The 54086-nt window shown below is 73.2% G+C and carries 57 protein-coding genes (1 of these 57 running past the window's edge); 29 read left to right on the forward strand and 28 right to left on the reverse strand.

Annotated features, from left to right (window positions below; genetic code table 11):
* The 7 genes from IE321_RS18125 to IE321_RS18155 all read right to left on the reverse strand — a co-directional run.
* Positions 1-849, reverse strand: an 849-nt coding sequence (locus IE321_RS18125) for a CHAD domain-containing protein (protein WP_190223693.1), incomplete at its 3' end; no start/stop codon positions are given.
* Positions 836-3085: an RNA degradosome polyphosphate kinase gene (locus IE321_RS18130; RefSeq protein ID WP_043229745.1), complete on the reverse strand. Its 2250-nt coding sequence runs from the start codon at positions 3083-3085 to the stop codon at positions 836-838. The genes IE321_RS18130 and IE321_RS18125, both read right to left, overlap by 14 nt.
* Positions 3086-3347: 262 nt before the next feature.
* Positions 3348-4334, reverse strand: coding sequence for an ABC transporter permease (locus IE321_RS18135; protein WP_190223694.1), 987 nt, complete (start codon positions 4332-4334; stop codon positions 3348-3350).
* Positions 4331-5182, reverse strand: coding sequence for an ABC transporter ATP-binding protein (locus tag IE321_RS18140; RefSeq protein WP_190223695.1), 852 nt, complete (start codon positions 5180-5182; stop codon positions 4331-4333). The genes IE321_RS18135 and IE321_RS18140 overlap by 4 nt, the downstream gene beginning before the upstream one ends.
* Complete coding sequence (locus tag IE321_RS18145) at positions 5179-5568, reverse strand: GntR family transcriptional regulator (protein WP_043229739.1); 390 nt, start codon at positions 5566-5568, stop codon at positions 5179-5181. The genes IE321_RS18140 and IE321_RS18145 overlap by 4 nt, the downstream gene beginning before the upstream one ends.
* A 106-nt stretch (positions 5569-5674) precedes the next feature.
* Positions 5675-6604 (reverse strand): mycothiol synthase, encoded by a 930-nt coding sequence (mshD, locus tag IE321_RS18150; RefSeq protein WP_190223696.1) that lies wholly within the window; start codon positions 6602-6604, stop codon positions 5675-5677.
* Between the two features lie 9 nt (positions 6605-6613).
* Positions 6614-8320 (reverse strand): hypothetical protein, encoded by a 1707-nt coding sequence (locus tag IE321_RS18155; protein ID WP_190223697.1) that lies wholly within the window; start codon positions 8318-8320, stop codon positions 6614-6616.
* Positions 8321-8640: 320 nt separating this feature from the next.
* Between IE321_RS18155 and IE321_RS18160 the strand changes: the two genes are divergently transcribed.
* The 3 genes from IE321_RS18160 (at position 8641) to IE321_RS18170 (ending at position 12064) form a co-directional block, all read left to right on the forward strand.
* A complete protein-coding gene (locus IE321_RS18160; protein ID WP_190223698.1) occupies positions 8641-10455 on the forward strand; it encodes a bifunctional metallophosphatase/5'-nucleotidase in 1815 nt (604 codons plus the stop codon).
* A gap of 117 nt (positions 10456-10572) precedes the next feature.
* Positions 10573-11442: a phosphatidylinositol-specific phospholipase C gene (locus IE321_RS18165; protein WP_190223699.1), complete on the forward strand. Its 870-nt coding sequence runs from the start codon at positions 10573-10575 to the stop codon at positions 11440-11442.
* Positions 11443-11494: 52 nt separating this feature from the next.
* Positions 11495-12064 carry a mycothiol transferase gene (locus IE321_RS18170; RefSeq protein WP_226652048.1) on the forward strand — a complete coding sequence of 190 codons (570 nt, stop codon included), beginning with the start codon at positions 11495-11497 and terminating at the stop codon, positions 12062-12064.
* Between the two features lie 59 nt (positions 12065-12123).
* On the opposite strand, the gene IE321_RS18175 is transcribed toward IE321_RS18170, so the two are convergent.
* From IE321_RS18175 to IE321_RS18195, 5 genes are all read right to left on the reverse strand, one after another.
* Positions 12124-13506, reverse strand: coding sequence for a sensor histidine kinase (locus IE321_RS18175; RefSeq protein ID WP_226652067.1), 1383 nt, complete (start codon positions 13504-13506; stop codon positions 12124-12126).
* Positions 13507-13559: 53 nt separating this feature from the next.
* Entirely contained in the window at positions 13560-14294 is a 735-nt protein-coding gene (locus IE321_RS18180) for a response regulator transcription factor (protein WP_043229731.1), read from the reverse strand.
* A gap of 20 nt (positions 14295-14314) precedes the next feature.
* Complete coding sequence (locus tag IE321_RS18185) at positions 14315-15406, reverse strand: S1C family serine protease (RefSeq protein ID WP_190223701.1); 1092 nt, start codon at positions 15404-15406, stop codon at positions 14315-14317.
* 157 nt (positions 15407-15563) lie between these two features.
* Positions 15564-16586, reverse strand: a complete 1023-nt coding sequence (locus IE321_RS18190) for a LacI family DNA-binding transcriptional regulator (RefSeq protein ID WP_043229727.1) — start codon at positions 16584-16586, stop codon at positions 15564-15566.
* Between the two features lie 72 nt (positions 16587-16658).
* Entirely contained in the window at positions 16659-17486 is an 828-nt protein-coding gene (locus IE321_RS18195; RefSeq protein WP_190223702.1) for a response regulator transcription factor, read from the reverse strand.
* 244 nt (positions 17487-17730) lie between these two features.
* On the opposite strand from IE321_RS18195, the gene IE321_RS18200 reads away from it, so the two are divergent.
* The 8 genes from IE321_RS18200 (at position 17731) to IE321_RS18235 (ending at position 24839) form a co-directional block, all read left to right on the forward strand.
* Entirely contained in the window at positions 17731-18549 is an 819-nt protein-coding gene (locus IE321_RS18200; protein WP_079022399.1) for an alpha/beta hydrolase family protein, read from the forward strand.
* 45 nt (positions 18550-18594) lie between these two features.
* Positions 18595-18849, forward strand: coding sequence for a MoaD/ThiS family protein (locus tag IE321_RS18205; RefSeq protein ID WP_043229722.1), 255 nt, complete (start codon positions 18595-18597; stop codon positions 18847-18849).
* Positions 18850-18859: 10 nt separating this feature from the next.
* Positions 18860-20068 carry a hypothetical protein gene (locus IE321_RS18210; protein ID WP_190223703.1) on the forward strand — a complete coding sequence of 403 codons (1209 nt, stop codon included), beginning with the start codon at positions 18860-18862 and terminating at the stop codon, positions 20066-20068.
* A gap of 124 nt (positions 20069-20192) precedes the next feature.
* Complete coding sequence (locus tag IE321_RS18215; protein ID WP_190223704.1) at positions 20193-20879, forward strand: LmeA family phospholipid-binding protein; 687 nt, start codon at positions 20193-20195, stop codon at positions 20877-20879.
* A gap of 507 nt (positions 20880-21386) precedes the next feature.
* The gene (locus IE321_RS18220; RefSeq protein WP_043226223.1) at positions 21387-22232 is read left to right on the forward strand and encodes a sulfurtransferase; all 846 of its coding nucleotides are present in this window, start codon (positions 21387-21389) and stop codon (positions 22230-22232) included.
* 33 nt (positions 22233-22265) lie between these two features.
* Positions 22266-22556, forward strand: a complete 291-nt coding sequence (locus tag IE321_RS18225) for a DUF1416 domain-containing protein (RefSeq protein ID WP_043226222.1) — start codon at positions 22266-22268, stop codon at positions 22554-22556.
* Positions 22557-22810: 254 nt separating this feature from the next.
* Positions 22811-24547 carry a transposase gene (locus IE321_RS18230; RefSeq protein WP_190223705.1) on the forward strand — a complete coding sequence of 579 codons (1737 nt, stop codon included), beginning with the start codon at positions 22811-22813 and terminating at the stop codon, positions 24545-24547.
* 25 nt (positions 24548-24572) lie between these two features.
* A complete protein-coding gene (locus IE321_RS18235) occupies positions 24573-24839 on the forward strand; it encodes a DUF3099 domain-containing protein (protein WP_043226221.1) in 267 nt (88 codons plus the stop codon).
* Positions 24840-24849: 10 nt separating this feature from the next.
* Here the strand turns inward: IE321_RS18235 and IE321_RS18240 are convergent, their stop codons facing one another.
* Entirely contained in the window at positions 24850-25212 is a 363-nt protein-coding gene (locus IE321_RS18240; RefSeq protein WP_043226220.1) for a DsrE family protein, read from the reverse strand.
* A gap of 180 nt (positions 25213-25392) precedes the next feature.
* Here IE321_RS18240 and IE321_RS18245 point away from each other — a divergent pair, with 180 nt between their 5' ends.
* The 6 genes from IE321_RS18245 (at position 25393) to ygfZ (ending at position 30275) form a co-directional block, all read left to right on the forward strand.
* Positions 25393-26139, forward strand: coding sequence for a hypothetical protein (locus IE321_RS18245; RefSeq protein WP_190223706.1), 747 nt, complete (start codon positions 25393-25395; stop codon positions 26137-26139).
* Between the two features lie 17 nt (positions 26140-26156).
* Complete coding sequence (locus IE321_RS18250) at positions 26157-26966, forward strand: hypothetical protein (RefSeq protein ID WP_226652046.1); 810 nt, start codon at positions 26157-26159, stop codon at positions 26964-26966.
* The gene (locus tag IE321_RS18255; protein WP_226652045.1) at positions 26963-27958 is read left to right on the forward strand and encodes a hypothetical protein; all 996 of its coding nucleotides are present in this window, start codon (positions 26963-26965) and stop codon (positions 27956-27958) included. Before IE321_RS18250 ends, IE321_RS18255 begins: the two co-directional genes overlap by 4 nt.
* Before the next feature lie 276 nt (positions 27959-28234).
* Positions 28235-28807, forward strand: coding sequence for a heme-binding beta-barrel domain-containing protein (locus IE321_RS18260; RefSeq protein WP_043226217.1), 573 nt, complete (start codon positions 28235-28237; stop codon positions 28805-28807).
* Positions 28808-28847: 40 nt separating this feature from the next.
* Positions 28848-29285, forward strand: coding sequence for a Fur family transcriptional regulator (locus IE321_RS18265; protein ID WP_043226216.1), 438 nt, complete (start codon positions 28848-28850; stop codon positions 29283-29285).
* A 9-nt stretch (positions 29286-29294) separates the two neighbouring features.
* Positions 29295-30275, forward strand: a complete 981-nt coding sequence (gene ygfZ / locus IE321_RS18270) for a CAF17-like 4Fe-4S cluster assembly/insertion protein YgfZ (protein ID WP_043226215.1) — start codon at positions 29295-29297, stop codon at positions 30273-30275.
* A gap of 19 nt (positions 30276-30294) precedes the next feature.
* Here ygfZ and dtd read toward each other — a convergent pair whose 3' ends face one another.
* Complete coding sequence (gene dtd, locus IE321_RS18275) at positions 30295-30720, reverse strand: D-aminoacyl-tRNA deacylase (protein ID WP_043226214.1); 426 nt, start codon at positions 30718-30720, stop codon at positions 30295-30297.
* 128 nt (positions 30721-30848) lie between these two features.
* Between dtd and IE321_RS18280 the strand changes: the two genes are divergently transcribed.
* Both IE321_RS18280 and IE321_RS18285 read left to right on the forward strand, forming a co-directional pair.
* Complete coding sequence (locus tag IE321_RS18280) at positions 30849-31460, forward strand: RsiG family protein (RefSeq protein WP_190223707.1); 612 nt, start codon at positions 30849-30851, stop codon at positions 31458-31460.
* 60 nt (positions 31461-31520) lie between these two features.
* On the forward strand, positions 31521-32765 hold the full coding sequence (locus tag IE321_RS18285; RefSeq protein ID WP_190223708.1) for a GNAT family N-acetyltransferase: 1245 nt from the start codon (positions 31521-31523) through the stop codon (positions 32763-32765).
* A 12-nt stretch (positions 32766-32777) separates the two neighbouring features.
* Here IE321_RS18285 and IE321_RS18290 read toward each other — a convergent pair whose 3' ends face one another.
* A complete protein-coding gene (locus tag IE321_RS18290; RefSeq protein ID WP_190223709.1) occupies positions 32778-33548 on the reverse strand; it encodes an ABC transporter permease in 771 nt (256 codons plus the stop codon).
* On the reverse strand, positions 33541-34482 hold the full coding sequence (locus IE321_RS18295) for an ATP-binding cassette domain-containing protein (RefSeq protein ID WP_190223710.1): 942 nt from the start codon (positions 34480-34482) through the stop codon (positions 33541-33543). The genes IE321_RS18290 and IE321_RS18295 overlap by 8 nt, the downstream gene beginning before the upstream one ends.
* A 116-nt stretch (positions 34483-34598) precedes the next feature.
* Between IE321_RS18295 and IE321_RS18300 the strand changes: the two genes are divergently transcribed.
* On the forward strand, positions 34599-35378 hold the full coding sequence (locus tag IE321_RS18300; RefSeq protein WP_226652044.1) for a TetR/AcrR family transcriptional regulator: 780 nt from the start codon (positions 34599-34601) through the stop codon (positions 35376-35378).
* A gap of 12 nt (positions 35379-35390) precedes the next feature.
* Here IE321_RS18300 and IE321_RS18305 read toward each other — a convergent pair whose 3' ends face one another.
* The 4 genes from IE321_RS18305 to IE321_RS18320 form a co-directional block, all read right to left on the reverse strand.
* Entirely contained in the window at positions 35391-36890 is a 1500-nt protein-coding gene (locus IE321_RS18305; protein ID WP_190223711.1) for an MFS transporter, read from the reverse strand.
* Positions 36891-37002: 112 nt separating this feature from the next.
* Complete coding sequence (locus tag IE321_RS18310) at positions 37003-37488, reverse strand: MarR family winged helix-turn-helix transcriptional regulator (RefSeq protein ID WP_190223712.1); 486 nt, start codon at positions 37486-37488, stop codon at positions 37003-37005.
* 53 nt (positions 37489-37541) lie between these two features.
* Positions 37542-37949 carry a VOC family protein gene (locus IE321_RS18315; RefSeq protein WP_190223713.1) on the reverse strand — a complete coding sequence of 136 codons (408 nt, stop codon included), beginning with the start codon at positions 37947-37949 and terminating at the stop codon, positions 37542-37544.
* Between the two features lie 10 nt (positions 37950-37959).
* Complete coding sequence (locus IE321_RS18320) at positions 37960-38379, reverse strand: helix-turn-helix transcriptional regulator (RefSeq protein ID WP_043226239.1); 420 nt, start codon at positions 38377-38379, stop codon at positions 37960-37962.
* Positions 38380-38637: 258 nt separating this feature from the next.
* Between IE321_RS18320 and IE321_RS18325 the strand changes: the two genes are divergently transcribed.
* From IE321_RS18325 to IE321_RS18350, 6 genes are all read left to right on the forward strand, one after another.
* Positions 38638-39933, forward strand: coding sequence for a sensor histidine kinase (locus IE321_RS18325; RefSeq protein ID WP_190223714.1), 1296 nt, complete (start codon positions 38638-38640; stop codon positions 39931-39933).
* The gene (locus IE321_RS18330) at positions 39930-40604 is read left to right on the forward strand and encodes a response regulator (protein WP_190223715.1); all 675 of its coding nucleotides are present in this window, start codon (positions 39930-39932) and stop codon (positions 40602-40604) included. Before IE321_RS18325 ends, IE321_RS18330 begins: the two co-directional genes overlap by 4 nt.
* A 224-nt stretch (positions 40605-40828) precedes the next feature.
* Entirely contained in the window at positions 40829-42118 is a 1290-nt protein-coding gene (locus tag IE321_RS18335; protein WP_190223716.1) for an alpha/beta hydrolase, read from the forward strand.
* A 23-nt stretch (positions 42119-42141) separates the two neighbouring features.
* Positions 42142-42552, forward strand: a complete 411-nt coding sequence (locus IE321_RS18340; protein WP_190223717.1) for a helix-turn-helix domain-containing protein — start codon at positions 42142-42144, stop codon at positions 42550-42552.
* Positions 42553-42638: 86 nt separating this feature from the next.
* Complete coding sequence (locus IE321_RS18345; RefSeq protein WP_190223718.1) at positions 42639-43214, forward strand: hypothetical protein; 576 nt, start codon at positions 42639-42641, stop codon at positions 43212-43214.
* Between the two features lie 95 nt (positions 43215-43309).
* A complete protein-coding gene (locus IE321_RS18350) occupies positions 43310-43660 on the forward strand; it encodes a DUF2516 family protein (protein ID WP_043226238.1) in 351 nt (116 codons plus the stop codon).
* Between the two features lie 33 nt (positions 43661-43693).
* Here IE321_RS18350 and IE321_RS18355 read toward each other — a convergent pair whose 3' ends face one another.
* From IE321_RS18355 to IE321_RS18365, 3 genes are all read right to left on the reverse strand, one after another.
* Entirely contained in the window at positions 43694-44977 is a 1284-nt protein-coding gene (locus IE321_RS18355; RefSeq protein ID WP_190223719.1) for a PP2C family protein-serine/threonine phosphatase, read from the reverse strand.
* A gap of 537 nt (positions 44978-45514) precedes the next feature.
* The gene (locus IE321_RS18360; RefSeq protein WP_043226205.1) at positions 45515-46573 is read right to left on the reverse strand and encodes a C40 family peptidase; all 1059 of its coding nucleotides are present in this window, start codon (positions 46571-46573) and stop codon (positions 45515-45517) included.
* 378 nt (positions 46574-46951) lie between these two features.
* Positions 46952-47752, reverse strand: coding sequence for a class I SAM-dependent methyltransferase (locus IE321_RS18365; RefSeq protein ID WP_043226203.1), 801 nt, complete (start codon positions 47750-47752; stop codon positions 46952-46954).
* A gap of 344 nt (positions 47753-48096) precedes the next feature.
* On the opposite strand from IE321_RS18365, the gene mshA reads away from it, so the two are divergent.
* Together mshA and IE321_RS18375 are read left to right on the forward strand one after the other, a co-directional pair.
* On the forward strand, positions 48097-49467 hold the full coding sequence (mshA, locus tag IE321_RS18370; protein ID WP_043226202.1) for a D-inositol-3-phosphate glycosyltransferase: 1371 nt from the start codon (positions 48097-48099) through the stop codon (positions 49465-49467).
* Entirely contained in the window at positions 49460-49972 is a 513-nt protein-coding gene (locus tag IE321_RS18375; RefSeq protein ID WP_043226199.1) for a type III secretion system chaperone family protein, read from the forward strand. The genes mshA and IE321_RS18375 overlap by 8 nt, the downstream gene beginning before the upstream one ends.
* On the opposite strand, the gene IE321_RS18380 is transcribed toward IE321_RS18375, so the two are convergent.
* On the reverse strand, positions 49929-51227 hold the full coding sequence (locus IE321_RS18380) for an MDR family MFS transporter (RefSeq protein ID WP_190223720.1): 1299 nt from the start codon (positions 51225-51227) through the stop codon (positions 49929-49931). The genes IE321_RS18375 and IE321_RS18380 overlap by 44 nt on opposite strands.
* A gap of 126 nt (positions 51228-51353) precedes the next feature.
* Here IE321_RS18380 and IE321_RS18385 point away from each other — a divergent pair, with 126 nt between their 5' ends.
* Complete coding sequence (locus IE321_RS18385; protein WP_043226197.1) at positions 51354-52112, forward strand: phosphoglyceromutase; 759 nt, start codon at positions 51354-51356, stop codon at positions 52110-52112.
* An 83-nt stretch (positions 52113-52195) separates the two neighbouring features.
* Here the strand turns inward: IE321_RS18385 and IE321_RS18390 are convergent, their stop codons facing one another.
* The 4 genes in view from IE321_RS18390 to repSA are tightly spaced (at most 2 nt apart) and all read right to left on the reverse strand, a layout consistent with a single transcriptional unit that may run on beyond the window.
* Positions 52196-52492: a ribosomal protein L7/L12 gene (locus IE321_RS18390; RefSeq protein ID WP_190223741.1), complete on the reverse strand. Its 297-nt coding sequence runs from the start codon at positions 52490-52492 to the stop codon at positions 52196-52198.
* Positions 52485-53753, reverse strand: coding sequence for a tyrosine-type recombinase/integrase (locus tag IE321_RS18395; protein WP_190223721.1), 1269 nt, complete (start codon positions 53751-53753; stop codon positions 52485-52487). The genes IE321_RS18390 and IE321_RS18395 overlap by 8 nt, the downstream gene beginning before the upstream one ends.
* A complete protein-coding gene (locus IE321_RS18400) occupies positions 53753-53953 on the reverse strand; it encodes a helix-turn-helix domain-containing protein (RefSeq protein ID WP_043226195.1) in 201 nt (66 codons plus the stop codon). The genes IE321_RS18395 and IE321_RS18400 overlap by 1 nt, the downstream gene beginning before the upstream one ends.
* A gap of 2 nt (positions 53954-53955) precedes the next feature.
* Positions 53956-54086: the 3' portion of a replication initiator protein RepSA gene (gene repSA, locus IE321_RS18405; RefSeq protein WP_190223722.1), read on the reverse strand. The gene runs 1276 nt beyond the window's last position; 131 of the gene's 1407 nt are visible here — the last part of the coding sequence; its start codon lies off the right edge, out of view — the gene reads right to left on this strand; the stop codon is at positions 53956-53958.

Raw genomic sequence — 54086 nt, forward strand, 5'->3', positions numbered from 1 at the left:
GGCCGCGCCGGCCTCCGCGGCGTCGCGGTGCCGGTCGAGGGCCCGGGCCGCCTCGTACAGCGGCGCGTCCGGGTCGGCGCCGAGGGCGGTCACCTCGGTGGCGTACCGGTGGAGCCGCAGCAGCAGCCGGGTGTGGTGCCAGGGGGCGTCCTGGTTCTCGCCCGCGGCCAGGGCCAGCGCCTCCGCGTTGTACGGATGGGCGGCGCGGGTCAGCGGAAGCGCCTCGACCGCGTCGAGGAGGCGGCGGCGGGCGACCGAGGCGGAGGCGTCGAGGACCTCGGGGGCGGGGGCCGCCCCGGCCGGGCCGAGCGGCACCTCGGAGGCGAGCAGGGCGACGGCGTCGGCCAGCGCGTGGAAGCGCGAGGAGCCGAGGGCCTGGAGGGCGGCCGAGTGGGCGCGGGTCCGGGCGAGGGTGAGCTGCCGTTCGAGGAGGGCGCCGGCCCGGGCGGCGCCGACGGCGAGCCCGGCGCTCTCCGAGCCGCGGGCGGCCGGTACCGGGCCGCTGCCGCCGGCCAGCCGGTTCAGCGCGTCCATGAGACGGACGAGCCGGGAGGTGCACGCCTGCTCCAGGGCCAGGGTCCCGGAGAGCCAGGCCAGCTCGGTCCTGAGCTGGTCGGCCCAGGCCGCGTCGAGCAGCGGCCGGTAGGTGTGCAGGCTCCCGCTGATGCGGCGGGCGGCCGCCCGGAGCGTGCCGGCCGCCTCGTCCGCTCCGGACGTGTCCGCGCCGCTCTCGCCGTGCTGCCGCAGGCCGCGGAGGAAGTCCGCGGCCCGGGCGTGCAGGTAGGGGGCGAGGACCTCGCCCGCGGTCACGTCCTCCCGCGTGGACTGCGTGGGGTCAAGGTTGTGCACGCCGGCGCCTCCGCGCGTCGATGAGCATCTCCTGCACGTGCCGCAGCGGCTTGCCCTCGGGATCGGTCGCGTGGCGCGTCCAGTTCCCGTCCGGGCCGAGGTGCCAGGAGGAGGTGGTGTCGGACATCCCGGTCTCCAGGAGCCGGGTGAGGGCCGCCCGGTGGGCGGGGTCGGAGACCCGGACCAGGGCCTCGATGCGCCGGTCCAGGTTGCGGTGCATCATGTCGGCGCTGCCGAACCAGACCTCGGGCTCGCCGCCGTTGCCGAAGGCGAAGACCCGGGAGTGCTCCAGGAAGCGGCCGAGGACCGAGCGGACCCGGATGTTCTCCGAGAGGCCGGGCACGCCGGGCCGCACGGCGCAGATGCCGCGGACCCAGACGTCGACCGGGACGCCCGCCTGGGAGGCCCGGTAGCAGGCGTCGATGACGGCCTCGTCGACCATCGAGTTGACCTTGATCTTCACGTACGCGGGCCGCCCCGCCTTGTGGTGGGCGATCTCCTTGGTGATCCGCGAGACCAGCCCGTCGCGCAGCGACTTCGGGGCCGTGAGCAGCCGCCGGTACGTCTCGCGGCGGGAGTAGCCGGAGAGCCGGTTGAAGAGGTCGGACAGGTCCGCGCCGACCTGCGGGTCGGCGGTGAGCAGGCCCAGGTCCTCGTACAGCCGGGCCGTCTTCGGGTGGTAGTTGCCGGTGCCGACGTGCGAGTAGCGGCGCAGCAGCTCGCCCTCCTGGCGCACCACCAGCGACAGCTTGCAGTGCGTCTTGAGGCCGACCAGGCCGTAGACGACGTGGCAGCCGGCCTCCTCCAGCTTCCGCGCCCACTTGATGTTGGCCTGCTCGTCGAAGCGGGCCTTGATCTCGACGAGGACGAGGACCTGCTTGCCGGACTCGGCCGCGTCGATCAGGGCGTCGACGATCGGGGAGTCGCCGGAGGTCCGGTACAGCGTCTGCTTGATCGCCAGGACGTCCGGGTCGGCCGCCGCCTGCTCCAGGAACGCCTGGACGGAGGTCGAGAAGGAGTCGTACGGGTGGTGCAGCAGCACGTCCCGCTCCCGCATCGCGGCGAAGACGTCCGGCGCGGACGCGGACTCCACCTCGGCGAGGTCCCGGTGGGTGCCGGCGACGAACTTGGGGTACTTGAGCTCGGGCCGGTCCTGCGAGGCGATCCCGAACAGCCCGGTGAGGTCGAGCGGGCCGGGCAGCGGATAGACCTCGGCGTCGGAGACCTTCAGCTCGCGGACCAGCAGGTCGAGCACGTACGGGTCGATGGACTCCTCGACCTCCAGGCGGACCGGCGGCCCGAAGCGGCGCCGCATGAGCTCCTTCTCCAGGGCCTGGAGGAGGTTCTCGGCGTCGTCCTCCTCGACCTCCAGGTCCTCGTTCCGCGTCACCCGGAACATGTGGTGCGCCAGCACCTCCATGCCCGGGAACAGCTCCTCCAGGTGCGCCGCGATCACGTCCTCCAGCGGTACGTACCGCTGCGGCGACGCCTCCAGGAAGCGGGAGAGCAGCGGCGGCACCTTGACGCGCGCGAAGTGGCGGTGGCCGCTGACCGGATTGCGCACGACGACGGCCAGGTTGAGGCTCAGGCCGGAGATGTACGGGAAGGGGTGCGCCGGGTCCACGGCGAGCGGCGTCAGCACCGGGAAGATCTGCTGCCGGAAGAGCGTGAAGAGCCGCGCCTGCTCCTTCTCGGTCAGCTCCGGCCAGCGGATCAGGTGGATGCCCTCGTCGGCCAGGGCCGGGGCGACGTCCTGCTGGTAGCAGGCGGCGTGCCGGGCCATCAGCTCGCGCGAACGGGTCCAGATCAGGTCGAGGACCTCGCGCGGCTGGAGGCCGGAGGCGGAGCGGGTGGCGACGCCGGTGGCGATGCGTCGCTTGAGGCCGGCGACCCGGACCATGAAGAACTCGTCCAGGTTCGACGCGAAGATCGCGAGGAAGTTCGCTCGTTCGAGGAGGGGGGTCGTCGGGTCCTCGGCGAGTTCCAGCACCCGTTCGTTGAAGGCGAGCCAGCTGCGCTCGCGGTCCAGGAAGCGGCCCTGCGGCAGCTCCCGCGAGCCGTCGTCGCCGTCGTCCCCGTCGTACGCGTCGATCTCGGCGTCGAGACCGGCGTCGAAGCCGCCGTTCTCCGTGTCGGGGGCGGCGTGCGGGCGGTGCGCCGCTATGGAACCCAGGGACGGCTGCGGGGACGCGGTGGCGGAGGTCTGGACCGGGACCTCGGCGGGCTGCTGGCTCATGGACCCATTCTTCCGCGCGAAGGGGTCCTCGGGCGCGTCGGAGCGGGCCGTGGGGGAGGGCAGTCTCCCCTTGGGAAGTCTTCCCGCGGGGATCCCCCCGCCGGACGTGATCACGGATCGCTTCATTGCGTGAGCGTCGCAAGCGCGTCTGAATGGCCGGTAACGACGACATGTCGTACGGGAATCGGGGGCGGGGCCTGTGACGGGCTCCGCCCCCTATTTTCCCCCATCCGGGTGAGGTGGCACTACGGGTGCGGCGGCACTACGGGTGCCGGGCCCGCAGGACGCGGAAGGCGGCGAAGGCGGCGAGGGCGGCGAGGGCGAGGACGATGCCGGTCTCGATGAGCTGGGTGGGCCAGAAATGGGAGGCGGGGTGGTAGTCGAGGTACTGGGTGGTGACGCCGTGCTCGGCGTAGCACTGCTCCTGCGCCTTCTCCCAGCGCTCCGGGTCGCCGTCGATGCCGGGTATCGCGTTGATCTGGTTCCAGCAGATCGCCTGGTCGAAGGGGGTCCCGGAGGAGGTGAGGACGCCGGAGTCCATGTAGAGGTGGTCGCCGGAGGGGGTGAAGGGGCCGTCGGCGCCGAGCGATCCGGTGGCCCGCTCCAGCGGCAGGATGGACCAGCGGTAGGCGTTGAACGCGAGCGTCACCACGCCCATGACCAGTCCCGCGGCGGCCATGGCGGGCAGGGTGCGGCGGACGAGCTGGCCGACGAGGGCGCCGACGGCGACGGCGGCGAGGACCTGGGCGAGGGCGGTGACGCCGGTCGCCGTGTAGGTGCCGGCCTGGCCCCAGTGGTAGTCCCAGCCCTCCCGCACCCCGAGCCGGCCGAACCAGAAGAGGCCCATCACGGCGAGCATGGCGAGGAGGGCGAAACCGGTGGCGACCGTCACCTTGGAGCGGAGCCAGTCGGCCGGGCTCACGGACTGGGTGAGGGAGAGCTGGTACGTCCCCGACTCGTACTCGCGGGCCACCATCGGTCCCGCGACGAAGGCGGCGACGACGCCCGGCAGGACCATGGTGACGACGGAGACGTACTCCATGATCGCGCGGAGCTTCGGGTAGCCGTGGTTGTCGGCGCCCGGGATCCAGGTTCCGTCCCGCATGGGCAGCGGCTCCTGCGCCGTATAGATCCGCAACCCCGCGACGACGGCCAGCGCGAACAGCGCCAGTGCGAGCGCCAGCCACAGCGTCCGCCGGTACTGGCGGACCGTCACCCAGGCGGGGCCCTTGAGGGAAAGGGCGCTCATGCGGCGGCTCCTTCGGGGTTGCGGAGGTGGGCGAGGAGGAGCTCCTCCAGGGACGGCTCGGTGGTCTCCCACGCGCCTTCGACGGGGCCCTCCCTCCGTACCAGCGCGGTGAGCTGACGGCCCGTCGTGCGGGAGTCGATCACCGTGTGCGGGGCGAGGTCGGCGACGGGGCCGCGCAGCAGGGTGTGCGCGGCGAGCAGGTCGTCGACGGCACCGTCGAGGCGGACGCGGCCGCCGGCGAGCAGCATCAGGTGGTCGCAGGCGCCTTCCAGCTCGGTGAGGATGTGCGACGACATCACGACCGTGGTGCCGCGCTCGGCCGCGTCCGACATCAGCAGGCCCATCAGCTGGTGGCGGGCGAGCGGGTCGAGGTCGGCCATCGGCTCGTCCAGGAGCAGGAGTTCCGCGCGCTTGCCGAGGGCGAGCGCGAGGGCGACGCGGGTGCGCTGGCCGCCGGAGAGGTGGTGGACGAGGGTGTCGGAGGAGAAGCCGCCGCCCTCGACGACCCGGAGCGCCCCGGCCTCGTCCCAGCGGCCGGGGTTGAGCTCGCGGCCCATGCGGAGGGTGTCGGCGACGGTGAGCCGGGGGTGGAGCGGCTTGCTCTGGGCCACGTAGGCGAGGTCGTCGCGGCCGGGGCCGGTGAGGGTGCCCTCGGTGGGGCGCATCAGGCCCGCGGCGAGGGCGAGGAGGGTGGACTTGCCGGCGCCGTTGGGGCCCACGAGGGCGCAGATCCGGCCGGCGGGGAGGGCGAAGGCGCACTCTCTGAGGGCCCACCCGCCCCTGCGCCCGCCGTACTTCATGCCCAGGTGGTCCGCCCGCAGGGCGATCCCCTCGGTGGTCGTGCTCATGCTTCGTCGTCCCCCTCGAAGTGCTGCGTCAGTACGGCGGTGAAGAGCGCCGCCACGTCCTCGCGGTCCAGTCCTTCGGCGCGTGCGCGGCGGGCCCAGGCGTCGAGCTCGCCCCGGAGGGGGGAGTCGGCGGGGGCGGTGCCGAGCGTGGCGCGGACGAAGGTGCCGAGGCCGCGGCGGGCCTCGACGAGGCCTTCGCGTTCGAGCTCGCGGTAGGCCTTGAGGACCGTGTTCGGGTTGATGGCCGTCGCCTCGACGACCTCGCGTGCGGTGGGCAGTCGGTCACCCGGCTCCAGGAGGCCCATCCGGAGGGCCTGCTTCGTCTGTTGGACGATCTGGAGGTAGGTGGCGACGCCGCCGCGCCGGTCGATGCGGTACTCGACCACGTCCCTTCCACCACCCTTTCACTAATCAAGTAGTGAAAGGGTGGTGGAAGGAAGGGGGCGGTGTCAACCGCCCCCTGGGAAACAGCCGTTACGGGCGTCCCGGGTGTTACGACTCCGAGCGGTACATCAGGTCCACCTCGTGGGTCCGGAAGCCCAGCCCCTCGTAGACCCGCACGGCCGCCGTGTTGTCGGCGTCCACGTACAGCATCGCCGTCGGCAGCCCCTCCGCCGCCAGGTGCCGCAGGCCCGTCGCGGTGAGGGCCTTGCCGAGGCCGCCGCCCTGCGCCTCCGGCAGGATGCCGACCACGTACACCTCGCCGAGGCGCTCCTCGGCGTGCGTCTTCGTCCAGTGGAAGCCGACCAGCCGGCCGTCGGCGTCCTCGGCGAGGAAGAAGCCCTTGGGGTCGAACCACGGCTCGGCGAGCCGGTCGTCCAGGTCCCGCTGGGTCAGCGAGCCCTGCTCCGGGTGGTGGGCGAAGGCGGCCGCGTTGACCGCGAGCCACGCCGTGTCGTCCTGGCCGGGGACGAAGGTGCGGATCGTGACGCCCTCGGGGAGGACCGGCTCGGGGATGTCCAGGGGCGTCAGCGGGCGCCGCAGCTGCCGGAGTTCGCGGAACAGGGTCAGGCCGAGGACCTGCGCGAGGTGCCGGGCGGAGGGCTTGCCGCCGTGCGCCCACACCCGCAGCCGCTTGCCGGAGGCGCCGAGCAGCGCGGTGCCGAGGGCCCGGCCGTGGCCGCGGCCGCGCTGGTCGGGGTGGATGAGCAGCTCGGCGGCCGGGGCCTCGACGGGGTCGGTCTCCTCCAGCTGCGCGTAGCCGTACAGGTGCGAGCCGACGGTGAGGAGGAAGTGCCGCACTCCTTCGCGCCGGCCGTGCCGGAGGTAGAGCCGCCCCTGTTCGGACACGGCGTGCACGCCGTCGGCGCGGTCCGCCGCCGCGAGCAGGTCCATGACCTCCTGGACCTGCCCGGTGCTGAGCTCGTCGTACGTCTGGATCTGCCGTCCCGGTTCGAGGGCCGGCGCCGCGTCGGAAGTCATGCCCCGAGCCTACGGCGAACCTTCCGTCAGCCGGAGGCAACTGTCTTGTAACCGCTCCTGGCGTGGTCGGCCGTTCTCGGCCGGACTCTCGCGACCTGGCCTGGTGGTGGCCGGGTGACCTCGCGAACGGTCTTCGAGGTCGGGAAACAGCGTGAGCCGGTCACCTCGGCGCGGTCGAGTCCTGCCGCCCGTGGTGGGCGTGCTCGCCGTCCTGGGTGGGCTCGCGGTCCCACGAGCCCACGGGGTGAGTACGGCCTGGCCGGTAGCTCTCCACGCCACGATCCTCCGGTCGTGGGCGGTCACACCTGGCCGACGCCGTACCCGGTGCCCGAGGGCGCGTCGTGCGATGGCCACCGAAGCGCCGTGATGGCGGGTGACCGTGGTCTGCGGGTTGTGCTGCTGGAGCGGGATCTTCCAGTACCGCCCGCCCCAGACGCTGGTGTACGCCGGATCGACCGCGATCACCACGAGGCCGGCGTGGAACGCCATGCCGCGCAGCCGCTCCCGGAACCTGGCCGTGGGGATACCGGACACAGTCCGACGGAACTTCTTCCCGCGCCCGCCGCGTCCCATGGTCTCGCGGCCGGTGGCACGGGCCTCGTCGAAGCCGAGGTCCTCGATCGCGATCCCCGCGCAGTGATGCCGCTCGGCGACGGCGATCAGCCGGGTGATCGCGGCGCGCAGGTGGCCGTCCCGCTGGGAGGCGGGGCCGGTGAGGCCGAGGGGGATGGTGAGGGGTTCGCCGGTTGGGTTGCCGTGCGAGTCGAGGACATGGGCAGCGAGGTGGTCGGCGTTGAGGTCGACGCCGAGGAGGCGTCCGCCGCGGGCCCGGAGCTCCCCAGGGGTGGGCAGGACGGCGGTGTCGGCGGACCAGGAGGCGTCCAGGTACCAGCGGCCGCGCTGCGGGTCGTGGATGACGTCGTAGCGTACGGCCCGGTTCGCGTCGGCCCGGTCCAGCCACTCCTCCCGCCGGTGCGAGAAGCCGACCGTGCGGGTGAGGCGGTACCGGCCCCGGGGCGCGTTCGCGAGATGCCGCAGCGGCCGGGGCAGCACCAGCGACACCTCACCCGTGTCCGGGGCGACGGTGATCGTGTAGTTGCCGTGCGGCGCGCCGGACTCGCCGTCGGCGGTCAGGAACAGACGCTCCGCGTCCCACTGCTGCCGCCATCGCCCCTCCGTGAGCCGCGCGGCGGCGAGGTTGTGCCGCGACTTCGCCAGCCGCCTTCCGCCGGCCACGATGCCCGGCCTGCCGGACTCGATCCGGGCCTCGACGCGCGTGAGACGGGTCTTGAGCATGGTGAGGCGGCGCTGTTTCGCCCACCGTTCGCTCTGGTCCGCATAGCCCCGGACCTTGCCCTCGCGCCGCCCACACGGCACCGCGAGGCGTGCCTCGACGGCCCGGACCGCCCGGCGGAGGGAGGCCCGCTCGTCGTACAGGCAGCGGAGGGAGAGCTGGTACTGGTCCTCCGACACGCGGGTCATCGCCCCGGCCCACCGCGACGATGACCCGACGGTGAGCGTCCTCTTCCGCTCCGCCCGCCGGTTCTGCCCGGCCTTCACCCGCCCGATGCCCACCCGCACTGCGAGGTCCGTCCGCTGAAGGCGGCCCAAGTGCTCGCCGACCAGCCGCAACACCGCCGCCTCGCCCTCGGTCACCCGCAGCCGGTCCCGGATGCGGACTCCGCCGGGCGCGGCGACCGTGAACGGGGGCGTCATGGGGCGCAGCTTCGGCTTCCCGCGACGTGCGCGGCGCACTCGCCACCCCCTCTCGGCCGTGCCGCCTCCCGGGGTGCCCCGGCGAAGACGTCTTCCGTACGGGTGAACGAGCCGGAGAGGTCGACGTCACGCGTTCGTCGGCCGAACGCAACGTCGTCGTCATGCCGCCTGGAGATCCCGCCCCGGGAGGTCGCAAAAGGGAATCGATCGGCCTCACCCCCCTGTTGCGCTACGCGCGTTGACTCTAGGCTGCGAGCGCACACGCGGGGAACGATCAAAGCCGCGAATCGGGGCAAGGGGCAAAGGGGATCACGGGAGAGATGGCAGTGAAGCGCAGCAAGAGCAAGGCGGGGCGGCGGATTCTGGCCGTCGGCGCGGGGCTGGCGACGGTGGGGGCGCTCGTCGCCGCGATGCCGGCGGGGGCCTCGCAGGACGCGGCCGAGGCCGCGGCGGGCGGGACGAACGGCAAGGGCTGGGGCCGGATGGTCGACGTCCAGCTGCTGTCCTTCAACGACCTGCACGGCAACCTGGAGCCGCCGACCGGTTCCTCGGCCCGCCTCACGCGGGTCAAGGAGGACGGCTCGACCGAGACGATCAACAACGTCGGCGGCGCCGAGTACCTGGCCACGCACCTGGAGCAGGCGCGCGCGGGTCACCGGTACTCCATCACGGCCGCGGCCGGCGACATGATCGGCGCCTCGCCGCTGCTCTCCGGGCTCTTCCACGACGAGCCGACCATCGAGGCGCTCAACGAGATGAAGCTCGACGTGAGCTCGGTGGGCAACCACGAGTTCGACGAGGGCGCCCGCGAGCTGAGCCGCATCCAGAACGGCGGCTGCCACCCGGTCGAGGGCTGTTTCGAGGAGGGCAAGACCTTCGAGGGGGCGAACTTCCCCTACCTCGCCGCCAACGTGACGAACGAGAAGAGCGGCAAGCCGCTGCTCGACCCGTACTTCATCTGGGAGAAGGACGGCGTCCGGATCGGCTTCATCGGCGTCACGCTCGAAGGCACGGCGAACATCGTCTCCGCCGAGGGCATCAAGGGCCTGAAGTTCGGCGACGAGGTCGAGACGATCAACAAGTACGCCAAGGTGCTGGAGCGCAAGGGCGTCAAGTCGATCGTCGCGCTGCTCCACGAGGGCGGCATGCCCGCCTCGGGCGCGTACAACTACGACTGCGACACCCCGGGCGCCGGCGCGGGCATCTCCGGTCCGATCGTCGACATCGCGAAGAACGTCACCCCGCAGGTCGACGCGCTGATCACCGGTCACACCCACCAGGCGTACGCGTGCTCCATCCCGGACCCGTCGGGCAAGCCGCGCACGGTCACCTCGGCGGCCTCCTTCGGCCGGCTGTACACCGACACGACGCTCACCTACGACCGTCGCACGAAGGACATCGTCCGCACCGCCGTCGCCTCCGCCAACCACGTCGTCACGCGGGACGAGGCGCACGGGAGGATCCACGACCTGATCGAGCGCTGGAACGTCCTCGCCGCGCCGATCGCGAACCGTCCCGTCGGCCACATCGGCGAGAACATCGAGAACCCCCTCGACGCGGGCGTGTACGAGAAGCCGCTGGGCAACCTGATCGCCGACGCGCAGCTCGCGGGCATGGCCCCGGCGGACAAGGGCGGCGCCCAGCTCGCGCTGATGAACCCGGGCGGTGTCCGCGCGCCGCTGACCAAGCGGGACGACGGCGTGGTGACCTACCGTGACGCGTACACGGTCCAGCCGTTCACCAACATGATGACGACGGTCGACCTGACCGGCGCCCAGCTCGTCACGGCGCTCCAGCAGCAGGTCAGCGGTGCCAACCTGGCCGCCCCGAAGATCCTCCAGGTGTCGAGGAACTTCAGCTACACGCTGGACATGACGAAGGCGGGCGCCGACCGGATCGTCGTCGGCTCGGTGCGGCTGAACGGTGAGCCGATCGACCCGTCGAAGAGCTACCGGGTCGCGATGAACGAGTTCCTCACGGGCGGCGGCGACGGCTTCCCGGTCCTCGCCGCCGGCGCGAACAAGCTGGTCGGCGCGTCGGACCTCGACGTCTTCATCGCCTACCTGACGGCCAACTCCTCGGCCTCCGAGCCGCTCCGGGCCCCGGCGACGAACCGCATCACCGTCATCAAGTAGGACCGGTGGTCCCCTGAGGGGGCCGTCCCTCCGCCCGTCCGGCGGAGGGACGGCCCCCTCTTCCGCGCCGGCGGCACCCTGGCGCATATTGACGCGGACCTGTCATTATCCGGTCCCATGGAGCGACGACGCTTTCTCACCGGGGCCCTCGGGGCCGGAGCCGTACTGCTCGCCGGGGCGCCCGCGGCGCGGGCCGCCGGCGCCGCGGCCGTGGACACGCGCGCCTGGATGGCCGCCCACGGGGACGGGACCGCGCTGACGCGGCTCACGATCCCCGGGACGCACGACTCCGGGGCGCGGTTCGGCGGCCCCTGGAGCGAGTGCCAGAACACCACCGTCGCCCAGCAGCTCGACAGCGGCGTCCGCTTCCTGGACGTGCGGTGCCGGGTCACCGGCGGCTCGTTCGCGATCCACCACGGGGCCTCGTACCAGAACATGATGTTCGGGGACGTGCTCGTCGCCTGCCGCGACTTCCTCGCCGCGCACCCCTCCGAGACCGTGCTGATGCGGGTCAAGCAGGAGTACTCCGAGGAGTCCGACGCCACCTTCCGGGCCGTCTTCGACGACTACCTCGACCGGCGCGGCTGGCGCTCCCTCTTCCGGATCGGCGACGGGCTCCCGCTCCTCGGCGAGGCGCGCGGCCGGGTCGTGCTGCTCGCCGACAACGCAGGGCTGCCCGGGCTGCGCTGGGCCGACTCCCGGTACTTCGCCGTCCAGGACGACTGGAACGCGCTGCCCGACGCCAAGTACCCGAAGATCCAGGCCCACTTCCGCGCGGCCGTCGCCTCGCCCGGCCCGCTGTACGTGAACTTCGTCAGCACCTCCGCCTACCTGCCGCCCCGCTGGAACTCCGACCGGCTCAACCCCTGGGTGCACGGCTTCCTCGACGGCGCCGAGCTGGCCGGCCGCACCGGACTCGGCATCGTGCCCCTCGACTTCCCCGCCACCCGCGCCGGGCTCGTGGAGGCGCTGCTGCGGCACAACTGAGCCCGGGGCCAATTCGCTGGCGCCGGGCCCGGGGCCGTACGAGCATGCCCGCATGCAGACCAGCGACACGGACGTACAGCGGTGGACGACCTCCACCGTCCACACCGACATGTGGGCCGACCCCGACGACGACCCCCGCGAGGGCGGCGGCGCGCCGGTGACCGACGAACGCGGCGCGCTCCTCGACGCCCTGCGCCACTTCCGGCTCACCCTGCGGATGAAGTGCGAGGGGCTGGACGCCGGGCAGCTGGCCCGGCGCTCCGTCCCGCCCTCCACCATGTCCCTGCTCGGCCTGATCCGGCACATGGCCGAGGACGAGCGGCACTTCCGGCGCCTCGCCGGCGAGGACGCGCCCCGGGTCTACCGGACCCCGGACGACCGCGAGGCCGAGTGGACCGGCGCCGTCGCCGATCCGGCCGTCGTCGAGGAGGCGTGGGCGCGGTGGCGGGAGGAGGCCGGACTCACCGACCGGTTCCTCGCCGCCGCCCCCGACCTCGGCGCCCCGCTGCCCGACGGCGGGCAGCTGCGCGAGCTGCTGACCATGCAGATCACCGAGTACGCCCGCCACTGCGGTCACGCCGACCTGCTCCGCGAACGCGTCGACGGCCGCGTGGGCCAGTAGCGGCGGCCCGTCAGCCGTCAGCCGTCAGCCGTCAGCCGTCAGCCGTCAGCCGTCAGCCGTCAGACCGTCAGCTCCGGTGGCGGGGTCGGGGCGCCCGGGAAGCGGAGGGTCGCGCGGGTGCCGCCGCCGTCCGCGGGGGAGAGGGCGATCGTGCCGCCGGCCTGCTTGACCGTGCGGGCGACGATCGACAGGCCCAGGCCGGAGCCGGGCAGACTGCGGGCCGAGGGCGAGCGCCAGAAGCGGTCGAAGACGTGGGGGAGCTCGTCGGGCGCGATGCCCGGACCGTGGTCCCGCACCGTCAGCTCGCCGCGCATCAGCGTGACCTCGACCGTGCCGCGGGGCGGCGAGAACTTCACCGCGTTGTCCAGCACGTTGACGAGCGCCCGCTCCAGCGCCGCCGGCTCCGCCCGGACGTACCAGGGCGCCAGCTCGGTGGTGAAGGACAGTTCGGGGCCGCGCAGCCGGGCGCGGTCCAGAGCGGTGCGCAGGACGGTGTGGAGGGGGACGACCTCCAGCGGGCCGGGCCGCACCGCGTCGGGCCGGGCCAGTTCCTGGAGGTCGCCGATGAGCGCGGCCAGCTCCGTCATCTGGGCCTTCACCGAGGCCATCAGGGCCCGGCGGTCCTCCGGCGGGATCGCCCGGCCGGTCTCCTCGCTGCGGGCGAGGAGCTCGACGTTGGTGCGCAGGGAGGTGAGGGGGGTGCGCAGCTCGTGGCCGGCGTCGGCGATGAGCTGGGCCTGCCGGTCCCGGGAGGTCTCCAGCGCCGCCGTCATCTGGTTGAAGGCGCGCGAGAGGCGGGCGATCTCGTCCTCGCCCTCGTCCGGGATCCGTACGGTCAGGTCCTCCGTGGCCGCCATGTGCTCCACCGCCCCGGTCAGCCGGTTCACCGGCTCCAGGCCGGTCCTGGCCACCCACAGCCCGGCCGCGCCGGCGCCGATGACGCCGATGCCGGAGACCAGGAGCAGCACCCAGCCGAGGGCGGAGAGCGAGTTGTCGATCTCGGCGAGCGGGCGGGCCACGGAGACGGCGAGGCCGGGCGGGTTCGGCTGCGGGTAGGTGTAGACGCGCATCTCGCGCCCGTCGGCGTCCTTCACCGTGTGCAGGACGTACGCGAGCGTGCCGCGGGCCACTGCCAGGTCGCCCTCGCCGACCGGGAGCGCCGCCTCGCCGGAGGCGCAGACGCCGCCGGCCGAGTCGATGATCTGGACGGTGTACCCGCCGACCGGCGGCGGCTCCTGGCCCTGCCGGCACAGCGTGAGCAGGTTGCGGACCGCCCCCTGGTCGAGCCGGGTGTTCCGCAGCGCGGAGTCCATCTCGCCCTCCAGCTGGGCCCGGGTGACGAACCAGCAGGCGGCGGAGACGGCGGCGACGGCGACGGCCACCGCGAAGGCGGTGAGCAGCGCGAGCCGTGAGCGCAGCGGCCGGGAGCGGAACCAGGCCAGGGGGGTGCGGGGCCGGCGCCGGGGAGCCGGGGCGGGGCCGGGAGCGGGGAGGGTCACTCGGTGCCGCCTCCGCCGCGGAGCACGTACCCGACGCCGCGCACGGTGTGGACGAGGCGGGGCTCGCCGCCCGCCTCGGTCTTGCGCCGCAGGTACATCACGTACACGTCCAGGGAGTTCGAGCTCGGTTCGAAGTCGAAGCCCCAGACGGCCTTGAGGATCTGCTCGCGGGTGAGGACCTGCCGGGGGTGGGCGAGGAACATCTCCAGGAGGGTGTACTCGGTGCGGGTCAGTTCGACGGGCCGGCCGCCGCGGGTGACCTCGCGGGTCGCCAGGTCCATCCGCAGGTCCTCGAAGGAGAGGACGTCCTCCGGGGCGCCGGGGGCGGCGGCCGGGGCGGCGTAGGAGCTGCGGCGCAGCAGGGCGCGGATGCGGGCGAAGAGCTCGTCGAGCTCGAAGGGCTTCACGAGGTAGTCGTCGGCGCCCGCGTCGAGGCCGGTGACGCGGTCGCCGACGGTGTCGCGGGCGGTGAGCATCAGGATGGGCACGGTCGAGCCGGCGGCCCGGATCCGGCGGGCCGCCGTCAGTCCGTCCATGCGGGGCATCTGCACGTCGAGGACGACGAGGTCGGGGGCGTACGACTCCATGGCGGCGAGCGCGTCGACGCCGTCGACGGCCTCCCGCGTGGCGTAGCCCTCGAAGGCGAGGGAGCGGCGCAGGGCCTCCCGTACGGCGGGTTCGTCGTCGACGATGAGGATGCGTTCGGATGCGTTCGGCTGCCCGCTGCTCATGGGATCAGCGTCCCACGCGTTCAGCTTCCACCGCCCGAGCGGAGGGCGTCCAGGTCGGCCTTGAGGGTGTTCACCGGGATGGCGAATCCGAGGCCGACGCTGCCGGCGGTGGAACCGCTCGAAGAACTGGGCGAATACATGGCCGAATTGATCCCGATGATCTCGCCGTTCATATTGATCAGCGCGCCGCCGGAATTCCCCGGGTTGAGAGAGGCGTCCGTCTGGAGCGCCTTGTAGGTGGTCTTGGAGCTGCCGGTGTCGCCGTTGAACTGCTGTCCGCCGAACTCGAACGGCCAGCCCTGGCGCGGGTCCCACTGCTGCTGGCCCTGACCCTGGCCCTGGCCGGAGTCGGAGCCCTCGGTGTCCTTCGCCACGGTGACGTCGCGGTCGAGGGCGGAGACGATGCCGCTGGTGACGGTGCCGGTGAGGCCCTCGGGGGAGCCGATGGCCACGACCTCGTCGCCAACCCGCACCTTGGACGAGTCGCCGAGGGTGGCGGCCTTGAGGCCCGAGGCGTTCTGGAGCTTGATGAGGGCGAGGTCCTTGTCGGGGTCCTTGCCGACGACGTCCGCCCGGTAGGTCTTGCCGTCGCTGGTCCGCACGGTGATCTCGGAGGCGCCGGAGATCACGTGGTTGTTGGTGACGATCTCGCCGTCGCCGGTGATGATCACGCCGGAGCCGGTCGACTCGCCGGAGGTGGAGCTCGCGGAGATCTCCACGATGGAGGGGGAGACGGCCGCGGCGACCCCGGCGACGGTGCCGGTGCTGCTCGCGGAGACGTTGGTGCCGCTCACCACGGAGGAGGCGGTGGTGGCGGGGGCGTCCGAGGTCAGCTGCTGGACCAGGGTCGCGGTGCCGCCGCCGATCGCGGCGGCGGCGATGGCCACGGCCGCCATCAGGCCGACACCGCGCTTGGCGCGCCGCCGGGAGACGGGCCCGGCGGGCACCGGGCCTGCCGCCGCGTACGCCGGCTCGGCCGGGGGCGGGGTGAAGCCGCCGCCGGACCCGGACGGCCACACGGTGGTGCCCGGCTCGGTGGTGATCGGCCGCGTCGGCTCGTACGGCGGGCGCGGCGGGTAGTACGGCTGCTGGGGCTGCGTGTGGTCCGTCATGGCAATGACTGTCGGCCCGCGAGATGAGAACGGTCTGAGGACCGGCTGAGAAGCCCGACAGAACCCTGTATGCCCGAAATAAAGACCGGTGCGGGGGTGGGTCGGCCGTCGGGGGCGGTCGGCCCCCGACGGGCCAGTGGCAGGCCGCCCCGACGGGTCAGTGGCAGCCGCAGGAGCGGCGGACGACCAGGGCCGAGGGGAACTGCTTGACGCGCTCGCGGCGGGAGCCGTTGACCCGGACGGCGTCGTCGAGGACGAGGTCGACGGCGGCCCGGGCCATCGCCGGGCGGTCGGAGAAGACGGTGGTCAGCGGCGGGTCGGTGAGCGCCGCTTCCTTCACGTCGTCGAAGCCCGCCACGGCCAGCTCGGTCGGCACGTCGATGCGCAGCTCGCGGGCGGCCCGCAGCACGCCGAACGCCTGGTCGTCGGTGGAGCAGAAGATGGCCGGCGGCCTGTCCGGGCCGGCCAGCAGCTTCAGGGCCACCTGGTAGGCGTCGTAGCGGTTGTACGGGGCCTCGAAGAGCCGGCCCTCGGTGGAGCGGCCGGCCTCCTGCATGGCGCGCCGCCAGCCCTCGACGTGGTCGGCGACCGGGTCGCCGACGGCGGGGGTGTTGGGGACGCCGCCGAGGCACGCCACGTACGGGTGGCCGTGCTCCAGGAGGTGCCGGGTGGCGAGCTGGGCGCCGCCGATGTCGTCGGTGACGACGGCGACGTCGTCGATCGCCTCGGGCCGCTCGTGCAGCAGCACCACGCGCGCGTCCCACGCCTCGATCTCGCTCGCGGCCTGCTCGCTCATGCCCTGGCTGACGAGGATCAGCCCGGAGACCCGCATGCCGAGGAAGGCCCGCAGATAGTGGATCTCGCGCTCGGTGCGGTAGTCGGAGTTGCCGACCAGGACCATCTTCCCGCGCTCGGCGGCGGCCTGTTCGACCGCGTGCGCCATCTCCGCGAAGAAGGGCTGGCGCGCGTCCGGGACGATCATGCCTATGAGGTCGGTGCGGCGGGACGCCATCGCCTGGGCCACCCGGTCGGGCCGGTAGCCCAGCTCCTTGATGGCGGCGAGGACACGCTCGCGCGTGGCCGGGGCGACCGGCCGGGGTCCGTTGTTGATGACGTAACTCACGACCGCCGTCGAAGTACCCGCCAGTCGCGCTACGTCATCCCGCGTCACCTTGGCCACGCGCGGAAGTCTACGCGGGGTGACCTACCTACCGGCAGGTCGCACTGTGGCATACGCCACGTTACCGTCCCCCTAACGGGTGGTGTCGGCCGTGGCGCCCTTGACTCCGGCGCCGGAACGGGCGGCTCCGCGGGCGTCCTGTCCCGCTTCCACCCCCTTCGTCCCGTCGGACTCCCCGGCCGCCGCCTTCGCCTCCTTGGCGCGGGCCTCCTCGGCGGCCCGCTCCACCTTCTCGGGCGTGACGAAGCGGTATCCCACATTGCGGACGGTGCCGATCAGCGACTCGTGCTCCGGGCCCAGCTTCGCGCGCAGCCGCCGCACGTGGACGTCGACCGTACGGGTGCCGCCGAAGTAGTCGTACCCCCACACCTCCTGGAGCAGCTGCGCCCGCGTGAACACCCGGCCCGGGTGCTGCGCCAGGTACTTCAGGAGCTCGAACTCCTTGAAGGTGAGGTCCAGGACCCGGCCCTTCAGCTTGGCGCTGTACGTCGCCTCGTCCACCGACAGGTCGCCGTTGCGGATCTCCATCGGGGAGTCGTCCGCGACGATCTGCTGGCGGCCCAGGGCGAGCCGCAGCCGCGCCTCGACCTCGGCCGGACCGGCCGTGTCGAGCAGGACGTCGTCGATGCCCCAGTCCGCCGTGACGGCCGCCAGGCCGCCCTCCGTCACCACCAGCACCAGCGGACAGCCGGGGCCGGTGGAGCGCAGCAGCTGGCAGAGCGAGCGGACCTGCGGGAGGTCGCGCCGGCCGTCGACCAGGATCACGTCGGCGCCGGGGGTGTCCACGAGCGCCGGGCCCTCGGCCGGGGCCACCCGCACGTTGTGCAGCAGCAGCCCGAGGGCGGGGAGCACCTCGGTCGACGGCTGGAGGGCGTTCGTCAGGAGCAGGAGGGAGCTCATCGGGCCTCTCCCCCTGCCGGGGTCGGCTGGATCGTCGGTCGGTCGTGCTTCGTACGCTCGTCCATGACGTCGGTTCCTCCTCGGTCCCTGCGAGGACATCTGCGGTACTGCTCGGGTACTGCGGTCTCACATGCGGCTCTCGCGCCCTGAGAGCTTTTGTTCATCCGTACGTAACAACGGCCGGAAAACGCAAAAGGACCCGGTGGCGACATCGCCCGGATCCCTGCCTAGGAGAATAGCCCACATGAGTTCCGAGGCAGAGGGCCGATTTCACATGATGGATGTTTCCTCGCTCACTTCCGGACCTCACCCCGCAATGCTCCGGACGGAGGACGGCGTCCGTGTCGAGGCCCTCCACGAGCCCTTCCCCGGCGCCGCCTCCGACACCGCGATCGTCGTCGCGCACGGCTTCACCGGCTCCCTCGACCGGCCCGCCGTCCGGCGCGCCGCCGAGGTCCTCGGCCGGCACGCCGCCGCCGTCGTCACGTTCTCCTTCCGCGGGCACGGCGGCTCCGGCGGCCTCTCCACCCTCGGCGACCGCGAGGTCCTCGACCTCGCCGCCGCCGTCCGCTGGGCCCGTGACCTCGGCCACGCGCGCGTGGCGACGGTCGGCTTCTCCATGGGCGGCTCCGTCGTCCTGCGCCAGGCCGCCCTCGACCGCGCCACGCCCGCCGGACCCGACGCGGTCGCCGCCGTCTCCGCCCCCGCCCGCTGGTACTACCGGGGGACGGCCCCGATGCGCCGGCTCCACTGGATGGTCACCCGCCCCACGGGCCGGCTGGTCGGCCGGTACGGGCTCCGCACCCGCGTCGACGCCCGCCCCTGGGACCCCGTCCCGCTGGCGCCCTTCCAGGCCGTGCCGCTCATCGCCCCCGCCCCGCTGCTCGTCGTCCACGGCGACCGGGACGCCTACTTCCCCCTCGACCACCCGAGGATGCTCGCCGCGGCCGCCCCCGCCGGAGCCCCGGTGGAACTGTGGCTGGAGCGGGGCATGGGCCACGCGGAGAACGCGGCGGGGGAGGAGCTGCTCGACCGGCTCGGCGCCTGGCTCGTCCGCCGATAGCCCATCATGGGGAGCGGCGCGCACACGAACGAAGGGAGCGCCGCTATGGCAGCGGGAACCATCCGCTACTGGGCCGCGGCCAAGGCCGCCGCCGGGGTCGCCGAGGAGCCGTACACCGCCGAGACCCTCGCCGAGGCCCTGGACGCCGCCCGCGCGGACCACCCGGGCGAGCTCGTCCAGGTCCTCCGGCGGTGCTCGTTCCTCGTCGACGGCGACCCGGTCGGCACCCGGAGCCATGAGACCGTACGGCTTGCCGAGGGCGGCACGGTCGAGGTGCTCCCCCCGTTCGCAGGAGGGTGAACCCCACAGCATGAGCAACGACCAGCCGTACGGCGTCCCGCCGCACGACCCGAACGCCTACGACCCCTCGGTCACCCAGACCTGGGAGGGCCAGACCTGGGACACCACGTACCAGCCCGCGATCCGCCCCGAGGACGCCTACGGGCACGCGGCGGCCCAGCAGCAGCCGTACGCGTACGGGCAGGAGCACGGACAGGAGGCGTACCCGCGGGAGGCGTACCCGCAGGCGTACGCCCAGCCGGAGCCGTACCCGCAGGCCTACGCCCAGCCGGAGCCGTACGCGCCCGGCCACGCGCAGCCCCCGCAGCAGTACCCCCAGCAGCAGTACTCCCCGCCGCTGCCCGAGGCCCCCGCGCCCGCGGCGGCCCCCGTGGCCGTTTCCACCCCCGCGCCCGCCGTGGAGGCCGCCGAGGCCGCCGACGGGCCCGCGTACTCCTCGCCGACCACCTCCGGGAACATGCGCGTCACCGACGCCCAGCGCGCGCGGGCCGAGGGCCGGTCGCCGATCATCGAGCCGGGCATGCGGCCCGCCGCGCTCACCGCCCTCCTCGGACTGCTGCTCGCCGGCGGCGCCGCGCTCGGCACGTACGGACTCCTCCTGCCGCTGGTCGCCCTCCAGGGACTGACCGCCGCCGGCTGGTTCCGGCTCAACGGCATGTGGCCCGCCCGGCAGGGCATCGCCCTCGCCTTCCTCGGCGGGCTCGTCGCCGACGCCGCCCTCCTCGCCACCGGCCGCGAGCACGCCGCCCCCGCGATCCTCGGCACCCTCGGCGTCTGGGTCCTGCTCAGCCTGGTCCTCCAGCTGCGCAGCCACGCCGACCCCGACGAGCGGATGTACGGCCTCATGGCCACCATCGCCTCCGCGGCCCTGACCGTCCTCGCCGCCGGGCACCTCGGCGCCGAGCCGGACGCCGTGGTGGCCGGGTCCGTCGCAGTCGCCGCGACCGTCCTCGCCCGCGCGCTCCCGCTGCCCGGCCCCGTCTCGCTCGTCGTCTCGCTGCTCGCCGCCGCCGGCGCGGGCATCGCGGCCGGCACCCTCAGCGGCATGGGCGCCTCCGGGGCGCTCCTGGGCCTCGCCACCGGCGTCTGCGCCCTCGTCGGCCTGCGGGTCGCCAGCTACGACTACCCGTCCCGCTTCGTGCACATGACGGCCGGCGTGGCCCTGCCGCTGACGGCGGCCGCGCCCGCCGTGTACCTTCTCGGCCGCGCCCTGGTCTGAGCGGAGTCCACCCGACCGGGAGCGCCCGGGAACCGTCCGGCCCCCCGACACGTCGATCTTGTGTCGGGGGGCCGGCGCGCGGCACCGGAACACCGAGGAAACGGCGACGGGGGAAGAGACAGCCATGCGAGCACTGCGGATCCTGCTGGTCGTGGCCGTCGTCCTGGGCGGGGTCCTGCTGGGCGCCGACCGGCTCGCCGCCACCTGGGCCGAGTCCGAGGTCGCCGGACGCGCCTCGCTGGCCGGCGGCAGGACCGAGTCCGTCGAGGTCGACATCAAGGGCTTCCCCTTCCTCACCCAGGCCGCCGACAAGCACTTCGACGAGGTCGAGGTGGTCGCCAAGGGCGTCCACACCCAGGCCGGCGGCAAGCCCGTCCGGATCGGCGAACTCACCCTGGAGCTGCGGCAGGTGACCGTCACCGGCGACTGGGACGGCTTCCGGGCCGGGGCGGCGGACGGGACGGCGCTCATCTCGTACGCGGACCTCGTCGCCGCCTCCGAGCGCGCGACCGCCATGGAGTACGGCGGACCCGGCAAGGTGAAGGTGACGGGCAGCGTCACGGTCCTGGGCCGCAAGGTGACCCGTACGGTCGTCTCCTCGGTCACGCTGGTCGACGGCGACACCATCAAGGTCCGCGCCGACGAGGTGCCCGGCGGCGGGATCCCGCTCCTGGAGGACATGATCCGCGAGCGCACCGACTTCGAGCGCCCGCTCGGCCGGGTCGCCGGCATGCGGGTCGTCAAGGTCGAGCCGCGCCCGGAGGGACTGGCCGTGACGGTGACCGGCAAGGACGTCGCCGTCGCGGGCTGACCGGGGCCTCCTCGACCGGGCGGGCACCGGCCCGTACGGTCCGTTCCGAGCGGCCCGTGCGGCCCGCTTCCCCCGGCCCGACCGGGCCGGTTTTCACATGTTGAGACGACCACGTCCGATCCGCAGAAGCGCGGGGCGGGACGGCGGTGGGGCGGGGGCTCCGGACCCGCTCCGACCCCTCTTCGATCTCGCATCTCGGACGATCGCGTCTCACGATACGACACGCCGGTGACACGGTCGCCTGTCCGTCCCTACGATCGACGGCATGAAGCGACAGGCGGAACTCACGAAGCGGCGGGCAGTAGACCTGTGCCGCATCGCCGCCATGCTCTGTCGCTCCGTCTGAGCGGGACGCGCTCCGCGCCCGTATTCCCCGGCCAGTCCGACCCTCGCGGTCGGGGCCGAACCGCGCAGCACCACGCCGTCGGGCGCCTGCCACGACGCGTACCCGCACACGCAGCCCCACCCCGCACCACACCGCCGCACACTGCCCCGGAGGAGAACAGCATGGCTCGCAGCGACGTACTGGTCGACGCCGACTGGGTCGAGGCCAACCTCGACAACCCGGCCGTCGCGATCGTCGAGGTCGACGAGGACACCGCCGCCTACGACAAGAACCACATCAAGAACGCGATCCGGATCGACTGGACCAAGGACCTCCAGGACCCGGTCCGCCGCGACTTCATCGACCAGGAGGGCTTCGAGAAGCTCCTCTCGGCCAAGGGCATCGGCAACGACACCACGGTCGTCCTCTACGGCGGCAACAACAACTGGTTCGCCTCCTACGCCTACTGGTACTTCAAGCTCTACGGCCACCAGGACGTGAAGCTCCTCGACGGCGGCCGCAAGAAGTGGGAGCTCGACTCCCGCGACCTGGTCGACGGCTCCGAGGTCCCGAACCGCCCGGCCACCGCGTACAAGGCCCAGGCCCAGGACGTCTCGATCCGCGCCTTCCGCGACGACGTCGTGGCCGCGATCGGCACCCAGAACCTCGTCGACGTCCGCTCGCCCGACGAGTTCTCCGGCAAGCTGCTCGCCCCCGCCCACCTCCCGCAGGAGCAGTCGCAGCGCCCGGGCCACGTCCCGTCCGCCCGCAACATCCCGTGGTCGAAGAACGCCAACGACGACGGCACCTTCAAGTCGGACGACGACCTCAAGGCCCTCTACGAGGCCGAGCAGGTCGACCTGGCGAAGGACACCGTCGCCTACTGCCGCATCGGCGAGCGCTCCGCGCTGACCTGGTTCGTCCTGCACGAGCTGCTCGAGGTCCCGAACGTCAAGAACTACGACGGCTCCTGGACCGAGTACGGCTCCCTCGTGGGCGTGCCGATCGAGCTCGGCGCCAACAAGTAAGACTCCCCTCGCGACAGGACAGGACGTAACAACATGTGTGGAGCACAGGTCGGCGGCCCCGACGTCAGCACGCTCAAGCCCGGTGAGACGGCCATCCAGGGCCAGGTGACCAAGGACGGCGAGCCCGTCACCGGTTACGTGCGCCTCCTGGACTCCTCCGGCGAGTTCACCGCCGAGGTCCCCACCTCCGCCACCGGCCAGTTCCGCTTCTACGCGGCCACCGGCGAGTGGACCCTCCGGGCCCTCGTCCCCGGCGCCCAGGCCGACCGCAAGGTCGTCGTCACCGAGACGGGCAGCCTGACGGACGTCGCCATCGCGGTCTGATCCGCACGCGCCCCTCGCACCGCTCGGCGCCGGGGGCGCCTCCCGGGCTTCGCGACGCCGCGCCGGCCTCCGACCGGCGGAGCCGGTGCGGCGCGAAGCTCCACCTACTGGCCGAAGGGCCGCGCATTCTGGGGGTTGGACGCCTTCGCGCGGCCCTTCGTGCCGTTTCCGGTCCGATGATTCGGCCGGCCGTGTGACCTTCGCGCGCCCGGCTCGTTGAGATGTTCGACGGGCGGGTGATCGGGGGTGGGGGCGTGGCCGAGCGTTCCGCGTCCGGACTGCGCGTCCTCGCACCTCCGCGGGTGGCCGTTCCGACCGGCGCGCTCACCGTGCGGACCAGGCTGCGGCTGTCGGACCGCGACGCCGTGATCCTTCGTGAGCTGGCGGAGTGGCTTTCCCGGCTCGCTGCCCGCGATCTGGCCGAGCGGGTGACTCTGGGGGCCCGTCACACCGCCGCGGACTTCGCCCGCCGCAAGCGCGAGCTGACGGCCCTCGCCTCCTCCCGGTGGGCGGGCACGATCACCCGTGGTTCGAACGACCAGTGGCAGCTGGCACGCCGTGCGCAGACGGCCCACCTCGAGCGACTCACCGCCGAGATCGCGACGATCGAACGGCGGCTCGCCGCGCCGGTCGGCGGACGCGACGAAGCCACACGTACCAAGGGCTACCCGACGCGGCGCGTGCGCGCGGCCAAACAGCAGCGACTCCAGAGCCTCCGGGCGCGAGCGGCCAGGGTCGCCTCGGACGCCGCGGCGGGGCGGGTGCACGTGGTCCGGGGAGGCAAGGACCTCCTGCGCGGCCGGCTGCGTCCGGACAGCGCGGGGCGGTCACTGGAGGAGTGGCGGGACCGCTGGTGGGAGGCGCGGAACCGGATCGAGGCGGACGGCGAGGCTGGAAAGACGTACGGGAACCAGTCCCTGAGGGTCGGTCCCCGGGGAGACGTGCTGGTCAAGCTGCCGGCCGCGCTCGCGGAGCGCCACCGGGAGCACTGTGACCGCTTCGGCCGCTACACCTTGGACGCCCGCTGCCGATTCGCCTACCGGGCCGAGGAGTGGCGTGCTCAGGTGGAGGCGCACCGGGCGGTCGGCTACACGGTCCGGTTCTCCGGAGGCCGGTGCCATCTGGTCGCCTCGTTCACCCCGGCGGAAGCCGGTCCGCGCGCGGGTCCGGGCGATGAGGCGCTGATGGCGGCGGCGCTGACCGGTGGCGTGCTGGGGATCGACCAGAACGCGGACCATCTCGCCGTCTGGCGTCTGGACACCCACGGCAACCCGGTGGGGCGGCCCGGCCGGATCGACGCCGACTACCGGGGGCCGGCATCCCGGCGCGACGCCCAGGTGAGACACCTGTGCGCCGAACTCATCAGGGAGGCACGGAGATTCGGCGTGACGGCCCTGGTCGTCGAGGACCTGGGGTTCGACACCGGCAGGGAGCGGTGCGGGTGGGCGGGGCGGTCGGGTCGGCGCTTCCGTTCCTCGGTGGCGGGCATTCCCACCGCGCGTTTCGTGTCCAGGCTGGTGGCCATGGCCCCCCGGGCCGGGTTGGCGGTCGTCGTGGTGGATCCCGCGTACACGAGCCGGTGGGGTGCGCAGCACTGGCTGCGGAGCACGAGCACGACCCGCAGGAAGACGTCCCGGCACGAGGCTTCGGCCGTCGTGATCGGGAGGCGCGGCCAGGGACTGGGCGCGCGGCGCAGGGCAGAGAAGTCCGTACCCCGCGGGAAGACGGAAGAGGCCGGACGGTCGCACCGTGAGGTGCGTCGTCGCCGGGCCGGTACGGAGACCCATCGCCCGGCCGCGCACGACAGCGGACCCGGATTCCTCCGCGCGCCGACGACCGCCGACCGTCCCGAGGACGGCGCACGGGATGCGCCGCGCCGACGGACGCCGACAGCGGTCCAGGCGGCCCAGGACCGTTCGGGGCAGCTCGCCGGGGGCACGCGTGTCCCGGCGCCGAGGGACGGTTGGACGCCACTCCAGGGCTTCACATGACCGCTCGCGGTCGTACGCTGGAGGTGTGTACGCGCGGCGTCGGCACGTCTACTTCTGGATGATGGGTGCCTGCCTGGTGCTTTTCGTGGGCGCCTGGGCGGTCGTGCGGCTGTTCTCCATGCCGGTGGCCATCGGGATGTGCGTGGTGGCCATGGTGATCCCGCCGGTCGCCGCGATGGTCGCGAACCGGCGGGGGCCCGAGGACCGGTGGTGGGACGATCCCTCGGGCGATCCGCAGTCGGACGAGTGGTGGGACGAGCTCGACGGCAAGAAGCGCAGGCCGCGGGAGTAGTCCGGACGGGTCAGTAGACGAGCGCCTGGGTGTCGTCGGCGAGGGCTTCCTGCACGAAGACCTGCGCGCCGGCGATGCGGACGCCCTTCAGGACGTCCTGCTCGGTGATCTCGCGGCGGGCGGCGCACTGGGTGCAGAGGGTGATGCTGCCGGCCGCCAGGATCGAGTCGATCAGGTCGGGCAGCGGGGCCGCGTGCGGGAGGTCGAACTCGGCGGCGCGGCCCGGCAGGGCGAACCACGCGGACTCGCCGGTCAGCCACAGCGAGACCTCGACGCCGCTCGCGACGGCGACGGCGGCCACGGTGAAGGCCTGGGAGCAGCGTTCCGGGGCGTCGGCCCCGGCGGTCACCTTGATCACGAGCTTCTTCGCCATATACCGAACTGTAATGCGATGCCGTGCAACTTCATGCACGCCTCACGGGTCAGGTGGATACGCGGATCGCGGAATCCGTCCTTCTAGTCTCGTGGGGGGACTCCTTTGGAAGCCTCGGAAGCGGTGGAAACCGCCCAGAACACCCCGGCGCCCGCGCCGGATCCCGTCCCGGATCCGCCCGTGCGGTCGGTTCCCGGCCGGGGCCGGCGGCTGGCGCGCACGGCCGGTCTGATCGCCGTGGCCGCCGTCATCGGCCTCGTGGGCGGCACCGCCGTCGGGTACGGCATCCAGGCCGAGCGGGAGCCGACGCCGCTCCCGCCGCTCAACCAGCCGGGGCTCGCGTACCCGGCGAAGCCGCTGCCGAAGGGGCAGAAGATCACGCCCCTGGCGGCCTCCGAGGACCGTCAGGCCAAGGCCCGGGGCGACCTGCGGAAGCTGCTGGTGCCGAAGCCCGCCGGCGCGAAGGAGGACCGGTACGCGGACAACGTCGACGGCTGGATGTCGGCGGCCGCGTTCGCCTCGGACTTCGACCACCCGGGCCGGGCGCTCGGCTACCAGCTGGACATCGACCTGCGCCGGGTCGCCGCGACCTCCTGGGCCTCGGGCGAGCACCGCCGCACCGAGGTCCGGCTCGTGCAGTACCGCGCGGGCACCGAGCTCGGCGCGCGGGACCACACCCTGGACCAGCAGGACTACATGCCCGAGGAGGACTACGCCCGGAGCGACGGCGTGGCCCTCAAGGGTTCCACCAACGGCCGCTACTACGTCTTCCCCGTGGAGCGGAAGTCCGGATACCTGGACTCCTACCAGGCCCGGGCCTACTTCTACCGGGGCGACATCGCGGTCGAGATCTTCGTCTTCGACACGAAGAAGATCTCCGAGAAGGACATCCGTTCGCTGGCCGAGCGACAGCTGGGGCGCCTGTGAGTGAGGACCGGAACGACGTGACCGAACTGGCGGAGCCGACCCCGGCGGAGCCGGCCGCGAAGAAGCGGGGCCTCGGGCGGGTGCTGCTGCGGGTCGTGCTGCCCTCCGTGCTCGTCCTCGGACTGATCGGCGGCGGTGTCACCTACACCGTGCTCACCGTCGACTCCGCCGACCGCGCCGCGCCCACGGAGGTCTGGGGCCCGACGGAGAAGACCGCGCGGGACCGGGACCCGGCCGCCGACCTGACGCGCGGCAAGACCGGGACGCCGCTGAGCCGGCTGCTGCTGCCGCTGCCGGACGGGTACGAGTTCGGCCCCGACCAGGAGCTGTACGGGAACGACGGCGAGCTCGGCGCCGCCGAGGCGACCGCGCTGATGAAGCAGGCGGGCGAGGGGCTCTCCGGGAAGAAGCGCCGCGCCTTCGAGAAGGAGATCGACAAGCTCGGGCTCCAGGGCGTCGGGGTCCGCTCCTTCGCCGACCCGGACAACGGCCTGGAGGTCTCCTTCACGGTCACGAGCATGAAGGACAAGAAGCAGGTCCGGAGCAGCTACCGGCTGCGCAAGGAGGTCCTGGAGTTCCTGGAGTTCCCGAAGGGGCCCAAGGTCCAGGGCCACAAGGACGCCGTCTGCCACATGACGCCCCAGGACGAGGAGCTGGACAAGAAGCAGCGGGCCGAGGAACTGGACCGGATGATCTGCCTCGCGTACGACTCCGAGGTCCTCGTCACCATGACGGCGTCGGGCGCCAAGCCGTTCGACAAGGCGCGCGTGGCGAAGCTGCTGACGCGGCAGCTCGACCACATCGCATCCCCGGGGGAGTACGTATGACCGAGCAGGCGCTGACCGAGACCGAGGCCGGGACCACGGCGGAGATCAAGGCCGAGGCCGGGGCCACGGCGGGGGCCGGGGCCGACACCGAGGCCGCGGCCGCGGCCGAGGTCGGGAGCCCGGTGCCCGCGCAGGCCGGACCGCCCGTGGACGTGGACGCCCCCTCCGTCCCCGTCCCCGCGGCCGATCCCGCACGCGCCACCGAGTCCGTCGCCGATCCCGTCCCCGCCCCCAAGAAGTCCCGGCGGGTGCTCCGGGGCATCGTGCGGTGGACCGCCGCCGTGCTCGTCTGCGGCGGGGTCGGGGCCGGGGCGGCCATGGGGATCACCGCCATGGAGCGGACCGACGTGCCGGGGCTCGCCACCGAGTCCGACGGGCGCTGGGAGTACCCGGAGCTCGCGCTCCCGGCGCTGCCCGAGGGCGTCCAGCGGCCGTTCACCGACGGCAACGAGGCCGAGATCCACCACACCGACGTGCGGAAGCTGCTGCTTCCCGCGCCGGCCGGGGCGACCGTCGACCCGAAGCTGAAGGGCGGCTGGGCGGGTGTCGACTCCTACCTGGCGGAGCTGGTCGAGCAGGACCGGGGCGAGGTGAAGGCGTACCTGGCCGACTCGGCGCTCCGGCACGTCGCCGCGCGCGGCTGGACCACGCCGGACGGCACCAGCACCCGGATCCACCTGCTGCGGTTCTCGTCGGTGGCCTTCGCGGAGGACTTCAAGGACGAGATGGCCCGCCGGCTCGTCCGGAGCGACTGGCTGCCCGCCGGCGTCGAGACGCAGGAGGCCGACGCGGGCACCATCCAGGACGTGGAGGTGCCGTACGTCGCGGTCTACGCGTACAAGGAGGCGGAGCCGTACGGCCCGCGGCAGACCCGGTGGTCCCTGATCCAGGCCGGTGACACCTTCGCGGTGGTCACCCAGACGCGGAAGGGCGGCACGCTGACCGTGCCGTTCCAGCAGACCGTGGCGCTCCAGGCGCAGCTGCTGGGCTGACGGCCGCGTCCGTACCGGTGCTTGATCGCCGGCGAGACCCACCTCACCGAGTGGGCCGGGCCCCCGCCCACTAAGCTGGGGTCCGGCCCGTTCCGCCTTCACCCTCAGCCGAGGAGCACCCCGTGATCGTTTTCTTCGAGACCCTGCTGGTCCTGGTCGCCGTCGGCGTGCTCGCCTTCGCCGGTCTGACCGTGAAGAAGCTGTACCAGGGCCAGCGCTGACCTTCCGGTTCCCCCTCCTTCACCGATCCCCCTTCACAGATCGTCTGAGTCGCTCATGATCCAGATCCCGTCCGACCTCAACCCGGACCTCGTCCCGCTCGCGTTCCTCCTCGGGACCTGGGAGGGCGCCGGCGTGTCCGACTTCCCCGGTGCCGAGAAGTGCAACTTCGGCCAGTCCGTGACCTTCAGCCACGACGGCCGGGACTTCCTGGAGTACCACTCGCACTCCTGGGTCCTCGACAACGAGGGGAACAAGGTCCGTCCGCTGGAGAGCGAGAGCGGCTTCTGGCGGATCGACAAGGACCGCAAGGTCGAGGTCGTCATGGTCCGCGACGACGGCGTCGTGGAGGTCTGGTACGGCGAGCTGGCCGACCAGAAGCCGCAGATCGACCTGGCGACCGACGCCGTGGCCCGCACCGCGGCCTCCGGCCCGTACAGCGGCGGCAAGCGGCTCTACGGCTACGTGAAGAGCGACCTCATGTGGGTCGGCGAGAAGGCGACCCCCGAGGTCCCGCTCCGCCCCTACATGTCGGCGCACCTGAAGAAGGTCGTCACCCCGGAAGAGGTCGCCGAGATGGCCCGGAACCTCCCGGACATGCCGGACGACGGCATCGCCTTCTTCAAGTAGGACCGCCGGTGACCCGCCGCGCCCTCCTACACTGGGGGGCGTGGTGAGCACCGACTGGAAGAGTGACCTGCGGCAGCGGGGCTATCGGCTGACGCCGCAGCGGCAGCTTGTGCTGGAGGCGGTGGACGTGCTGGAGCACGCCACGCCGGACGACATCCTCGTCGAGGTGCGGAAGACCGCCTCCGGGGTGAACATCTCCACCGTGTACCGGACCCTGGAGCTCCTGGAGGAGCTCGGGCTCGTCAGTCACGCGCATCTGGGCCACGGGGCCCCGACCTATCACCTGGCGGACCGGCACCACCATCTGCACCTGGTGTGCCGGGACTGCTCGGAGGTGATCGAGGCGGACGTGGAGGTGGCCGCCGAGTTCACCGGGAAGCTGCGCGAGACCTTCGGGTTCGACACGGACATGAAGCACTTCGCGATCTTCGGCCGGTGTGCCGACTGCTCCCGCAAGGCCGCGGACGCGGAGTCGTAGGCTTTTCCCATGCAGCGACATTCACCGCACAGCCCCCTGCTGTCCCTGGCCGGCGCCGTTCCGGCCGAAGGTCGTGACGAAGGCGTCGCCGCCCACTACGGCGACCTCTTCCGCGAGCAGCGCGCCCTCGCCGACGGTTCCGGTTTCGTCGACCTCTCGCACCGCGGGGTCGTCGCGGTCACCGGTGACGACCGGCTGAGCTGGCTGCACCTGCTGCTCACCCAGCACGTCAGCGACCTGCCCGTCGGTCAGGCCACCGAGGCGCTGATCCTCTCCGCGAACGGGCACATCGAGCACGCGCTCTCGCTCGTCGACGACGGCGAGACGGTGTGGGCGCACGTCGAGCCGGGGACGCAGGGCGAGCTGATCGCCTACCTGGAGTCGATGAAGTTCTTCTACCGGGTCGAGGTCGCCGACCGGACGGACGAGTTCGCCGTCGTGCACCTGCCGGCCGGGTCGACCGCCGAGGCGCCGGAGGGCACGGTCGTACGGGAGACGGCGTACGGCCGTGACCTGTTCCTGCCGCGCGCCGGGCTCGACTCCTTCGCCGCCGCGCACGGTCCGGCCGCCGGCGTCCTCGCGTACGAGGCGCTGCGCGTGGAGGGGCACCGGCCGCGGCTGGGCTTCGAGACGGACCACCGGACGATCCCGCACGAGGTCGGGCTGATCGGTACCGCCGTGCACCTCCAGAAGGGCTGCTACCGGGGGCAGGAGACGGTCGCGCGGGTGCAGAACCTGGGCAAGCCGCCGCGCCGGCTGGTCTTCCTGCACCTGGACGGCAGCGAGGTCACGCTGCCCGCGCACGGCACGCCGCTGCGGCTGGCCGCGGACGGGCCGGACGGGCGTCAGCTCGGGTTCGTGACCACGGCGGTGCGGCACCACGAGCTGGGGCCGATCGCCCTGGCCCTGGTGAAGCGGAACGTGCCGGTGGACGCGCCGCTGGTGGCGGGCACGACGGCCGCCGCGCAGGAGACGGTCGTCGAGCCGTAGGACGCGGGCCCCCCGGGGCTCAGACGTCCAGCAGGACCGTGAACGGGCCGTGGTTCGTGAGGCTGACGCGCATGTCGGCCCCGAAGCGGCCCGTCTCCACGTGGGCGCCGAGCCCGCGCAGCTGGGCGACGACCTCGTCGACGAGGGGTTCGGCGACGGGGCCGGGGGCGGCGGCGTTCCAGGTGGGCCGGCGGCCCTTGCGGGCGTCGCCGTACAGCGTGAACTGGGAGATCACCAGGAGCGGGGCGTTCACGTCGGAGCAGGAGCGTTCCTCCTCCAGCACCCGGACGGACCAGAGCTTTCTGGCCATTCGGGCCGCCTTCTCCGGGGTGTCGTCGTGGGTGACGCCCACCAGCACGCACAGCCCCTCGCCGGTGATCTCGCCGACCGTCTCCCCTGCGACGACGACCTTCGCGCCGTCCACCCTCTGCACCACAGCTCGCATGGGTCCCAACCTACCGATCGGGGATTTCTGGGGGCCGAACGGGTGCAGAGCGCCTGCACGCCCGTGTGCCGGGGTGGCACCATGCCAGGAGGCGGTGCGGCTCCGCACCGGTCGAGGGGACGATTCTCATGAGTGCATTCAGCACCGGGCCGACGCCGTCCGGCCCCGTACCGCTGATCCGGTCCGCCGGCGCGGTGCCCGGCGGGCAGGTCGCGCTGGCGCCCGTGCAGCGGACCGCCGAGCCGGGGCCGTCCGGCCGCCCGGGGCACGAGCTCGGCGGGCTGCGCCTCGCGGAGCTGCGGGCGCTGCGCCGGGACGCGCAGAGCGACGAGGCGGATCTCAGCTATGTGCGGCGGATGCTCCAGGGCCGGATCGACATCCTGCGGGCCGAGCTGGCGCGCCGGACCGATCCGGAGGCGCCGGTGCTCGACCGGCTCTCCGAGATCCTGGCGGACGTGCCGTCGCGGCACCGCACCTCGGCCCGGCACGTGACGCTGTCGACGCCGCGCGGCGAGGAGTACCGGCGGCTCGCCGCCGAGATGCTGTCGGAGGTGGAGCTGTCGGACCTGACGGCCCGCACCGACGAGGAGCTGCACACCGCGATGGGGCGGCTCGCGGGTTACGAGCAGCAGATCTCGCGGCGCCGCCAGTCCCTCCAGCGGACGGCCGACGACTGCGGGGCGGAGATCGCCCGCCGCTACCGCGAGGGCGAGGCGCAGGTCGACGACCTGCTGGCCTGACCGCCCGGAGGCGCCCGGAAAACCGGTGGCGGACCGGTGGGGCGTGCGTAGGGTCGGGGGATGGCTGTCGAACTGCGCGCGGTGACCGAGTCCGAGTTCCCCGACTGGCTGCGGGCCCTGCGGACGGGGTTCCTGAACGAGCCGGTGGTGCCGGACGCGATGGTCGCCGACCGGCTGGCGCACGTCGACCTCGACCGGACGCTGGGCGCCGTGGAGGGCGGCCGGGTGGTCGCCACCTTCCGGTCCTTCCGGCAGGAGCTGAGCACCGTCGGTGGCGGCGGCCTCGTCGCGGACGCGGTCACGCAGGTGACGGTCGCGCCGACGCACAAGCGGCGCGGGCTGCTGAGCCGGCTGATGGCCATGGACCTGGCCGCCGCCCGGGAGCGGGGTGACGCGGTCGCGACGCTGATCGCCGCCGAGTACCCGATCTACGGCCGGTTCGGCTTCGGTCCGGCGAGCTGGAGCACCGAGTGGAGCGTGGACCTGCGGCGGGCCGGTCTCGACCCGCGGCGTGGCGGCGCCCCGGAGGACGGCGGCCGGATCGACCTGACGGACGCCGAGGAGATCCGCCGGATCGGGCCGGGGCTGCACCGGCGGCTCGCGGGGCTGCGGGCGGGCGTGACCGACCGGTCGCCGCGGGGCTGGGACGTGGGCACGGGCCTCGGCCACCAGCTGGAGCCGTGGAGGGAGCCGTACTACGCGGTCTACCGCTCCGTGTCGGGCGAGGCCGAGGGGTTCGTGGCGTACGGCTGCGACGACCGGTGGAACGACGCCAAGCAGCCGGAGAACACGCTGACGGTGCGGGACCTGATCGCGGTGACGCCGGCCGCCGAGCACGCGCTGTGGCGGTACGTCTGCTCGGTCGACTGGGTGACGACCGTCCGGACCGGGCACCGGGCGCCGGACGATCCGCTGCCGATGCTGCTGTCGGACCCGCGCGCGGCGCGGACGGTGAGCCACGCGGACATGGTGTGGCTGCGGATCCTCGACGTGGTGCGGGTGCTGGAGGAGCGGACGTACCCGGTGGCGGACGGGCTGGTCCTCGACGTCCGGGACGGGGACGGGTTCGCGTCCGGGCGGTACCTCCTGGACGCCTCCCCGAAGGGCGCGTCGTGCGCCCCGACGACGGCCCCGGCGGAGCTGGTGCTCGACGTGGCCGAGCTGGCGCGGTTGGTCCTCGGTGACGGGTCCGCGGTCCGGCTGGCGCTGCTGGGCCGGATCGAGGAGGTGGTGCCGGGCGCGGCGGCCCGGGCCGACCTGCTCTTCCGCACCTCGCTGCGGCCCTTCTCGCCGGACATCTTCTGACCCTCCGGCCGGTCAGCGGGTGCGGAGGCGGAAGAGGGCGCCGGAGACGGTGACGGCGAGGGCCAGCAGGCCGCCGCACCAGGCGAGCGCGGTCCAGGGGGCCGAGCCGACGGGCTGGTCGAGGAGCAGGCCGCGGATGGACTCGATGAGCGGGGTGACGGGCTGGTTCTCGGCGAAGCCGTGCAGCCAGCCGGGCATGGTGTCGATGGGCACGAAGGCGCTGCTCGGGTAGGGCAGGAACATCATGAGGAAGGTGACCGTGTTGGCCGCCTCGGGGGTGCGGGCGATGAGTCCGGCCGCCGCTGACAGCCAGGACACGGCCGTGATGTAGGCGAGCAGCAGGCCGATCGCGGCGAGCCAGCCGGCGGGGGTGGCGGAGGGGCGGAAGCCGATGAGGAAGGCGACGCCGAAGACCAGCGTGGTGGCCAGCAGGTTGCGGGCGACGGTGGCGACGACGTGTCCGGTGAGGAAGGGGACGGCGCCGACGTCGAGGGTGCGGAGCCGGTCGACGGTGCCGCCGCGCATGTCCTCGCTGACGGAGACGGCGGTGCCGGCGGCGCCGAAGCCGGCGCACAGGACGATGACGCCGGGGACGACGTAGGTGACGTAGCGGGTGTCGCCGGTGTCGATGGCCCCGCCGAAGAAGTAGACGAAGACCAGCATCAGCATCACGGGCATCACCAGCGCGCTGATGACGGCGTCGGGGTTGCGCCGGCCGAGGAGGACGCCGCGTCCGACGAGGGCGGTGGCGGCGGCGAGGGGGCGCGCGGTCGCTTCAGACATGGCTCGGCTCCTTCGTGGTGCTGGTCAGGTGGAGGAAGACGTCGTCGAGGGTGGCGCTGTGCAGGGCGAAGCGCTCGATGTCGGCGTGGTCCGGGTCGAGCGCGTCGAGCAGGGCGCGGACGTGGGCGGCGGTGCCGTCGGTGGGGACGCCGAGGGTGAGGGTGGCGGGGGTGTGGACGGTGGCGTGCGGGCTGAGGCGGAGGTACGCGTCCCGGTCGCGGGCGACGAGGTCGAGGCGGTGGCCCGCGTAACGGTTCTTCAGTTCTTCGGGGGTGCCTTCGGCGAGGGTGCGGCCGGCGCCGAGGACGGCGATGCGGTGGGCGAGCCGGTCGGCCTCCTCCAGGTACTGGGTGGTGAGGAAGACGGTGGTGCCGTGGCCGGCGAGCTCGCGCACGACGTCCCAGAGTTCGTTGCGGCTGCGCGGGTCGAGGCCGGTGGTGGGTTCGTCGAGGAAGACGATCCGGGTGGTGCCGGGGTCGCGGACGAGCCCGGCGGCGAGGTCGAGGCGGCGGCGCATGCCTCCGGAGTACGTCTTCGCCTGCCGGTCGCGGGCCTCGGTGAGCCGGAAGCGTTCGAGGAGTTCGTCGGCGCGGCGGGCGGCGGCCCCGCGGGAGAGGCCGGAGAGGCGGGCGGTGAGGCGGAGGTTCTCGGCGCCGGTCAGGGTCTCGTCGACGGCCGCGTACTGGCCGGTGAGGCTGATCGCGCGGCGGACCGCGCGCCGCTCGGCGACGACGTCGTGGCCGGCCACCCGGGCCTGTCCGGCGTCGGGCGCGGTGAGGGTGGTGAGGACGCGGACGGTGGTGGTCTTGCCGGCGCCGTTGGGCCCGAGGAGGGCGAAGACGGTGCCGGTCTCGACGCGGAGGTCGAGGGCGTCGAGGACGCGGACGGAGCCGTAGGTCTTGGTGAGTCCGGCGGTCTCGATGGCGGGAGGCATGGGTGTCCCCTTCTGCTGCGCTCGGCGGCGTACTGCGTATGCCCTACGCGTTACTGTGTAAGGGTTACGCATTACTAGGATGGGCGTCAAGCGAGCGAGCTCAGGAGGCGACGCGCATGGCGGGCGAGAAGGACGGAAAGGCGTCCCGGGGCGAGGGCGGCGCGTTTCTGCCGGCCTCCATCGAGGCCGCCTGGGGGTTGCGCGAGCGCCCCACCAAGGGGCCGAAGCCCGGGCTGAGCCTGGACCGGATCGTCGGCGCGGCGGTGGACCTCGCCTCGGCGGAGGGGCTGGCCGCCGTCTCGATGGGGCGGGTCGCCAAGGAGCTGGGCGTCTCCACGATGTCCCTCTACCGCTACGTCTCCGCCAAGGACGAGCTGTACGTGCTCATGCAGGAGGCGGCGACCGGCGCCCCGCCCGAGCTCTTCGGCCCCGACATCGGCTGGCGCGAGGGCCTGGAGCGCTGGGCCTGGGCCATCCGGGAGGTCTACCTGCGGCACATGTGGCTGCTGCGGGTCCCCGTCTCGGGCCCGCCCGCCACGCCGAACTCGGTGGCCTGGTGGGAGCAGGCGCTGGTCCCCCTCGGCGGCACCGGGCTCGACGAGGGGGAGAAGCTGGGCGTGGTGCTGCTGCTGGGCGGCTTCGTGAAGAACGACGCCCTGATGGCCGTCGAGCTGGGCGAGGCGATGGCGGGCAGCGAGGACGCCCCCGAGGAGGCCATGCGGCGGTACAGCGGGACCCTGCGGCGGCTCGTCGACCCCGCCGTGTACCCGCAGGTGGCGCGGGTGATCGAGTCCGGCGTCCTGGACCGGGCCGACGACCCCGACGACGAGTTCCGCTTCGGCCTGGCCCGGATCCTGGACGGCGTCGCGGCCCTCGTGGAGGGCCGCGACGCCTGAGCGGAACCGCCGTCAGGCGGCGGTGACGGCCTCGGGTTCGGCGGGCCGGGGGGCCTGCGGGGCTTCCGGGGTCTGCGGGGTGCGCGGGGCCTCCGGGGTCTTCGGGGCCTGCGGCCGGGCCGGGGTCTTGGCGCGGAGCACGGTCGCCGCGACCGCGAGGGCGGCGCGCAGCAGCCCCGTGCCGACGGCGAAGGCGAGCCGGTAGCCGCCGGTCAGGGCCTCGGCCGCACCGGCGCCCGCCGCGCCGAGCGCCTCGGTGCGGGCGGCGGCCAGGGTGGTGAGGACGGCGACGCCGAGCGCCATGCCGATCTGCTGCGTGGTGTTGAAGAGCCCGGAGGCCAGGCCCGCGTCGGCCTCGTCGGCGCCCGACATGCCGAGCGAGGTGAGGGCCGGCAGCGCCAGGCCGAAGCCGGCCGCGAGCAGCATCACCGGGAGCAGGTCGACGGCGTACGAGGCGTGCACGGGCAGCCGGGTCAGCAGGCCCAGCACGCCGACCAGCAGCCCGAGGCCGGTGAGCAGCACCGCGCGCTCGCCGAAGCGGGTGACGAGGCGGGCCGAGACGCCGAGCGAGACGGCGCCGATGACCAGCGCGGCGGGCAGCATGGCGAGACCGGTCGCGGTGGCGCCGTATCCCTGGACCTTCTGGAGGTAGAGGGCGACCAGGACCTGGAAGGAGAACAGGGCGGCGACCATGAGGAGCTGGACGAGGTTGGCGCCCGCGACCGCGCGGGAGCGCAGGATCCGCAGCGGCATCAGGGGCGTCGCGGCCCGGCGCTGGCGGACCAGGAAGCCGGCGAGCAGGGCGAGGGCGAGCGCGCCGAGGCCGAGGGTGTGCGCGGAGGCGGCGCCGTGCTCCTCGATCCGCACGACCGCGTAGATGCCGGTCATCAGGCCGGCGGTGACCAGCAGCGCGCCGAGCGCGTCGGCTCCGGCGCGCAGGCCGAGGCCCCGGTCGGCGGGGAGGACGCGGGCGGCGAGGGCGATCGCGGCGGCCCCGATGGGCAGGTTGATGAAGAAGATCCAGTTCCAGGAGAGGGCGTCGGTGAGGAGCCCGCCGAGGACCTGGCCGACGGAGGCGCCGGCGGCGCCGGTGAAGCTGAACACGGCGATGGCGCGGGCGCGTTCGCGCGGTTCGGTGAAGAGCGTGACGAGGATGCCGAGGCTGACCGCGGAGGACATCGCGCTGCCGGCGCCCTGGAGGAAGCGGGCGGCGATCAGGACGGCGGGGGAGCCGGCGACGGCGGCGAGGAGCGAGGCGGCGGTGAAGACGGCGGTCCCGGCGAGGAACATCCGCTTGCGCCCGATCAGGTCGCCGAGCCGGCCGGCGAGCAGGAGGAGCGAGCCGAACGCGATCAGGTAGGCGTTGACGACCCAGCTCAGCCCCGCGGGGGTGAAGCCGAGGTCGGCCTGGATCGCGGGCATGGCGACGGTGACGATGCTGCCGTCGAGGACGGTCATGAGCATGGCGCTGGCGAGCACGGTGAGCGCGAGGGAGCGGGTCTGGGCGTGCATGGGGATCTCTCCTGTCCGTGGAGGCGACAGGAGAGACGTTAGCAGAAGGTTTTGTTGCAGACTATTTTTTACGGAACTTGATCGGGAGGTGAGAGGGAGGGAAGGGTGTCGCTCAGTTCTTCTGGCGGGCCCGGCGGGCGGTCGCGGGCCCCTCGACGGGCGTCCTCAGGTGCTCCTCGGCCAGCCGCCCCAGCGCCCGGACCAGCACCTCCCGCTCGTCCTCCGGGAGCGAGCCGAGGGCGCCCGCGTGGACGCCGTCCACGATCCGCCGGCTCTCCGCGGCGACCCGCGCGCCGGCCTCGGTGACCGCGATGATCCGGGCCCGCCGGTCCGTGCTCGACGGACGCCGCTCGGCCAGCCCGGCCTTCTCCAGGGCGTCGACGGTGACGACCATCGTCGTCTTGTCCATGTCGCCGATCTCGGCGAGCTGCGCCTGGGTCCGCTCCTCCTCCAGGGCGTGGACGAGGACGCAGTGCATCCGGGCGGTGAGCCCGATCTCCGCCAGCTCCGCCGCCATGCGGGTGCGCAGGACGTGACTGGTGTGGTCGAGGAGGTAGGAGAGATCGGGCTCGCTGCGGCGGGGCGTCATGGCGGTCATGCCGCCAGGGTAGCCAGAAAGGATCCGTTCCGGACGGTCCGGAAGCGGAGGGGTTACGCCTGGGCGATCCGGATCATGTTGCCCGAGGGATCGCGGAAGGCGCAGTCCCGGACGCCGTACGGCTGGTCCATCGGCTCCTGGAGCACGTCCGCGCCGGCCGCCCGGACCTGCTCGAAGGCGGCGTCGACGTCGGCGGTGCGGAGGTTGACCCCGCGCAGCAGGCCCTTCGAGAGGAGCTCGGCGACGGCCTTGCGGTCCTCCTCGGAGGCGCCCGGGTCGGCCAGCGGCGGTTCGAGGACGAGCTCGACGTCCGGCTGGGCGGGCGACCCGAGGGTCACCCAGCGCATGCCCTCGTAGCCCACGTCCTTGCGGACCTCGAAGCCGAGCGCGTCGCGGTAGAAGCCGAGCGAGGCCTCGTGGTCGTCGGTGGCGATGAAGCACTGGTGCAGGTTGATGTCCATGGCCTCCACGCTAGGGAGCCGTGTCGAGCGGCGCTTCTCCGTTCCTGACCGGCCGCGAGGCCACCTTGGCGACGCAGGCGGGCAGGGCCGCGTCGGCCCCGTGCTCACGGGCCCGGTAGGCGCTCGGCGTCTCGCCGACCAGCTGGGTGAAACGCGAGCTGAACGAGCCCAGCGACGTACACCCCACCTCCATGCAGACGTCCGTCACCGACAGGTCCCCGCGCCGCAGCAGCGCCTTGGCCCGCTCGATCCGGCGGGTCATGAGGTAGCCGTACGGCGTCTCCCCGAAGGCGCTGCGGAAGCTCCGCGCAAAGTGCCCGGTCGACATCAGCGCCGTCCGCGCCAGCGCCGCCACGTCCAGCGGCTGCGCGTACTCCCGGTCCATCCGGTCCCGCGCCCTGCGCAGGCGCCGGAGGTCTTCGAGCGGTATGCGGGTGTCACGCGTCACACGGCCACCGTACCGGGCCGCGCCGTCCCGGCCGTCCTACCTGAGAACCAGACGGAAGATGGCTCCGTGGCGGGAGGCCGGCCGGAGGGTCCGCCGCCTAGCATCCGACACCGGAGGGGTGCCCGGAGGAAGCGCCGCGCGCGCCCGGATCCGGGACACCCGGCCGCGCCGGCCGTCCCGCGCGAGCGCGGCGACAGCCGCGGAACCGGGCCCTCCACGACCGGCGGGGAGCCGACTCTCATGAACGATCTGGACGATACTGATCCCGTGGACGGGGTCGGCGGAGGGACGGTGCGCCGGGCCCTGGACGCCGTACGGACGGACCTGTTCCGGTCGGCCCCGCAGCCCATGCCGCCCATGACGGGGCCGCGGCCGCTGCGGTGGCTGCCGCATCTCGCGGTCACCGCGGTGGCGCTGTTCGCGGCGGTCTCCGGCACCGAGGACATCCCGATGAGAGCCCTCGGGGCGGCCCACGCGGCGCTGCTCGTGGCGGCGCTGCGGTGGCCGCTGCCGGCCTGGTGGCTGTCGCTGGTGATGCTGCCGGTCTTCGCGCTCCACGCGCCTTTCGGCCCGTACACGGGATGGGCGTGGGCCGTGCACGCCGGAGTGCTGTTCCTGGTCGCGTTGCGCAACCGGCCGCGGGTGATGGCCGAGACCGTGCTGCTGAGCACCGCCCTGCTCCTCGGGCTGCAGTGGGCGGGCGGCGGACTGTGGCCCTGGCGGTTCCTCCTGATCACGCCGGCGGAGTTCGCGGTCGTCGTCGGCGCCGCGCTCGGGGTGCGCAGGACCCGGGAGGTCCGCGCCCGGCTCGCGGAGCAGGAGTCGGCCCTCGTGCGGGAGCGGGCGCACCGCACCGTCCTGGAGGAACGCGCCCGCATCGCCCGCGAGCTGCACGACGTGGTCGCCCACCACATGTCCGTCATCTCCATCCAGGCGGACGCCGCGCCGTACCGCGTCGCGGATCCGCCCCCGGAACTGGTCGCGGCGCTGGCCGACATCCGTGCGGGCGCCCTGGAGGGACTGACCGAACTGCGCCGCCTCCTCGGGGTGCTGCGTTCCGAGGAACGCCCCGGCGGCAGCGCCCCCGAGGCCCCGCAGCCCACCCTGGACCGGCTCGGCGACCTGCTCGCCGGCGTGCGCAGGGCCGGGCTCGACGTGACGGAGGTGACCTCCGGGACCCGCCGGCCGCTGCCCGGAGGCGTGGAGCTGTCGGCTTACCGGATCGTGCAGGAGGCGCTCAGCAACACGCTGCGGCACGCTCCCGGCGCCCCGGTCCGGGTCGAACTCGCCTACCGCCCCGCGGCTCTTCACCTGCGGATCCTCAACGGCCCCGGGCAGCGGGCCGCCCCGCCCTCGCCGGGAGCCGGACACGGTGTCCTGGGCATGCGGGAACGTGCCGCGATGCTCGGCGGCGAGCTCTCCGCGGCGCCCCTCCCCGACGGCGGGTACGAGGTGACGGCCCTGCTGCCGGTGTCCGCCGCCCGGGCCCCGCAGGCCGTCGAGCCCGCCCGGACAGACAAGGAACAGACCGCATGACGATCCGAGTGATGATCGCCGACGACCAGGCGATGGTCCGTGAGGCCTTCTCGGTGCTTCTCGGAGCCCAGCCCGGCATCGAGGTGATCACGACCGCCGTGGACGGTCTGGAAGCCGTGGCCAAGGCCGAGGAGTTGCGCCCCGACGTGACCGTCATGGACATCCGGATGCCCGGACTGGACGGCATCGAGGCCACCCGCCGGATCACCCGGCAGCCCGGCCTGCCCACCAAGATCCTGGTCCTGACCACCTTCGACCTCGACGAGTACGTGTACGAGGCCCTGCGCGCCGGAGCCAGTGGCTTCCTCCTCAAGGACGCCTCGGGGGTCCAGCTGGCCGAAGCCGTGCGCACCGTGGCCGCCGGCGAGGCCCTGTTGTCCCCGGAGATCACCAAGCGGCTCATCGCCGAGTTCTCCCGGCTGAGCCCCTCGGCGAAGCCACCCACCCGGGAACGGGTCGACGGGCTCACCCGCCGCGAGACCGAGGTGCTGACGCTCGTCGCCCAGGGGCTGTCCAACGCGGAGATCGCCGGCGAACTCGTCGTCGCCGAGCAGACCGTCAAGACCCACATGGGCAGCATCCTGCAGAAACTCCAGCTGCGGGATCGCACCCAGGCGGCCGTCCTCGCCTACGAGACGGGGCTGGTCACCCCCGGCCGCACCCATCTGTGACCTCGCCGCGCGGGGCGGTCGACGGCGTTTCTCCCGTCCCCCTACCTGAGAGCCATGTCCGGGAACGGCTCCGCGGGGTGAGGCCGACGAGGGCGTCCGGTTCCTAGCTTTTCCTGTGGGAGCCGCTCCTCGCCGCCGTACTCGGGGCGCGGGGACCTGGCGGCTCGCGACACGTCACGCGGGCGGCGGAGCACCGTCCCGCGCACCCGTACAGGAGCACCGTCATGACCACCCACGGAAACCCTGCCGCGCCGATCGGCCGGCCGGTCCGGATCCTGCGGGGCGTCTCCGCCGCCCTGGCCTCGTTCCTCGCGTTCCTGGTCCTCGCCCTCGTCGTGGGCGCGTACTTTCCGGCCCTGCCCAAGGCGGGAGTGATCGGACCGGTTCTCACCGGGCAGTACCCCTTCCACATAGCTCTGATCTCGCTGGTGGCAGCCGCCCTCGCCGCGCTGTCCCGGCGCGCCGGCCTGGTGCGCTGGGGCCGCGCGGTCACCGTCGTCACGACGCTGTGCACGCTGGGAGCGCTGGTCGTCGGAGGCGTCCAGCTCGGGGCCGCGCGCGACGCCGGAGCGGACGTCTCCTTCGGGGAGGTGTTCACCGAGCTCACCTACCCGGCGGCGACCCCGGACGTGACCGAGACGTACGCGAGCCCCGGGGGTGAGCCGCTGCGGGTGGACGCGTACCTGCCCGCGCGAGCCCCCGGCCGGAAGGTTCCGGCCGTCGTGCTCGCCCACGCAGGCGGTTTCCACACCTTCGACAAGAGCGACCTGCGCGGCACCGGCCGCTGGCTCGCGGACCACGGCGTCGCCGTCTTCGCCGTCGACTACCGGCTGGCGGGCCCCGACCGCCCCACCTGGGACAAGGCCCCTCAGGACCTCGTCTCCGCCCTGGACTGGGTGCGGAGGAACGCCGGCGCGTACGGCGTCGACGGCTCGCGGGTCTCGCTCGGCGGCATGTCGGCGGGCGGCACCCTGGCGATGAACGCCGCTTACCGCCTCCAGAACGGCTCCATCAAGGCCCTCGACGGCACCACCCCGAAGCCTCCGGCCGCCGTGGTCGGCTTCTATCCCGGCACCGACGTCGCGCGGATGTGGAAGGACGACGTGGCCGGAACCCGCGAGGCGGCGGAGATGTTCACCGGCGGCACGCCCGAGCAGTACCCGGACCGCTACCGCGAGGTGTCGCCCGCCTCCGCCGTCCGCCCCGGCCTGCCCCGCACCCTGCTCGTGGTCGGCGACCGCGACCGCAGCGCCCGCCCCGAGACCGTCACGGCCCTCGGCGACGCGCTGGCGGAGCAGGGCGTCGACACCGAGGTCAGGGAGCTGCCCTTCGCCGAGCACGCCTTCGACGACGCCTACGGCAGCCTCACCTCCCAGACCAGCCGCCGGATCCTGCTCGACTTCCTCACCGAGGACGCGCGCTGGCCCGAGCCCGGACCCGTGGCACGCGTGACGGGCCGTCCGGGCGCCGCCACGCCGGGAACACTATTGCAAGCATCTGCTTGCAATAGTTAGCAAGCGGTGGCAGGGTACGCAGCATGGCAACGCTCAACGTCGGCAATCTCGGCAGCCTCGGCGACTACCTGCGCGAGCAGCGGCGCACCGCGCAGCTCTCGCTGCGGCAGCTCGCCGACGCCGCCGGGGTGTCGAACCCGTACCTGAGCCAGATCGAGCGCGGGCTGCGCAAGCCCAGCGCCGAGGTGCTCCAGCAGGTCGCCAAGGCCCTGCGGATCTCGGCCGAGACGCTCTACGTGCGGGCCGGGATCCTCGACGAGAAGGACCTGGAGGAGCTGGAGACGCGGGCCGTCCTCCTGGCCGACCCCTCGATCAACGAGCGGCAGAAGCAGGTGCTGCTCCAGATCTACGACTCCTTCCGCAAGGAGAACGCCGCGGAGGCCGCCGCGGAGGCCTCCGCGCGGACCGCGGCGGAGCCGGGAGCCTCCGCCTAGGACGCCGACCAGCACCCGAGCCGGCACCGACACGTCAGTACGCCAGCACGCACGTCAGTTTGTGACTCACCGGGAGGACCACCAGCATGCCCCTCATCGACGAACTGCGGACCCCCCTCTACTTCGCCGCCGGCACCGCCGACCTCGCCGTGCGCCAGGCCCGCAAGGTGCCCGCCCTGATCGAGCAGCTGGCCGCCGAGGCGCCCGGCCGGATCGAGGCCGTGCGCCAGACCGACCCGAAGGCCGCGCGGGAGAAGGTCCAGGAGAAGGTGCAGGCCACGGTCGCCGAGGTCGTCGGGGCCGTCGGCGGTCTCGACACCGACCTCAAGAAGCTCGGCGAGACCGCGCAGGACCTGGCCCTGCGGGGCGTCGGCGTGGCCGCCGAGTACGCCGTCAAGGCGCGCGAGAAGTACGAGGAGGTCGCCGCCCGCGGCGAGGAGACCGTCCGCGCCTGGCGCGGCGAGAACGCCGAGCCGGCCACCGAGATCACGGTCGTCGTCGAGCCGGAGCCGGTCGTCGAGCCGGAGCCGGTCGTCGCCGCGGCGCCCGCGCCCGAGGCCAAGCCCGCCGCCCGCAAGCCCGCCGCCCGCAAGGCGCCCGTGAAGAAGCCGGCCGCCAAGGCCGACGCGAAGGCCGAGTCCGCGGCCGGCGCGGCCGAATAGCGGACCCGGGCACCATTCCTGGGGCCCGGAGCGTTGGAACGGGTACGTTGACCGCGAGGCGCACGTACCCCATGACCCCCTAGGCGGTGTTCAGCATGCTGATGGACCGGTTCGACAACACCCTCAACCTGCTGATGTTCCTGGTCTTCACCGGCTTCGCCGTCGCCTCGTTCGTCATCGCGGCGATGGTCCGGGAGGACGCCTACCGGGCCGCGGACAAGCAGACGAAGAAGTTCTGGCTGATCCTCCTCGGGGTCAACCTCGCGCTGAACCTCTTCCTGCCCGGCCTGCTCTTCCTCCTGATCGCCGGCCTGATCGCCGCGATCGTCTTCATGGTGGACGTCCGTCCGGCCCTCAAGCAGGTCATGGGCGGCGGCGGAGGAGGCCGGCGCGGCGGCGGATCCAGCAGCGACGGGCCCTACGGCCCGTACAACGGCGGCCGGTAGGACCCGCGGAACGTGGGGGGCGGGGCCCGGGGACTATCCCCGGGCCCTGTCCCTTTCCAGGGCCAGCAGGGCCACGTCGTCCGTCAGCTCGCCGCCGTTCAGCGCCCGGGCCTCCGCCATCGCCGCCTCCAGGAGCGTCTCGCCGCGCAGGCCCCCGGTCAGCTGCCGGTTGATCATGTCGACCATGCCGTCCTGCCCGAGCCGCGGCGAGCCCGGGCCCGCCGTCCGGCCCTCGATCAGGCCGTCGGTGTAGAGCAGCAGGCTCCACGCCCCGCCCAGCTCGACCTGCCGGCGCGGCCAGCGGGCGCGCGGCAGCACCCCGAGGGCCGGGCCGCCGCCCGCGTACGGCAGGAGCCGCGCGCTGCCGCCGCGCTGGGCGACGAGCGGCGCCGGGTGGCCGGCCAGGCAGAGCCCGGCGCGGCGGCCGTCGGGCGCGATGTCGACGGTGCAGAGCGTCGCGAAGATCTCCTCGCTCTCCCGCTCGTGCTCCAGGACCTGCTGGAGGGTGGAGAGCAGCTCGTCCCCGCACAGTCCGGCGAAGGTCAGGGCGCGCCAGGCGATCCGCAGCTCGACGCCGAGGGCTGCCTCGTCGGGGCCGTGGCCGCAGACGTCGCCGATCATGGCGTGGACGGTGCCGTCCGGGGTGCGGACGACGTCGTAGAAGTCGCCGCCGAGCAGCGCGCGGGACCGGCCGGGCCGGTAGCTGGCCGCGAAGCGCAGGTCGGAGCCGTCCAGCAGCGGGGTGGGCAGCAGACCGCGCTCCAGGCGGGCGTTCTCCTGGGCGCGCAGCCGGGATTCGGCGAGCTTCACCTTGGCGGCGTCGTTGCGCTTGCGCTCGACCGCGTACCGGATGGCGCGGCTCAGCAGCCGGCCGTCCAGCTCCTCGCGGAAGAGGTGGTCCTGGGCCCCGACCCGTACCGCCTCGGCGGCCAGCTCCGCGTCCGCGGAGGGGGCGAGGGCGAGGACGGCGTGACGGGGGGCGAGCCGCAGGATGTGCCGCAGCGGGGCGAGCGGGTCCTCGTCGGCCGCCGTCCGGGGGACGGGCAGCGCGAGGTCGACGAGGACGCAGTGGACGTCGTCGGTGAGGAGCCGCTCGGCCTCGGTGAGGTTCCGGGCGGTACGGATGCGGACCCGGGTGCCGCCGGCGCCGGCGGCGTCGAGCAGCTCGGGCACGGCGAGGGCACCCGCCGGGTCGTCCTCGACGACCAGGAGGGTGAGGTCGGTGCGGTCGCGGTCGGCCGCCGGCGCGGTGCTCGCGGCGGGGCCTGTTCCTGTTCCTGTGCCTGTTCCTGTGTCTGTCACAGCGGTGGCGTCCATGGCGGTGGTCTCGCCTTGCCCCGCAGCAGAGACGATTCTCTGACGCGGTACGGATACGGGCATCGGTTCGGGTTTCCTTCCCTCCCCCGAGGGTGCGCCGGGCGCCGGGTGGCGTCCCGCCCGTCCGGGACCATAGCGGCAGTGCGGCGCCCGACGGAATGGCGATCACTCCGCGGGCGGCCGCGGCTTCCTTGGCATATGCCGCGGAAGGGGAGGTAGTTGCGCCCCCGGCGGCTGCGGGGGGCCCGGGGACCCATGAGAAAGGTCACTCGGGCCGGATGTGTCAGGTCGGGATGAGGTGGCCGGGCGCGGGGTAGGGCGTGGGGCTCGGGTGCCGGGCGGGGGCGTGGAGGCGTGGAGGCGTTGCCGCCTGGAGGCCTGGCCTCCTGGCCGCCTGGCCGTCTGGATGCACGGAGGCCTGGATGCCTGGGCACACGGACGCCCGGACACACGGACACACGGACACACGGACGCCCGGATGCACGGGCGCCCGGACGTGCAGGGCGTGGGGCCGGGCTTGTACGTCGCCCCCCGGCGTCAGCTCGGGCGGACGATGCCGAGGATCTCCATCGAGCCGGCGCCGGCCACGGTCACGTTCCGGCCGGGCCGGGGCGCGTGGACCATCTTCCCGTCGCCGATGTACATGCCGATGTGGCTGGCGTCCTGGTAGTAGACGATCAGGTCGCCGGGCCGCATGTCCTTCGGCTGCACGCGGGGCAGCAGTCGCCACTGCTCCTGCGAGGTGCGCGGGATGCGCTTGCCGGCGGCCGCCCAGGCGGACTGGGTCAGGCCGGAGCAGTCGAAGGAGTCGGGACCCTCGGCCCCCCATACGTACGGCTTGCCGACCTGGGCGAGGGCGGACTCGATCGCCTTGCGGGACTCGGGGGTGGCCTCGGCGCTGAGTTCGGCGAGGATGCCGGAGTCGACCCACTTCGACTGCGCCCGCTGCCGGGCCAGCTCCTCCAGGCGGCGCAGCCGCTCGCGCTCCTCGGCGGCGAGCTCGCCCTCCAGCTTCTTCGCGGCGTCGATCTTGGCGTTGATCTCCTTCTTCGCCTCGGCCTGCCGGACCCGGTCGGCCTCCAGCTTCGTCCAGTTGTCGCCGGCCTCGGTGGCGTAGGTGTTCAGCTCGGCCTGGGCGCGGGAGAGTTCGCCGATGAGGTCGCTGGTGGCCTTGGCGCCCTCGCGGAGCCGTCCGGCGGTGTCGAGGAAGAGCTGCGGGTCGCCGGTGAGGGCGAGTTGGGCGCTCTCGGGGATGCCGCCGCTGCGGTACTGCGCGCGGGCGGTGGCGCCGGCCTGGGCCTTGAGGGTGTCGATCCGCTTGCGGCCGCTCTCGATCATGCGGGCGAGCCGGACGATCTCGGCGGACTGCGTCTCGGTGCGCTCCTCGGCGAGGTTGTACGCGTCGGTGGCGGCGGCCGCCTGGCGGTACAGCGCGTCTATCTCCGTCCGGACCTGTTCGAGGGTCTTCTTCGGCGGGGGCGGCGGCAGCGGGGCGGCGCCGGCCTGGAGGGTGAGCGCCGGTGAGGCCAGGAGGGCCAGCGCGCAGGCCACGGTGACCGCGGCGGCGGCGTACGGACGTCGGCGTCGTCGGTTCACTGGACTCCCCCTCGTGGCCCGGGCGTCCCCCGTGCCACTTTCTGATTTACCGTCAGTAACTTGTGTGGTCCTGGCGATAGTGCCACGCGGAAACGGAAAACGACAGGTACCCCACCGGAGTGACGGTCGGTGAGGCGATGACGTTCCCGCCTCACGGTGATGTGGGGGAGGCGTGGGACACAGGAGGCCCCCAGGACACCCCCCGGCCACCTGAGCCCGCGCCACGCGGCCGGAGCGGCCCGCGCGTGCCTCCGTACCCCTCGTACCCCCTGTGCCCCCATGCCCCCGTACCCCTCGTACCTCTCCAGTGCGTCCACGCGCGCGGCCCGTGCCCTCTCGCCTGTCCCCCGCGTGCCGCCCGCGCCCCCTCTCGTACGTCTACGCGCGCGGCGCCAGCGCCTCCCAGCGGATCGTGACCTCGCCCTGGCGCCAGCGCTTCGGGCCGTCGGTGACCGGCCAGTCCGCCGCCAGGTCGCGGACGGAGCGGATCCAGCGCTGCCGGGCGCCCAGGGAGGCGTACGGCGCCGCGGCCGCCCAGGCCCGGTCGAAGTCCCGCAGGAAGGCGTGGACGGGCTCGCCCGGCACGTTGCGGTGGATCAGAGCCTTCGGGAGGCGCTCGGCCAGGTCGGAGGGGCGGTCGAGGGAGCCGAGCCGGGTCGCGAGGGTCACCGTGCGCGGGCCGCTCCGGTCGAGCGCCACCCAGACGTGCCGCCGCCCGATCTCGTCGCAGGTCCCCTCGACGAGCAGCCCGCCGGGCGCGAGCCGCCCGCACAGCCGCGCCCACACGGCCGCGACCTGCTCCTCGTCGTACTGGCGCAGCACGTTCGCGGCCCGGATCAGCGCGGGCTCGCCCGGCACCGGCACCTCGAAGCCGCCGTGCACGAAGGCGAGGCCCTCGTACCGCTCCTCGTACGCCTTCGCGGCCTCGACCCGGGCCGGCTCGATCTCGATCCCGTACAGCCGGGTCCTGGGCTCGGCGGTGCGCAGCCGGGCGAGGAGTTCGACGGCGGTCCAGGGGGCGGCGCCGTAGCCGAGGTCGACGGCGACGGGCGGCTCGGGGGAGCGGCGCAGGGCGGGGCCGTGGACGGCGGCGATCCAGCGGTCCATGCGGCGCAGCCGGTTCGGGTTGGTGGTCCCGCGGGTCGGGGTGCCGACGGGGCGGGTGGTGCGCGGGGCCATGCCAAGAGGATACGGAGCGCGGGGGAGGGGCGGCTCCGTGCCGTGCTCCGGGTGGCTCCCGCACGAGGACGCTGCCGCGCGCCGGGCCTCCCTGCGCCGCGCACCGGGCCCCTCCGTGCTGCGAACCGGGTCTCCCCGTGCCGTGCTCCGGACCCCTCCGTGCCGCGCGCCGGGTGGCTCCCGCGCCGGGCCGCGGGCGGCTCGCGCGTAATGAATTGGCAAAGCGCCGGGGGTGGTGGAAATGAAAGGAGTGGTTCCGGTGTTGTGCGGGGCGGAGGACGTGGATCGCGCCCTCCGCCTGTCATGTCCGCACGCCAGGCCCCTCTCGCGGAAGGACCGCCGACGTGAGCCAGTACGTGTCCCGGTTCGCCGGCACCCGGCACCGGCACCCGGCAGCGCCCTCCCGGCTCCGGTTGCCGGGGCGCCACCGGACCCCCCGCCGGGTGGCGATGCTCTCCGTGCACACCTCCCCGCTCCACCAGCCGGGCACCGGCGACGCGGGCGGCATGAACGTCTACATCGTCGAGCTGGCCAAGCGGCTCGCCGCCATCGACATCGAGGTGGAGATCTTCACCCGGGCCACCACCGGCGGCCTCGCCCCCGTGGTCGAGCTGGCGCCCGGCGTCCTGGTGCGGCACGTCGACGCGGGCCCGTACGAGGGGCTCGCCAAGGAGGAGCTGCCGGCCCAGCTCTGCGCCTTCACGCACGGCGTGATGCAGGCGTGGGCGGGCCACCGCCCCGGCCACTACGACCTGGTCCACTCGCACTACTGGCTCTCCGGCCACGTCGGCTGGCTCGCCGCGGAGCGGTGGGGCGTCCCGCTCGTGCACGCCATGCACACCATGGCCAAGGTCAAGAACGCCTCGCTCGCCGAGGGCGACACCCCCGAGCCCGCCGCCCGGGTGATCGGCGAGACGCAGATCGTCGCCGCCGCCGACCGGCTGATCGCCAACACCACCGAGGAGGCCGACGAGCTGGCCCGCTTCTACGAGGCGGACCCCGGCAAGATCGCGGTCGTCCACCCCGGGGTCAACCTCGACCGCTTCCGGCCCGCCGACGGCCGGGCCGCCGCCCGCGCCCGCCTCGGGCTGCCGCGCGACGCCTTCGTGCCGGTCTTCGCCGGCCGCATCCAGCCCCTCAAGGCCCCCGACATCCTGCTGCGCGCCGCCGCCCGGATGGTCGACCGGGACCCCTCGCTGCGCACCCGCATGGTGGTGCCGGTCGTCGGCGGCCCGAGCGGCAGCGGCCTCGCCAAGCCGGAGCAGCTCCAGAAGCTCGCCGCGAAGCTGGGCATCGCCGATCTGGTGCGCTTCCACCCGCCGGTGGGCCAGGAGCGGCTCGCGGACTGGTTCCGGGCCGCGTCGGTCCTCGTCATGCCCTCGTACAGCGAGTCCTTCGGACTGGTCGCGATCGAGGCGCAGGCGGCCGGCACCCCGGTCGTCGCGGCGGCGGTGGGCGGCCTGCCCGTCGCCGTACGGGACGAGCGGACCGGATTCCTGGTGCAGGGCCACGACCCCGCGGACTACGCGCGCGTGCTGGACCGTTTCGCCGCCGACCCGGAGCTCACCGCCCGGATGGGCGCGGCGGCCGCCCGGCACGCCGGCTCCTTCGGCTGGGACACGGCCGCCTCGGGCACCGCCGACGTGTACACGGCCGCCATGCACGATCACCGCCAGCGGGCGCAGCACCGTCGCGTACGCTCCCACCATGGCTGACGCTCAGGACGCACGGCGGATCGTCGAGGACACGCTCACCGACGCGGAGCTGGAGTGGGAGAGCCCCGCGCCCGGCTCGTACGTGGTCAAGCTGCCCGGCACGCGCAAGCTGTTCACCACGCTGTCGCTGAAGCTCGGCCGCCACTCCCTCTCCCTGAACGCCTTCGTCGTCCGCCACCCCGACGAGAACGAGGCCGGCGTCCACCGCTGGCTCCTCGAACGGAACCTCAGGCTGTACGGGGTGGGCTACGCGATCGACCCGCTCGGCGACATCTACCTCGCCGGCAGGCTCCCGCTGGCCGCCGTCACGCCGGAGGAGCTGGACCGGCTGCTCGGCTCGGTCCTGGAGACGGCGGACGGCGACTTCAACACGCTGCTCGAACTCGGCTTCGCGTCGGCCATCCGGCGGGAGTACGCCTGGCGGGTCTCCCGGGGGGAGTCGACGCGGAACCTGGACGCGTTCAGGAACCTGACGCGGGAGCCGGCTTCGCCGGCTCGGGACTGACCACGGTCGCCGACGACTCGACGGTCACCGTCTCCGGCTCCTCCTCGCACAGCGCCCTGCGCAGCCGCAGGGTGTAGCCGACGGCGGCGAGGACGCCGATCGTGAAGGTGCCGGCCCACAGCACGTCCGAACCGGGCCCGTCGACGATCGCGCCGGCGAGGACCGGCGCGACGAAACCGGCGACGGCCCACGACATGCCCATCACGCCCTGGTAGCGGCCCCGCGCGTGCTCCGGCGCGAGCCGGGCGGTGGCGGCGGCGTTCGTCGGCACGTGCACCATCTCGCCGATCGTCCACACGATGACGGTCGCGGCGAAGGCGACGGACGAGCCGGCCAGCGCGGTGGCGCCCGTGCCGACGGCGAAGAGCAGCGCGGAGACGGACAGCAGGACGACCGGCGAACGCCGCTCGGTCACCTTGTTGACCAGCAGCTGGAAGCCGACGATCACGATGCCGTTGACGGCGATCACCATGCCGTACGAGGACGGGGGCAGGCCCTGCTCGGACATGGTCAGCGGCAGGCCGATCCAGGGCGCCGTGAAGACCACGCAGACCAGCAGGTTGAGCAGGACGAGGGTCCGGAAGGGCGCGTCGCGCAGCACGTCGAGCATCGACACCCGCTCGTCGGCCGGCTTCTCCCCGGCCTTCCGGGGGCTCCGCTCGGGCCGCGTCTCCGGCAGCCGCAGGAAGACGATCACCGCGCACAGGGTGGTGGCGACGGCGTCGACGAGGAAGAGGGTGCGGTAACCGAGGAAGGCGGCGGCACCGCCCGCGATCGAGGCGACCGCGAAACCGAGGTTCAGCGCCCAGTAGTTGAGGGCGAAGGCCCGGCGCACGTCGTCGGCGGGCACCATGTCGGAGATCGTCGCGTTGATGGACGGACGGACCGCCTGCATCGCGACGCCCATCAGCAGCACGACCAGGGCCACGCCCCAGGCGCTGGTGACGAAGGCGAGCGCGGCGGCGCAGGAGGCGGCCGCCAGGTGCATGGTGACCATCGTGGGGCGGCGGCCCCAGCGGTCGGTGAGGACGCCGCCGAGCGGGGAGCCGGCGACGCCGCCGAGACCGTGCAGGGCGACGACGAGACCGGCGAACCACGCGGAGTGCCCGAGCTCGGCCGTCAGATAGAGGGAGAGGAAAGTCAGGACGAAGGCCCCGGTCCTGTTGACCAAGGTCGACAGCCAGAGCCACCAGAAGCCCTGCGGAAGGCCGGAGACGGTGGCGCGCGCCGATCGTCTGAGCGAATCGATGGACATGTGAGGTGCGCCCCTTGCGTACTGTAAGACCCTCCAACGGCTCTCGAAACTTACGCATCTCGGCTGGCGGACGCCAGCGAATTGACGACGCGCGTCAATCGTCAGCGGTCCATTAGGCTCGTACGCATGGCCGACGCACCGTACAAGCTGATCCTCCTCCGCCACGGCGAGAGCGAGTGGAACGAGAAGAATCTGTTCACCGGATGGGTGGACGTGAACCTCACCGCGAAGGGTGAGAAGGAGGCGACGCGCGGCGGCGAGCTGCTCAAGGACGCCGGCCTGCTCCCCGACGTGCTGCACACCTCCCTCCAGAAGCGCGCCATCCGCACCGCCCAGCTCGCGCTGGAGTCCGCGGACCGCCACTGGATCCCGGTCCACCGCTCCTGGCGCCTCAACGAGCGCCACTACGGCGCCCTCCAGGGCAAGGACAAGGCCCAGACCCTCGCCGAGTTCGGCGAGGAGCAGTTCATGCTCTGGCGCCGCTCGTACGACACCCCGCCGCCGCCGCTCGCCGACGACAACGAGTACTCCCAGGCCGGCGACGCCCGCTACGCGACGATCCCGCCGGAGCTGCGCCCGCAGACCGAGTGCCTCAAGGACGTCGTCGAGCGCATGCTCCCGTACTGGTACGACGGCATCGTCCCGGACCTCCTCGCCGGCCGCACGGTCCTGGTCGCCGCCCACGGCAACAGCCTCCGCGCCCTGGTGAAGCACCTCGACGGCATCTCCGACGCCGACATCGCGGGCCTCAACATCCCCACGGGCATCCCGCTCTCCTACGAGCTGGACGAGAACTTCAAGCCCCTCAACCCCGGCGGCACCTACCTCGACCCGGAGGCCGCCGCGGCCGCCATCGAGGCCGTCAAGAACCAGGGCAAGAAGTAACTCTTACCCACGAAAGAGCCCCCTACCTGCGGTTTCTCCGCCGGGAGGGGGCTTCTTCGTGCGCTGGGGCCGTCTGTGGGCCGTCAGAGGGACGGGGCCGCGTTCTCGCCGGACTCCGATTCCTCTCGGGCTTCGGCCCGGGCGCCGGCGCTTCGCAGCACGGTGACGGCATCGTCGGCGTCGTCCTGGGGCCAGGACTTCATGACGGTGACGGGAGCCTGCCGCGTGAGCACCCGGCTGTGCCAGAGGCTGAGCCCCGTCAGCCGACGCACGGCCTGGACCACGTCCATCTCGCGCGGCCCGCAGTCGAGGAGCACGACGTCATTGGCCCGCTCATCGCAGATCAAGGTGATGCACACGGTCTCGTCCCCGTCATCCATCACGTCCCCCGGTTCCTCGGTGACGGGGAGCGTATGCGCCCTCGAAGACGTCGGCCACGGCTTTTCTCGTGCGCTCCCGGCTGCTCGGCATGAGGTGGGCGTACACCCGCAGCGTCAGGCCGGGGTCGGAGTGTCCCAAGTACTCCGCCAGGGCCTTGATGTTCTCTCCGGCGTCCAGGAGCACCGAGGCGTAGAAGTGCCGAAGCGCGTGCATCCCGTGCTCACGGGCGGAGGCGTAGCTCTGCTGCCCCTTCTCCCGCTCCGGGATGACGCCGGCCGCGGCGAGCGCGGGCTTCCACTGGTCGGTGTTGAACATGCTCCGCCAGACGTGGTTGCCCAGGGGAGCAGTGAAGATCAACCGCTTGGTCACGTGCTGCCCGCGCTGGGTCATCCACGGCAGCGTGATGTCGGCGGGTGGGAACTTCGTCAGGTGCGCGCGGAGCGCATCGGCGACGGGCTCGGGCAGAGGTACGTCCCGGAGCTTGCCGCCCTTCGGCGGGGCGAACACCGGCTTGCTGCGGCTGAGCTTGAGTTGCTGGACGACGTGCACGGTGTTCGTCGTGAAGTCGATCGAGTCGGCGGTGAGGCCCAGGATCTCGCCCTGGCGGAGTCCGCACCCGGCACCGATGTCGACCATGGCCTGATACCGGTCAGGCAGGGCGGCGCGGACTGCGAAGACGCGGTCAGCGGTCCACGGAGCCACTCGCTTGGTCTCGACGGCCGGCGCCTTCACCGAACGAGCGGAGCACGGGTTCTTCGGAAGGTGGCCGTCGTCCACGGCCGCGTTCAGCACGGTGCGGACGTTGGAGTAGATGACTCGCGCGTACGATCCGACCACTCCGGCCGCCGTCAGATCCGCGATCCAGTCCCGGATGTGCTCGGGCTTGAAAGATCCGAGCGGCCTGGAGCCGATGTAGGGGAAGGCGTGAAGGCGTAGCTGCGACTCCATCGAGAAGCCCGTGTTCGGGTCGGCCTGATGGTTCCGGAGCCACTTCTCCCCGTACTGCTGGAAAGTGATCCTGCTTGCGCGGGGGTCGATGTACTGCCCCCGGGACATGTCCGCTTCGACCTGGGCGAGCCACTGATCGGCGAGGCGTTTCTGTCGGTCGGGGAAGCTCTTCGACTTCTCGGTCCCGTCGGGGCCGACGTACCGGGCTCGGTACCGCATACCGGTGCCGTGACGCTCGCTCTTTACCCGGCGGGGCTTTCCGTCGGGACTGGTCTCCGTCTTGAACCACCGGTCCTGGATGTGTCCGGCCATCAGGCTGCACTCTCCTGATCCATCAGCGAGCCCACCCACGCACGAACGTCTTCCGGGTCGAACCGGAGGTGGACACCGACACGGAAGCCGCGAGGGCCGGTGCGCTTGCGGCGCCACTGGTAGACGGTCTCCAGCGGGACGCCCAGAAGGTCCGCGAGGTCAGTCGGCGTGAGGTACCGCTCGGGCAGAGCACGGGCCACGGTCACCACTCCCCATTGGTGTCGTCGGCGTCGAGTTCGGTTCGGATCTCTCTGGCGTGTTCGCGGTTGTGCTGGATGTCGCGGCGGATGTTGGCGGCGAGCCAGGATTCGCCGGGGGTGTGGCCGTGGCCGG

The organism is Streptomyces hydrogenans (genome assembly GCF_014656075.1).
GTDB lineage: Bacteria > Actinomycetota > Actinomycetes > Streptomycetales > Streptomycetaceae > Streptomyces > Streptomyces hydrogenans.

Bases quoted from the DNA above. Each gene is read 5' to 3' on its own strand.
- IE321_RS18130 (WP_043229745.1), bottom strand. From the start codon at position 3,085: ATGAGCCAGCAGCCCGCCGAGGTCCCGGTCCAGACCTCCGCCACCGCG.
- IE321_RS18135 (WP_190223694.1), bottom strand. From the start codon at position 4,334: ATGAGCGCCCTTTCCCTCAAGGGCCCCGCCTGGGTGACGGTCCGCCAG.
- IE321_RS18140 (WP_190223695.1), bottom strand. From the start codon at position 5,182: ATGAGCACGACCACCGAGGGGATCGCCCTGCGGGCGGACCACCTGGGC.
- mshD (WP_190223696.1), bottom strand. From the start codon at position 6,604: ATGACTTCCGACGCGGCGCCGGCCCTCGAACCGGGACGGCAGATCCAG.
- IE321_RS18155 (WP_190223697.1), bottom strand. From the start codon at position 8,320: ATGACGCCCCCGTTCACGGTCGCCGCGCCCGGCGGAGTCCGCATCCGG.
- IE321_RS18160 (WP_190223698.1), top strand. From the start codon at position 8,641: ATGGCAGTGAAGCGCAGCAAGAGCAAGGCGGGGCGGCGGATTCTGGCC.
- IE321_RS18165 (WP_190223699.1), top strand. From the start codon at position 10,573: ATGGAGCGACGACGCTTTCTCACCGGGGCCCTCGGGGCCGGAGCCGTA.
- IE321_RS18170 (WP_226652048.1), top strand. From the start codon at position 11,495: ATGCAGACCAGCGACACGGACGTACAGCGGTGGACGACCTCCACCGTC.
- IE321_RS18180 (WP_043229731.1), bottom strand. From the start codon at position 14,294: ATGAGCAGCGGGCAGCCGAACGCATCCGAACGCATCCTCATCGTCGAC.
- IE321_RS18185 (WP_190223701.1), bottom strand. From the start codon at position 15,406: ATGACGGACCACACGCAGCCCCAGCAGCCGTACTACCCGCCGCGCCCG.
- IE321_RS18195 (WP_190223702.1), bottom strand. From the start codon at position 17,486: ATGAGCTCCCTCCTGCTCCTGACGAACGCCCTCCAGCCGTCGACCGAG.
- IE321_RS18200 (WP_079022399.1), top strand. From the start codon at position 17,731: ATGAGTTCCGAGGCAGAGGGCCGATTTCACATGATGGATGTTTCCTCG.
- IE321_RS18205 (WP_043229722.1), top strand. From the start codon at position 18,595: ATGGCAGCGGGAACCATCCGCTACTGGGCCGCGGCCAAGGCCGCCGCC.
- IE321_RS18210 (WP_190223703.1), top strand. From the start codon at position 18,860: ATGAGCAACGACCAGCCGTACGGCGTCCCGCCGCACGACCCGAACGCC.
- IE321_RS18215 (WP_190223704.1), top strand. From the start codon at position 20,193: ATGCGAGCACTGCGGATCCTGCTGGTCGTGGCCGTCGTCCTGGGCGGG.
- IE321_RS18220 (WP_043226223.1), top strand. From the start codon at position 21,387: ATGGCTCGCAGCGACGTACTGGTCGACGCCGACTGGGTCGAGGCCAAC.
- IE321_RS18225 (WP_043226222.1), top strand. From the start codon at position 22,266: ATGTGTGGAGCACAGGTCGGCGGCCCCGACGTCAGCACGCTCAAGCCC.
- IE321_RS18240 (WP_043226220.1), bottom strand. From the start codon at position 25,212: ATGGCGAAGAAGCTCGTGATCAAGGTGACCGCCGGGGCCGACGCCCCG.
- IE321_RS18255 (WP_226652045.1), top strand. From the start codon at position 26,963: ATGACCGAGCAGGCGCTGACCGAGACCGAGGCCGGGACCACGGCGGAG.
- IE321_RS18260 (WP_043226217.1), top strand. From the start codon at position 28,235: ATGATCCAGATCCCGTCCGACCTCAACCCGGACCTCGTCCCGCTCGCG.
- ygfZ (WP_043226215.1), top strand. From the start codon at position 29,295: ATGCAGCGACATTCACCGCACAGCCCCCTGCTGTCCCTGGCCGGCGCC.
- dtd (WP_043226214.1), bottom strand. From the start codon at position 30,720: ATGCGAGCTGTGGTGCAGAGGGTGGACGGCGCGAAGGTCGTCGTCGCA.
- IE321_RS18280 (WP_190223707.1), top strand. From the start codon at position 30,849: ATGAGTGCATTCAGCACCGGGCCGACGCCGTCCGGCCCCGTACCGCTG.
- IE321_RS18285 (WP_190223708.1), top strand. From the start codon at position 31,521: ATGGCTGTCGAACTGCGCGCGGTGACCGAGTCCGAGTTCCCCGACTGG.
- IE321_RS18290 (WP_190223709.1), bottom strand. From the start codon at position 33,548: ATGTCTGAAGCGACCGCGCGCCCCCTCGCCGCCGCCACCGCCCTCGTC.
- IE321_RS18295 (WP_190223710.1), bottom strand. From the start codon at position 34,482: ATGCCTCCCGCCATCGAGACCGCCGGACTCACCAAGACCTACGGCTCC.
- IE321_RS18300 (WP_226652044.1), top strand. From the start codon at position 34,599: ATGGCGGGCGAGAAGGACGGAAAGGCGTCCCGGGGCGAGGGCGGCGCG.
- IE321_RS18305 (WP_190223711.1), bottom strand. From the start codon at position 36,890: ATGCACGCCCAGACCCGCTCCCTCGCGCTCACCGTGCTCGCCAGCGCC.
- IE321_RS18310 (WP_190223712.1), bottom strand. From the start codon at position 37,488: ATGACCGCCATGACGCCCCGCCGCAGCGAGCCCGATCTCTCCTACCTC.
- IE321_RS18315 (WP_190223713.1), bottom strand. From the start codon at position 37,949: ATGGACATCAACCTGCACCAGTGCTTCATCGCCACCGACGACCACGAG.
- IE321_RS18325 (WP_190223714.1), top strand. From the start codon at position 38,638: ATGAACGATCTGGACGATACTGATCCCGTGGACGGGGTCGGCGGAGGG.
- IE321_RS18330 (WP_190223715.1), top strand. From the start codon at position 39,930: ATGACGATCCGAGTGATGATCGCCGACGACCAGGCGATGGTCCGTGAG.
- IE321_RS18335 (WP_190223716.1), top strand. From the start codon at position 40,829: ATGACCACCCACGGAAACCCTGCCGCGCCGATCGGCCGGCCGGTCCGG.
- IE321_RS18340 (WP_190223717.1), top strand. From the start codon at position 42,142: ATGGCAACGCTCAACGTCGGCAATCTCGGCAGCCTCGGCGACTACCTG.
- IE321_RS18345 (WP_190223718.1), top strand. From the start codon at position 42,639: ATGCCCCTCATCGACGAACTGCGGACCCCCCTCTACTTCGCCGCCGGC.
- IE321_RS18350 (WP_043226238.1), top strand. From the start codon at position 43,310: ATGCTGATGGACCGGTTCGACAACACCCTCAACCTGCTGATGTTCCTG.
- IE321_RS18355 (WP_190223719.1), bottom strand. From the start codon at position 44,977: ATGGACGCCACCGCTGTGACAGACACAGGAACAGGCACAGGAACAGGA.
- IE321_RS18365 (WP_043226203.1), bottom strand. From the start codon at position 47,752: ATGGCCCCGCGCACCACCCGCCCCGTCGGCACCCCGACCCGCGGGACC.
- IE321_RS18375 (WP_043226199.1), top strand. From the start codon at position 49,460: ATGGCTGACGCTCAGGACGCACGGCGGATCGTCGAGGACACGCTCACC.
- IE321_RS18380 (WP_190223720.1), bottom strand. From the start codon at position 51,227: ATGTCCATCGATTCGCTCAGACGATCGGCGCGCGCCACCGTCTCCGGC.
- IE321_RS18385 (WP_043226197.1), top strand. From the start codon at position 51,354: ATGGCCGACGCACCGTACAAGCTGATCCTCCTCCGCCACGGCGAGAGC.
- IE321_RS18390 (WP_190223741.1), bottom strand. From the start codon at position 52,492: ATGGATGACGGGGACGAGACCGTGTGCATCACCTTGATCTGCGATGAG.
- IE321_RS18395 (WP_190223721.1), bottom strand. From the start codon at position 53,753: ATGGCCGGACACATCCAGGACCGGTGGTTCAAGACGGAGACCAGTCCC.